We start from the raw sequence: 57671 nt of genomic DNA, 5'->3' as shown, positions 1-57671 counted from the left end.
CACGCCCGTCGATGCACCGGGAGCCGGATCAGCCATCACGGCAGCAGAGCGGAACATATTGTAGCGCGTCAGGATCTGAGGGCCGAGGACGTTCTGCGTTGTCAGGATGCTGCGCATTGGCACCATCGTTCCTTCGTCGGTGCGCACATAAAGCGCGCCGATATCTTCAACACGGTCTCGAAACTGACCCTCAGCCTGGATCATAACCTTGTAAACGCGGCCAAAGATATTGAAGTCGTTGATATAGTAGGATCCAAGATAAGCCTGCAACGTCGTAAAGACATCGGAGACGTTGATCCCGAGGGTCTTGGCCTTCTGCCGATCAAGGTCAACGAACACCTGTGGCACGTTCGCCCTGAAGGTTGAATATGCGCGCGCGATGTCTGCACTTTGGTTGGCCGAGTAGACCATGGAACCCACTGCAGACGCGAGATCCTGAGGAGTTCCGTCCGCAGTTTGCTGCAACATCATCTGGACACCGCCGGTCGTACCTAGGCCTGGAATGGGAGGCGGATTGAAGGCGATGATGTTTGCGCCCGGGATTGTCGAAAACTCTGCCCAGAATTTTCCAAGTATTGCATCGATCTTGAGATCCGGCTGTTGCCGGTCTTCCCAGTTGCTCATCGTTGCAATGACGAGCGCTGCATTCGAAGAGGTCGCGCCGTTCAGGATAGAAAACCCGTTCACGATCACGACGTTTTCAACTCCAGGGGTGTTTGATGTCAGCTCAACAACACGCTCAGTAACACTCTCGGTGCGTTGGAGCGAAGCACCGTCCGGCAGCTGCACATCGACCATGAGGTACCCCTGGTCTTCCGATGGCAGAAAACCTTGAGGCAATGTTCCGCCGAGCGTGACAATAACCGCTATCACACCGGCAACAATCGCAACGCCGACAAATGCAACACGCACAAGCCTGCGTACGATTGCGGTATAGCCATCTCTGATCGATGTAATGCCTCGGTCGAACATTCCCATGATGCCGCGAGGCGGACCAGAACGAGCTTTAAGGATAAGGCCGCAAAGCGCAGGAGACAGGGTCAAGGCGTTGATCGACGAGATCACGACAGACACGGAAATCGTAACCGCAAACTGCGAATAGAGCCGACCTGTAATGCCGGGCATAAAGATTGTAGGCACAAAAACAGCCAGCAGAACCAAGGTGGTGGCAATCACCGGACTGGTGATCTGTTCCATGGCCTTTGCGGTTGCTTCCTTGGGCGGCAATCCTTCATCCGCAATGATGCGTTCCACGTTCTCAACGACAACGATCGCATCATCAACAACGATACCAATCGCCAGAACCAGAGCGAACAGCGAGATGGTATTGAGTGACATGCCGAGCGCAAGCAGCACCGCAAACGTTCCGATCAGCGAAACCGGGATGGCAACGGTGGGAATGATCGTCGCCCGCCAATTGCCAAGGAACACAAATACGACTGAGACAACGAGCAGGAAGGTCAGAAAGAGCGTCGCGATCACGTCATCCAGGGATGCCTGGACAAAGTCGGTCGTGTTAAACGGCACGCCATAGGCCATGTCGGGAGGAAATGTTTCAGACAGACTATCCAGGCGTTTCAAGACATCTTCGGCAACCTGCAAAGCGTTGGCACCCGGTGCCTGATAGATTGCAAGAACGGTGGACGGCTGTCCGTTGAATTCACCGGAGGCATTATAGAATTGCGCTCCGAGCTCGACACGAGCGACATCACCAATCGTGACAGTGGCCCCGTCGTCGCCGGTTCGAAGCACAATCTCTTCAAACTCTTCGGGTGTCGACAGTCGCCCCTTGGCCTTGATTGTGTACTGAAACTGCTGCCCATCAGGAACCGGTGGCGCTCCGATCTGACCCGCGGCAACCTGAATGTTCTGGTCACGAACCGCGTTGATAAAATCCGTCGGTGTCATGCCAAGGCTTGTCAGCTTGTCTGGATCGAGCCAGATCCGCATACCGTAGGCAAAGTCTGTCATGACATCTGCGCGGCCAACGCCTTGGACGCGCGCCAGCGCATCCTTCAGATTGATCGAGGCATAGTTTGACAGAAAAACTTCGTCATATGTGCCTTTCGGCGAATACAACGTTACAACCAGCAACATGTTTGTGCTGGCCTTCTGGACCGTCACGCCATTGGCTGTAACTTCGCTCGGCAGCTGGCTGGTCGCCTGGCTCACACGGTTCTGAGTATTGACTGTCGCAATGTCCGGGTCTGTTCCGACATTGAATGTCACGTTCAAGGAATAGTTGCCGCTGTCGTTGCTGGTCGACTGCATGTAAATCATGTCGTCGACGCCATTGACCTGCCCCTCGATCGGCGCAGCTACCGTTTCTTCAAGAACTTCAGCGTTCGCTCCAGTATAAGTCGCCGATACGTTGACGACTGGCGGCGTAATATTCGGAAACTGTTCAACAGGAAGCGCCAGATAACCCAGGATCCCGGCGATCGTAATCACAATTGAAATAACCAGCGCAAATTTTGGCCGGTAGATGAAAAATTTTGAAAACATTTAGCTTTGCTCCGCCGGCTTGGCTGCAAGGTCGGGGGTTACCTCGACACCGGGCCTGACTTTCTGCAAGCCTTCGATGATAACCTCATCACCTTCCGCCAGTCCTTTGGTCACCACAAAATTTGTTTCGATTTGCTGCCCGAGCTCTACATATTTTTGCTCGACCTTCTTGTCGGAGGTAACGGCAAGCGCAAAAGCACCTTGCTGATCGCGCTGAATGGCGGCCTGCGGAACAACTAGCGCGGTTTCCGTTTTGGGAGCTTCAAGCACAACGGTGACATAGGTTCCTGCCAACAGGCGCACGTCCTCGTTCTGGAATTGGCCTCTGAACGATATAGTCCCGGTGGTTGGATCTACCTGATTGTCGATATAGACAATCTTGCCCTTCTCTCCGTATGTCTCGCCATTGGGGAGAACAAGACTTATGTCTGGCGACTCATCCGGGCTGATGTCTGCCGGTTTGATGCCATGCGTTTTCACCGCGTCCAGATACTGCGCTTCTGACACCGAAAAATTCACATAGACGGGCGCGAGCCGGATGAGCTTCGCAAGCGGCTGCGTTGTCGGACCAACGACTTCGCCGACGCTGTATGTCGATTTGCCGATCTGGCCGGGAAACGGCGCGGATACATTCGTATAGCTCAAATTGAGTTCGGCCTGCTGAAGAGCTGATTGAGCAGCCTCAACTGAAGCTTCGGCTTGCTGCTTTTGCGCAAGTGTCGCCTCATAAGCGGCCTCAGAAACGTGCCCCTTCTCCAACAAGTCCTTGTCACGCTTTTCATCCGCAGCCTTCAGGGCCGAATCGGCTTTTGCGCTCGCAACGTCGGCTTTGGCCTTGGTCAGCTCCGCTTCGTATTGCGCTTTTTCGATTGTGAACAAGAGATCGTCCTGTTTCACGACAGAACCGTCCGGGACCGATTTGTCCTCCAGAAATCCGCTGACACGCGCAATCAGGTCGACCTGATCGACGGCCGCGATTTGTCCAACAAAACGCGCACTTTCGCGTACATCCTGCGATGTCACCTTTGCAACAGTGACTGCGGGTGGTGGTGCCGCAGGTGCTTCCGTCTGCTGAGAACTGTCCGAGCAACCTGCCAGAATAACGGCAGTGACTCCGGCAATAGCAATTGAACGGTGAAAAGAGGAAAAATGAAAAATGGCCATTCATGAAGCTCCGCTGTCAGACCCTTGAGGCCGAGGCGCACGATCGAACTTCACTATAAAAGGACTTGTTGATTCAACAAGAGATTATTCTGGTCGCGCCTGTTCGCGCACACGATAAATTGCGTCAGGTTTTCAACTCGGTGAGTTGTCTTTGAAAGCCGCGGACTAGACTTCAGCCGACACTACTTATGCTCTTTGGCCGGCTTGAGCACAATCGTGAGACCGAAGAGTTCATTGGCGGGAACGATCCTGGTCGCATCAAGGCAGTCACATTCAAACTCCAATGCAACCAAAAGCGGCAGATCACCGACAACGGCATTGGCGGCGGCTTCTCCGACAAGCGATTTGTATCCTGCGGGGCTGATCACAAACACCTTTCCCCGAGGCGTCTCCAACTCCAATCCAAGACTGGTGGCCCGCATCTCGCGTTGCCCAGCAAAAGCGCCCAGAAATTCATGATGATCCGACGGATCTTCGGCAAGCATATAAACAGTTTGCACTGTGCGCGCGCCGTTTGCATGCGTCTGAAAATCTTGTTTCCAGAAGTTCTCGGGGTATTTGTTGAAACACGTAAAATAGCCGATCTGTGGAGAGAGCGGATTGTTCAAGATCGTCAAGTCGAAGGCGACAGATGCTGTGGACCCGTCTTTCAGATGAGCTGTGCGTTCAAAAGAAAACGGTTCATAGAGGTCGAGACCTGACTTCAAGAACGCATCACGGTCTTCCGCAGCACCCTTGCTTTCCAGGACCAGCATGCTGGCCCCTTCTCTTTGCGACAGAAAGTCCCGATTGAAAGCGCCAAATGAAAAGTGTTTTCCTGCTGGCTCCTCAATAAGGCTCGCGTCAGCCACACTCAACAACTCGATAAAGAAGCCATCAACCTGAATCAGCCGATTTGCCGTACCCCAAGGGTGTCGGTTCTCGGGCGTCACCGTAAAACCAAGCTCGGCATAAGCACGACCGGCTGCATCAAGATCTTTTACTGCGACGACGATATGATCAAGACCGCGCACCATGGCCATTCCTTCGGGTTGAACGTTCAATCAGACCAGACGACTCTGCTGAACCGCAGCACCGACAAACGAAGCAAAAAGCGGATGAGGTTCGAAGGGTCTAGACTTGAGCTCCGGGTGGTATTGCACACCGATGAACCAAGGATGATCATCAATTTCAACGGTCTCCGGCAACACCCCGTCCGGGGATGTCCCGGCAAAGATCAGACCGCAGTCTTCAAGGCGCTCGCGGTAGCCGATATTGACCTCATAGCGATGACGATGACGCTCTGAAATCACGGTCGTTTCATAAATCTCGGCAATTTTCGATCCCGCCTTCAATGCGGCAGGATAAGCACCAAGTCGCATCGTGCCACCCAGGTCACCATCGGCAACGCGGGTCTCCTTTTCGTTGCCCTTGGTCCATTCCGTCATCAAACCAACGACCGGTTCCTTTGCTGGTCCGAATTCAGTGGAATTGGCGTTCTTAATTCCGGCAAGGTTGCGAGCGGCTTCCAAAACGGCCATCTGCATCCCGAAACAGATACCGAAATAAGGGATGTTTCTAGTCCGGGCGTAGTTGGCGGCCGCAATCTTGCCTTCAGCGCCGCGTTCGCCGAAGCCACCGGGCACCAGAATGCCGTGGACACCTTCCAGATAGGGACTTGGGTCCTCTTTCTCGAAAATCTCCGATTCGATCCATTCAAGTTCCACTTTGACACGATTGGCTATTCCACCGTGAACAAGAGCTTCAATCAGCGATTTGTAAGCGTCTTTCAGAACGGTGTATTTGCCGACGATCGCTATTTTGACCTCGCCCTCAGGGTTTGCGACGGCTTCCGAGATACCTTCCCAACGATCAAGCACTGGAGCCGGAGCACCTTTCAGGCCAAAGGCCGCCAGCACTTCACTGTCGAGCCCCTCTTTATGATACGCGATTGGAACATCGTAGATCGACTTGACGTCATAGGCTGGAATGACCGCGCTTTCCCGCACGTTACAGAACAAGGAGAGTTTTCGCTTCTCTGTCTCGGGAATGGGCCGATCACAGCGAATCATCAAGATGTCCGGCTGAATGCCGATTGAACGCAATTCCTTCACCGAGTGCTGAGTCGGCTTGGTTTTCATTTCGCCGGCACTCGGTATGTAAGGCATCAAAGTCAGGTGAACATAGACAACGTCCCCGCGTGGCAGGTCGTTGCCGAGCTGTCGGATTGCTTCAAAGAACGGCAATCCCTCGATGTCTCCAACGGTGCCGCCAATCTCCACGAGAACGAAGTCGTAGTCTTCGTTGCCGGTCACAACGAAGTTCTTGATGGCATCGGTAACATGCGGGATCACCTGTACAGTGCCGCCCAGATAGTCACCGCGACGTTCCTTGGCAATGATATCCTGATAGATGCGCCCGGTGGTAATGTTGTCCTGCTGATTGGCCGGACGCCCGGTAAAGCGTTCATAGTGACCGAGATCGAGATCCGTCTCCGCGCCGTCATCAGTCACGAAGCATTCTCCGTGCTGGTACGGACTCATCGTTCCCGGATCAACGTTGAGATAAGGGTCGAGTTTACGAAGACGTACCTTGTATCCACGGGCCTGAAGCAATGCGCCCAGTGCCGCCGATGCAAGACCTTTTCCAAGCGAGGAAACCACGCCGCCAGTGATGAAGATGTATCGCGCCATGGATCAATACCATATCCTTGCCGAGGGCGCTTTGGCCACTCGGGAGTTGCGTTCTTAACACATAAAAATGCCCTGCGAGATCAGCCGCAGGGCATCTGTTGGATGAAAGGCCGTTGAGCCTTCAGAACCGCCTTATTGCGCGGTCGGCACCTGTGGGCCTGAGGGTGGGCTTAGACCCTGAAGATCATCAAGAATACCGCCTGATCCATTTTGGGTATCCCCATCTTGAACAGCTGGTGCACCATCGATCGCAGCCGGAGCGGCATCCAGGATTGACGCCGGGCTGTCTTCGTTTTTTGCAATCAGGCTAAGCGCCAGGGACGTTGCGAAAAACGCCACCGCCAGGATTGCAGTTGCCCTGGTCAGTATGTTCGCCGTGCCGCGGCTTGACATCAGGCCGCCACCGCCGCCACCGCCGCCAATACCAAGCGCTCCGCCTTCCGAGCGCTGAAGGAGGACAACAAGCACCAGGGCCAGGACGACCATAAGGTGTATTACGATGACTACGGTTTCCATCGAGTGCCATTCTGTATTGAATTCAAGTTTGGCGGCCTTCTACACCAGACCGAGGTGGCTTTCCACCCTTCAATTGCGTCTTGAACACAGAAGCGTCAAGACCTTGCCGATCACGAATAGGCAGCCAGGATACCCAACAAGTCATCGGCCTTAAGGCTGGCTCCCCCTACAAGCGCCCCATTTACATTGTCGACAGACATGAGTTCTCTTGCGTTTGCCGGTTTGACTGAACCGCCATAAAGCAGGCGCATCGCCTGTCCTTCGCTTCCCAGTCGTCCTTCCAAATTGACCCGCATTGCCTTGTGCATTTCTGCCACATCCGCAGCAGTCGGCGTCAATCCGGTACCGATCGCCCAGACCGGTTCATAGGCGACGACAGTGTTTTCAGCTGTCGCACCGTCCGGAATGGATGCATTCAGCTGGCCTTCGACAATCGATACCGCGTTCCCGGCTTTCCGTTCAGCCTCTGTTTCTCCCACGCAAATGATTGCAATCAGACCGGCACGCCAAGCCGCCTGTGCTTTGGCATTTACGATTGCGTCGCTTTCACCATGATCCGTGCGGCGCTCCGAGTGCCCGACAATCACAGCGCTCGCGCCTGCATCGGCCAGCATTTCAGCAGAAATGTCTCCGGTATGGGCGCCAGAAGCAGCGGTGTGGCAATCCTGCCCGCCGATTGCGGGCGGCCCTTTACCGGCTTTCTCGGCCAACAGGGCGGTGAGCGTCGAAGGGGCGCAAATCATCGCGTCAACGGTGTCGGCAACCTCGTCGGAGATACCAACCACCATCTTGTAGAACTCGGCCTGACTGGCCTTCAGGCCATTCATTTTCCAGTTTCCGGCCACCAGCGGCTTGATCGCTGCGCTCATAGTGTTTTTCTCCCAAGGCATGTCAAGAATTTGCCGCCTATAGAGCAGAAGCATCCCAATGTTGCAATCCACACCTGCCCAGCAAAATCAAATCTGCGTTGAAGTTACGCGTCACCGCCTTGCGGCGGCGACATGACCTCATTATGATCCGCCCGCTCCGGCTGAAGCCGGTCCCATAATCAGCCTGCTGTTCGGCTGCTGGAATGACAAGAATACGGGAGACGTCATGCTCGACGCGCTGCGCAAGGGCGCTGGCACATGGATTGCCAAAATATTCATCGCCTTGCTGATCTTTAGCTTCGCCATCTGGGGTGTAACCGACTTCTTGCAGGGCTTCGGCCAAAACACTGCGGCAAGAGTTGGTGACACGGAAGTCTCCCTCCTCGATTTCGATCGCACATACCGTCAGGATCTCAACCGTTTCGGTCAACAGCTTGGCCGTCCGCTGACACCCAGCGAGGGAGCTGCACTTGGCATCCCGCAGCAGTCTCTCGGCAGGTTGGTCGCGGAAGCTGCGATGAACAATGCAGCGAATGAATTGAAGTTGAGCGTATCGGACGAGCGCCTGGCGACAATCATTCAGTCTGATCCGGCGTTCCAAAGCTCAAGCGGACGCTATGATCGCACCCGATTGCAACAAGTGCTTCAAAGCAACGGGTATACAGAAGACGAATATGTCGTCCAGCGCCGTCATATTGCGGAACGCAGCCAACTCGCCGAAGGCATCGCTGGAAGCATGAAGGCACCAGTTGCCTACCTGGAGGCGTTGAACGCTTACCAGAGCGAAAGCCGCAACGCTGAGTATCTTTTGATCACGGCCGACTATATCGGAGAGATTGAGGACCCCGCTGACGGGGATCTCTCAACCTACTTTGAAGACAACAAGGCGAATTTCAAAGCACCGGAATATCGTGAAATCAAGATGCTCGAACTGACCCCCGAGGCTCTTTCCAGACCGGGCGACATTGTCGAAGAAGATGCTCTTGCCGAGTATGAGCGCCGGAAAGAAGACTTTTCGCAGCCCGAACGCCGACGGGTGAGGCAAATGTCGTTCCCTTCTCAGGAAGCAGCTGAGGAAGCAGCAGCTGAACTGCAAGGCGGCAAGACCTTTGACGATCTCATGACTGAGCGCAATCTGACGAACAACGATGTTTCCCTTGGTGAAATGGCCAGAGCTGACTTTCTGGACGAAACGCTCGGCGATACTGCCTTTTCTCTTGCAGAAGGAGAAACGAGTGGCGCAGTCGACGGTCGGTTCTCGACAGTTGTGCTGAACGTTGAAGAAATTCTGCCGGAAGACGTGCAGCCCTTCGAAGAAGTTCGTGACACCATTGTCACAGAGCTGGCATCAGAACAGGCTGAGCGTGAAATTCTGGACCTCCTAGATGAAATCGAAGATGCCCGCGCAGGTGGCGCACTGCTAGACGAAGTCGGAGAGCGTTTCTCGCTTCAGGTGAAGTCTCCTGAAGCCTTCGATGCCAGTGGCCTGTCCATGTCACGTTCAACAGTGGAGTTGACCGAAACTGACGGCCTCGTGTCCGGTGCATTCGACAGTGACATCGGCATTGAAAACGACGTCATCCAGCTCGGAAACCAGGGTTTCCTTTGGTACGAAGTCACAAAGGTTATTCCTGCGCGCGATAGAACGCTTGATGAAGTCCGAGAAGACGCCATTGCCAGCTGGAAACGGGATGAGATGGCAAAGCGGCTTGGTGAAGCTGCCGATGCGTCTCTCGCGAAGGCTGAAAGCGGAACACCTCTGGCAAACCTTGCCACGGAAATGGGGCTTGAGGTCAAGACAGCAGATGACCTCAGACGAAACAACCCGTTGGGAGATCTGGGGCAGGAAGCAATCACGGCTGTGTTCAATGGACCAGAAGGAAGTGCTGCAACCACAGCTTCGGCGGATGGCAATAGCCGGGTGGTCTTGAAAGTCACGGCAACGTCTCGCCCGGAGCTTGAGGCCGATTCACCGGAAGCTGCAGCACTCGGTTCTCAGCTGTCGCAGCAGATCCAGGAAACGCTGTTAGGTCAGTTCATCTCCGATCAGGAAAGAAAGTCGGGCGTTGAAATCAACAATGTCGGAATTTCCCAGGTGATCGGACTGACGCAGCAGCAGCACTGACTTTCGGCACTGGCGGATTTGACGACATGACCAATTTCAAGGACATCATCGCAAGTGTGGCTGACGGCGAAACACTGAGCCCAAAAGACGCACGCGAGGCCTTTGAAGTCATCCTCTCCGGATCCGCCACACCTTCCCAATTGGGTGGTTTCCTGATGGCACTCCGCGTACGCGGTGAAAGCATTGCCGAAGTTACAGGTGCGGTTGCGACGATGCGCGCCAAGATGCTGCCCGTCAATGCGCCAGACAATGCCATAGATATCGTTGGCACAGGTGGTGACAGTTCCGGAAGTTACAACATCTCAACGTGCACGGCGATTGTTGTGGCCGGTTGCGGCGTGCCGGTTGCCAAGCACGGGAACCGGTCCCTTTCCTCCAAGTCCGGTGCTGCCGAAGCGCTTTCAGAACTCGGCGTGAATATCGACATTGCGCCTGAACAGATCTCAGAGTGCATTCGCAAGGCTGGCATAGGCTTCATGTTCGCGCCGCTTCATCATGCAGCGATGAAACATGTGGGTCCTACCCGCATGGAACTTGGAACAAGAACGATCTTCAACTTGCTTGGTCCTTTGTCGAACCCCGCGGGCGTCAATCGCCAAATGGTCGGTGTATTTGCGCACAAATGGGTTGAACCTGTCGCACAGTCCCTGAACGAACTCGGCTCGGAAAAGGCATGGGTCGTTCACGGCTCGGACGGGATGGACGAGATCACCACCACCGGCAAGACGTTTGTCAGTGAACTCAAGGCGGGAAGTGTCCGGTCTTTTGAGATTTCTCCGGAAGATGCAGGTTTGCCAATCGCAAGAATGGAAGATCTCAAAGGTGGTCTGCCAGCCGAAAATGCCAGGGCTCTACGCGAGGTGCTGGCGGGTGCAAAAAATGCATATCGCGACATAGTTCTTTTTAATGCTGCTGCCTCCCTGATAGTTGCTGACAAGGTCGATGATCTCAAACAGGGTGCCGATATGGCAGCAGAATCCATCGACAGCGGCACAGCGGCAGACACACTTGAAAAGCTGGTTGCTGCTTCAAACGGGTAAATCATGGCCGATATCCTGCAAAAAATTGAAGCCTACAAACGCGAAGAAATCGCAGCAGCCAAGGCCCATGTCTCCCTGGCTGACCTGAAGGCACGCTGCGCTGACATCGAGGCCCCACGGGGCTTTTTGAAGGCGATCGAAACCAAGCACTCGGCTGGCGACTATGCCCTGATTGCAGAAATAAAGAAGGCCAGTCCCTCTAAGGGTCTCATTCGCGCCGACTTTGATCCGCCAGCACTTGCGAAAGCATATGAAGACGGCGGGGCAGCCTGCCTGTCGGTTCTGACTGACACCCCGTCATTTCAGGGAAAACCGGAATTCTTGACTGCTGCGCGCTCGGCTGTTTCCCTGCCCGCGTTGCGCAAGGACTTTTTGTACGACACCTACCAGGTCCATGAAGCCCGGGCCTGGGGCGGTGACTGTATCCTAGTCATTCTGGCGTCGGTCGATGACGAAACGGCAAAAGCGCTCGAAGACACAGCATTCGAACTTGGCATGGATGTTCTTCTTGAAGTGCACAATGCCGAGGAGTTGGAACGAGCGCTCAAGCTTACCTCTCGTCTGGTCGGTATCAACAACCGAAACCTTAAGACTTTCGAAACAAAACTTGAAACCAGCGAGGCTCTGGCACCACAGGTGCCGGACGACCGGATCGTGGTTGGCGAATCCGGGTTGTTCACTTCTGATGATCTCGCCCGAATGAACAAGGTCGCGATTTCAACTTTCCTGATCGGCGAAAGCCTGATGCGCCAGGATGATGTGACCCAAGCGACAAAAGACCTCCTCCAACGTTCACCCCTGTCAAAAGCGGTTTGATCCGGCCATGAGCAGTCACGACCCGAAACTGACGCACCTGGACGAGGCCGGTGCAGCCAACATGGTGGATGTCTCGACCAAGGAAAGCACCCACAGAATTGCCGTGGCGCGCGGAAGCGTGACCATGCGCGCCGAAACGCTCGCACTCATTCGATCTGGCAATGCCAAAAAAGGTGATGTGATCGGCACAGCGCGTGTTGCCGGGATCATGGCTGCGAAAAAAACCCACGAACTCGTGCCGCTTTGTCATCCCCTGATGTTGTCCAAAGTTGCTGTTGATATCGAAGTCGATGAAGAACTGCCCGGTCTTCTTGTGACAGCGACAACAAAAGTCAGCGGACAAACCGGCGTCGAGATGGAAGCTCTGACCGCTTGCTCGGTTACCTGCCTGACCATTTACGACATGGCCAAGGCAGTCGACCGGGGAATGGTTATTGGAAATATCAGATTGGTGGAAAAGGCCGGTGGCAAGTCGGGTCATTGGACGCTGGAAGAAGACGGCAGCGAAGGTGGCACCTGATGAGCCTCATGCCCGTCTCGGAGGCCCTTGAAAACCTGCTCGAAGGCGTCGAACCAAGAGAAACTGTTCAGGTAGCACTCGATCAGGCCAACGGTCGTTTTCTTGCCGAACCTCTTGTCTCCACGCGAAACCAGCCCCCTTTTGCCGCATCCGCCATGGATGGATACGCCATCCGTCACAGTGACCTCTCCAGTGATAAGACCGTCCTTGAGGTGATTGGGGAAGCGCCCGCTGGACACGGTTTCACCGGAAATGTGCAGAGCGGCCAGGCCGTGCGGATTTTTACCGGTGCACCGGTTCCCGAAGGAACCGACACCATTCTCATTCAGGAAAATGCGGAAAGAACAGGCAACAGAATTACTGTGCTTGAACTGCCTCAGAAATCGGCCTTTGTTCGGCCAGCAGGCCTCGATTTTTCCAAGGGTGAGGTCTTGTTGTCTCCTCCTTTGTGCCTCACATACCGGCACCTTGCGCTGGCAGCAGCGATGAACCACGAGCAGGTGCCTGTCATCCGCAAACCCGTCGTTGCGATACTGGCAACAGGTGATGAACTGGTGCGCCCGGGTCAGGATCCTGGCCCGGATCAGATCATCGCTTCAAATCACGCTGGCATCGCCGCACTGGTCGAAGATTGCGGCGGCTCACCCCTTGATCTCGGCATTTCACGAGACGACCCGATTGAACTGGCAACACATGTACGCAGGGCACTGGACGTCAAGGCGGACATTCTTGTCACACTTGGCGGAGCATCGGTTGGGGACCATGATTTGGTTCAGGATGTCCTAGGCCAGGAAGGCATGGATTTGGCCTTCTGGCGCATCGCCATGCGACCAGGAAAACCCTTGATGGCCGGGCGCCTCGGCAAGACAAAGGTCCTCGGGCTCCCGGGCAATCCTGTCTCCAGCCTGGTGTGTGGACTTTTGTTCCTGAAACCGTTGTTGCAGGCCATGCTTGGTCAAAATCCGAACCAAACCAGTCCGCAACAGGCTATACTTGGCGCAGACCTGCCAGAGAATGACCGAAGGCAGGACTATGTCCGCGCAGCTTTGTCTGAAGACGAAAATGGCCGCGCGGTTGCCACACCTTTTTCAAAACAAGACAGTTCCATGTTGAACCTGCTCGCACAATCCGGTGCATTGATTGTCCGGCCGCCGCACGCTTTGGGCGAGACAGCCGGCACAATGGTTCCAATCTTGAAACTCTGAAACGTCGGATCAGCGTTCCCGCATCGCGTGGGCGATCTGGTCTGTAATGGGTTTCACCAGATAGCTCAGCACCGTCCGATCCCCTGTTTGCAGGAAAGTTTCAACCGGCATTCCTGGAACCAGCGTCTGGGTACCGAGCTTATCCAGTTCCTTGTCGTCAATCACCATCCTTGCAACGTAGTAGCTGTTGCCTGTGCGCTCATCCTCTGTCAGGTCAGCAGACACAGTCAGAAGCTCCGCATTCAGCTCGGGCGTGGTTCTCTGGTCAAAGCTCGGAAAGCGTACTCTTGCACTTTGTCCCGGTGCCATTTGGTCAATATCAACAGGGCGAACCTGCGCTTCAACCAGCAACTGATCTTCCCTCGGCACGATCTGCATGACGGTCTCGCCCGGTGCTATCACACCGCCGATTGTATGGACTGACAACTGATGCACAAAGCCGTTGATAGGCGCCATGATTGCAACGCGGGTGAGTTCGTCCTCAGCGGCGATCTTCTGCTCTTCCAGCTGTGCAATGCGCGAACGTACTTCCTGAAGCTGCTCCAGAACCTCGGCACGATAGGATTCCTCAATTTGCAGGATCTGGATGCGGCGCTCACTGATTGATTCCTTAGTTCGCGCGATCTGCGCGATCAGGTCTCCGTATTCGCCTGCAAGACGGGCCTTTTCCCTTCGAAGCGCTGTAACGCGGCTCTTGGAGACGAGTTGCTTGTTCAAAAGCCCGTCAAGGTCCCCGAGTTCCTCATCAATCAGCTCAATTTCAGAATCCTTGGCCGTGACCTGGGCTTGCAAGCCCTGGGTCTGCTTGTTGAATTGCCGGATCTGCTCCTCAAGTTGATTTTTCCTGCCTTCCTTTGAATTTTGCCTTGCCTGTAGAAGCAGCTGCTGTCCGCGCTCAATATCGCCGACCTTGTCCTTGCGATCCTCCGGCCAGTCGATTGTGGTTTTGTCGTCTCGCTCAGCCTCAAGGCGAAGCTCCTGCGCCGTCAATTCCGTCAGCTGTTTGGTGATCACCGCCAGATTGGCGCGGGTAACGGTATCGTCCAGCCTGAGAAGAAGTTCTCCCGCCTCGACCATGTCGCCATCCTTGACCGTGATCTGACGAACAATACCACCCTCACGATGCTGGACCTGTTTGGTATTGCTCTCAACCACAATGGTTCCTGAAGAAACAACGGCGCCGGATATCTCGGTAAAAGTGGCCCAGGCTCCGATGCCCCCCACCACGAAGATCGCAACGAACAAGGCAAACAGCAGATGATTTCGGACTGTTTTGCGCAACATGTCATCCGCATTGCCTGACAGGGCGTTTCCGGTCGCTTGATTGATTTTCTGATTAGCCATTGATCACCGTCCCGGAGCCATACCGGTCTGCACGCGCGGAACCGGTTGCACAACTTGTTTAAGTACGTCTTCCTTGGGGCCGAAGCCGACCATCTTGCCTTCCTTGAGGCACAAAATCTTATCGACCGTCGCGATGGCACTCGGTCGATGCGCGATAACAACCACAATCGAGCCCTTGTCACGCATCGCCTTGATGGCGTTGGTCAAAGCGCCCTCACCTTCTGCGTCGAGATTGGAATTCGGCTCGTCCAGCACCACGAGGAACGGGTTTCCGTAAAGCGCCCGCGCAAGCGCAATGCGTTGTCTTTGTCCGGCAGAAAGCAACCGTCCGCTGCGCCCGATGACGGTGTTGTAGCCTTCTGGCAGGCTCACGATCAGATCATGCACATCTGCCAGTTTGGCTGCTTCGATAATCTTTTCAGACGAAGCCTCGGCACCAAAGCGCGCGATGTTATCTGCGATCGTTCCATCAAAAAGCTGGAGATCCTGCGGCAGATAGCCGATGAAATCGCCTCGTTTCGCGCTCGGCCATTGACCAAGTTCTGAACCGTCGAAGCGGATGACGCCTTTGAGGGATGGCGTCGCCCCGACAAGAGCGCGTGCAAATGTCGATTTGCCCGAACCTGAAGGCCCGATGATTCCAAGTCCGTCACCTGCGGACAGTTCAAGTGAAACATTTTGGACAAACGGCATGGCTTCACCAAACGGGCCGCAGAAGACCTGTTCGGCCGTGAGTTTTTGCGTCGGGATCGGCAAATCCATCTTTTCAGGTTCGTCATCTGCAATCAGCAAGACTTCCCGCAGGCGTTTCAATGCCTGTCTGCTTGCGACAAACCCACGCCATTGAGCAACCGCCTGTTCAATCGGCGACAACGCACGGGACGTCATGATTGAGGCCGCAATCATGACACCTGGGGTGATTTCCTGTTGAATCGCAAGCCAGGCTCCGACACCCAATATCGCAGACTGCAGAACGAACCTAATCGTCTTGATCGCCGTTCCGAAAACACCTGTTCGATCCGCAGCACGGCGCTGTGTCGACAGATATTCGTTGTTCTGATCATCCCATTTCGATGTCAGAGCGCTCTGCATTCCCATCGCTGTGACAACTTCGGAGTTCCGCTGACCGATCTCGACCTCAGCCGACCGCTTTCCAGCCTGACCGGCAGCTTCCTCTGAAGGGCCGCGTGACATAAGCTCGTTCAAGCCAATCAAAATGGTGATGACCAGCGCACCGGCAGCGCCCACGATACCAAGAAGAGGGTGAAACAGAAAAACGATGCCAAGATACAACGGCAGCCAGGGAATATCGAAGATAGCAGCCGGACCCGGACCGGACAGAAATTGTCGAACGGTATCCAAATCTTGAACAGGGCGAAGTTTGGCTGCCTTTTTACCAAGCCTGACAGGCAGTGAATTGGAAACTCTGTAAACAATCCCGCTCAGGCGCGCATCGACCCTTTGGCCTAGACGAGACAGGATACGGCTCCGAACGCCCTCTAGGAGGCCATAAAAGAGGTAGAGCACAATGGCCAGAACCCCGATGACGACGAGCGTCGGGACGGAACCGCTTGCCAGCACCCGGTCATATACCTGAAGCATGAACACCGGCCCGGTGAGCATCAGGATATTTATGACGAAACTAACGATCGCAACGCCCCAGAAGGCGGATTTGACGGGACGAAATGCCTTTGTTACCGGATTGTTCCGGCCAACCACCGCTTTCGCGTTGTTTTGTTTTACGCCCACCATTTAGCCCTCGGAACCGTTGCTTTTGATCAGGAATTCACATTCAAGCACCGTCATGAACCACCTTGCCGACAAGTCTTGCAAGGCAGGACGTAACCACAACCGGATTGCTAGAATCTAAAGCCCTCTTGAGACGAATTATATCTCAACAATATTGGCATCCGGATGGCACGAATAAGGTGTTCCATATCACACAATGTTTTTCGGTTCCGCAAATAAAGCGAAGTTAACTTTCTCTAAAAATTTAAATATTTGTAACTAGGCCCGACTGTATTAAAGCCGGGCCCCGTAAAGTAGTCATAAAACTATTCGTTCACTGTGCTTTTTTTACGGCTTTTTTAGCCATGACGGTCACGAGGTTTGCTCGGTAGTTTGCGGATCCGTGGAGGTCTGAGAGCATATCTCCTGGTTCGGGTGCAATTCCGGCAACTGCGTCCGATGACCAGTTGCCGGCCAGGGCCGCTTCCATGTCGCTCATCCGGAAGACGCCGTTCTGCCCGGCGCCCGTCACCGCCACCTTCACCGATCCGTCTGCGCCCTTGGCCACAAACACGCCCGCCATGGCATAGCGCGAGGCAGGGTTCGGGTATTTGGCATAGGCCGACTTTGCCGCCAGCGGGAAGGCCACCGACACGACCACCTCATCCTCATCCAGCGCCGTATCGAACATGCCGGTGAAGAACTCCCCGGCCGCAATGGTCCGCTTGCTGGTCGTCACCGCCGCACCAAGCCCGAGCAAGGCCGCCGGATAATCCGCCGCCGGGTCGTTGTTGGCAATCGAACCGCCAAGTGTTCCCATGTGACGGACCGCCGGGTCGCCGATGCCTCCGGCAAGGGCCGCAAGACCGGGCAGCTTCTGCCGCACAAGATCCGATGCAGCCACCTCCGCATGGGTCGTTGCCGCCCCGATCACGAGGGTGCCCTCGCCTTCGCAAATGCCCTGCATCTCCGCAATCTTCGTCACGTCAACAAGGTCCGACGGCGCCGCAAGACGCTGCTTCATCGTCGGCAAAAGCGTCTGACCGCCACCCAGGATCTTGCCGTCCTCTGCCGCCGCCATCTTCTCGGCAGCCTCCGACACAGAACCGGCACGGTGATAGGTTGTCTCATACATGTTGGGTCTCCCCCAAATCTCAAGTGTCCAATGACATCAGGTCCAATGCGGGCGGCCACACCGCCCGCGCATCGTCTCAAGTCCTATTCGGCAGCCTGCCTCAGGCCAGCCTGGCACAGCGTCCACACCTTCTCCGGAGAGGCCGGCATCGACAGGGCATTGCTGCCAATCGCATCCGTGATCGCATTGATCACCGCAGGCGGAGACCCGATCGCTCCGGCCTCCCCGCAGCCCTTCATGCCGAGCGGATTGCCGGGGCACGCCGTCACATGGGTCGACAGCTGATAGGACGGAACATCATCCGCACGCGGCATCGTGTAGTCCATGTAGGAGGCCGTCAGAAGCTGACCGCTCTCGTCATAGGCCGCATTCTCAAGCAGCGCCTGGCCAATGCCTTGCGTGATGCCGCCATGCACCTGACCTTCCACGATCATCGGATTGATGATGTTGCCGAAGTCGTCCGCAGCCACAAAGCTCACAACCTCCGTCTGGCCCGTCTCCGGATCCACCTCGACCTCGCACACATAGGTCCCGGCCGGGAAGGTGAAGTTGGTCGGGTCGTAGAACGCCCCCTCCTTCAGCCCCGGCTCCATGCCCTCTGGCAGGTTGTGCGCCGTATAGGCCGCAAGCGCCACCTCCGTGAAGCTCAGCTTCTTGTCCGTCCCGGCCACTTTCAGCTCGCCGCCCTCGATCTGGATGTCCCCTTCCGAGGCCTCCATCAGGTGGGCCGCGATCTTCTTCGCCTTCGCCTCGACCTTGTCCAGCGCCTTCACAACAGCCGACATGCCGACCGCGCCCGAGCGGGACCCGTAGGTGCCCATGCCGAACTGGACCTTGTCCGTATCCCCGTGCACGATCGCAACCGCATCGCTGTCCAGACCGAACCGCTCGCTGATCAGCTGCGCGAAGGTCGTCTCATGGCCCTGGCCATGACTGTGAGAACCGGTCAGAACCTCGACCGTCCCCACCGGGTTCACACGAACCTCGGCAGATTCCCAAAGACCGACACCGGCACCAAGAGACCCGACCGCCGCTGACGGCGCAATCCCGCAGGCTTCGATGTAACAGGACAGGCCGATCCCGCGCAGCTTGCCCCGCGCGGCCGCTTCCGCCTTGCGCGCGGCAAACCCGTCATAATCGGCCGCCTTCAGCGCCGCATCCAGCGTCGCATCATAATCGCCCGCGTCGTAGCACATGATCACCGGCGTCTGGTGCGGAAACGAGCGAATGAAGTTCTTGCGGCGGAACTCTGCCGGCGACAAGCCGACCTCGCGCGCCGCAGTCTCCATGATCCGCTCAAGCAGATAGGTCGCCTCAGGACGTCCGGCACCGCGATAGGCATCCACCGGCGTCGTGTTGGTATAGACCGTTTTCACATTCGCATGGATCGCAGGGATGTCGTATTGCCCCGACAACAGCGTTGCATAGAGATAGGTCGGGACCGACGACGAGAACAGCGACATGTAGGCGCCCAGATTGGCAACCGTCTTCACCCGAAGCCCGATGATCTTGTTGTCCGCATCCAGCGCAAGCTCGGCTTCCGAGCGGTGATCGCGGCCATGGGCATCCGTCAGGAACGCTTCCGTGCGGTCCGATACCCATTTCACAGGCCGGCCGACGCGCTTCGACGCCCAAAGGCACACCATCTCTTCCGGATAGATATAGATCTTCGAGCCGAAGCCGCCGCCCACATCCGGTGCAATCACCCGCAGCTTGTGTTCCGGCGCAATGTTATAGAACGCCGACAGGACCAGACGCGCAACATGCGGGTTCTGGGACGTCGTATAGAGCGTATAATGCTCCTCGGCAGCATCATACCCGGCAAGCGCGGCCCGCGGCTCCATCGCGTTCGGAACAAGGCGGTTGTTGTGGATCTCCATCCGCGTCACATGCGCAGCACGGCCAAACGCCTCATCGGTCGCTCCCGCATCCCCGATCTCCCAGTCGTAGATCAGATTGCCTTCCGCTTCCGGATGGATCTGCGGCGCGCCCGCCTCAAGGGCTGCAAGCGGATCGACAACCGCAGGAAGCTCCTCATAGTCGACAACCACGGCATCGGCAGCATCCCGCGCCTCGGCCTGCGTGTCCGCAATCACGACCGCAACAGCCTGACCGACATGGCGCACAATCTCAGGCTCAAGCGCCCGCCAGCCGCCCATCTTCATCGGCGTGCCGTCCTTGGAATGGATCATCCACCCGCAGATCAGATTGCCAACACCGTCGCCCACAAGCTGATCGCCCGTCAGAACCGCATCAACACCCGGCATCGAAAGAGCCGCACTGGCATCGATCCCCGTGACCTTCGCATGGGCATGCGGCGAGCGCACAAAGGCCGCATAGCCCATGCCCGGCATCGCCATGTCATCCGTATAACGGCCACGGCCCGTGATGAAGCGCTTGTCCTCCTTGCGCAGAGCCCGGGCGCCAATCCCTTCAACTGCCATCGTCTCTCTCCCAAATACTGCTCCGGATCAAAAAAACTCCGGATGGTCTCCTCCGACCGGTCTGCCCGGCCCGTTTCGTCTCAAAGGTCGGCTTCGAACCGCTGCTGCCGGCTCCCTCCGGCAGATCAACTGCGTCCCGCCTGACCCTCATCAGGCCCTTGCGCGAACAACACACGCGCATCAGACCCTTAAATCCGTCATGTCCTTAAAACCGGGCCCTCACTCGGCCGCCTGCGCCATGCCCGCCATCTGGTCGGACGCCGCCTTGATCGCCTTGACGATGTTCTGATAACCGGTGCAACGGCAGATGTTGCCTTCCAGCTCGTGCCGGATCGTTGCCTCATCAAGATTGCCCGCACCGTGACGGTTGATCATGTCAACCGCACTCATGATCATCCCAGGTGTGCAAAATCCGCACTGAAGACCGTGATGCTCCCGGAACGCTGCCTGCACAGGATGAAGCGCATCCGCACTGCCAATCCCCTCAAGCGTCACCACCTCACTGCCATCCGCCTGGGCCGCAAGCATCGTGCAGGACTTCACCGCCTTGCCGTCAACATGCACAACACACGCCCCGCATTGCGACGTGTCACAGCCAACATGCGTTCCCGTCAGCCCCCGAACATCCCGGATCAAAGACACAAGCAACGTCCGGTCCTCGACCTCGGACGAAACGGTCTTCCCGTTCAATACCAAAGATACTTTCGACATAAATCTCTCTCCCTCATGGAACCTCTCGGGCCAAAGCCCAAATAGCCGGTTTAACACCGTGTTCTGTGGGTCCTGACAGCAAACGCCACCAGAACCGGATCATTCCAAATCTGTCGCCAAAGGGTCAACTGGCAAGCGCAAGAACAACAATCAGCGCCCCAAGCAGCAAAAGACCCCACACCATCGGTCCGCCAAACGCATTCCGACCCGCAGCATCCTCCAAATTCTCCTCTGCCTTGTGAAGACCCTCCTCAACCTTGTGCTCCGCCTCGCCAATCGCATGAAGAACCTCGCCCGGCGCCTCCTCAAGCGCGATCCGCTTCGCCTCCTCGGCAACACCTTCATCAAGATCAGCCGCAAGACCCGTATCCGAAGACACCGAAGACACCTCGGACACCGCCGCCGCTGAGCCCCCAACCTGCTCGGTAAACCGGGAGAAAAACTCCTCCGCCATCTTGCGCGCCGTGGAATCAATCAAACGGCTGCCAAGCTGAGCCAACTTGCCGCCAACCTGAGCCTTCGCCTCGTAACTCAAAACCGTCGCATCGCCATCTTCAACCAGACGAATGTCCGCAGACCCCTTGGCAAACCCGGCAACTCCTCCCTTGCCCTCGCCAACAATCGTGTAACTCTCAGGCGCAACAACATTCTCAAACGTAACAGAACCTTTGAACTTCGCCTTGACAGGACCAATCTTCGACGTAACCGACGCCGTCAGCTCATCAGCCGAAACCCGCTCAAGAACTTCACAACCAGGTATGCACAAACGCAAAACATCAGCGTCATTCAACGCAGACCAAACAACCAAACGGGAGGCTGGGATCCTATGAGAACCGCTCATATCCATATGATTTCTCCTCAAGTTATGCGTTGTTACTGCGGTGAGTGCTTATGGAACGTAGCGCGAAGCGACAACGAACCAAGCTTTTGCATTGTTGGTATCAGAGCGTGTTTCACCCAGACTTTCAATCGCTTATGTCGAAATTCTTGAACAACAGTCGCTCACATGCCCATACCGTAATGGCTGTGGTTGACGCATTGGCACGGCATCAACTGCTTCAAAACAAAAATCTCGGAGCGGAAATACAAGCTGCGAGCAACCCTGAAATCGAGCCTCACTATTGAAATGTGCCGCCAGAGACAGAAGATTGCCGAATGAACTTCAATAAATCATCACTGCTTTGAGGCTTTGAATAGAGAAAGCCTTGCAGGTAGTCACAGTCGAGTTCCTGCATGATTTTGCGCTGCCCGGTCGTTTCGACGCCTTCTGCGGTCACTTCCAAGTTCATTGCCTTCGCGACAGCAATGATTGACTTCACCACTGCCAGAGCGTCAGCATCCTGATCCATATTGGAGATAAAACTCCGGTCTATCTTGATGCCGTCGACTGGCAGTTTGCGCAAATAGCTGAACGAGGAATATCCTGTTCCGAAATCATCAATAACGACCTTGGCTCCCTTGTTCCGCAGCCACGTCAAAAGTGACAGGGTAACCTGGTCGTTGCTTAAAAAGAGGCCTTCGGTAACTTCGAAGACCAATCGATGCAACTGCAAATCCGCAGCCGAGGCAGCGTCCTCAATGTCCTTGTAAATTCGGTTTGTTTGAACCTGCTTGGGCGACAAATTGACGTTCAGGCGAACATCATCTCCGGCCACGGACAGTTTCCGGAATTCGGAAAATGCCGACTTGAACATCCAGGCACCGATTTCAGTGATCGAACCACTGGCCTCAGCTGCTTCAATCATCCGAGCGGTGTTCAGGAAATTGCCTGCCGGTGTCTTGAAGCGCATCAACGCTTCGAATGACGCGATGCTGTCATCCCCGGCGCGCATGATTGGCTGATAATGAAGATGGAATTCTGTCTGATTGGCACTGCCTGTCAGCATGGATGCCAGTCGCAAACGCTCAAAGGCAGCTTCCTGCATCAACGGATGAAAAACGGAATGATTGGTCATGCCTTTCTGGCGGACATCGTTGAGTGCAATCGAGGCAAAACGCACCAATTCTTCGGCACCGTGAGCACTGTCTTCGCTTGAGGCAAACCCAAGACGCATGCGCAGATTGATCTGGTTGTCATCCAGAGTGATGGGTTCCTGAAACGCATCCTCCACCCGCGTCACAATGCTCTGGATGTCATTGGCCTCACCACCTTTAAGAAGGACAAGGAACTCGTCCTTCTCTTTGCGCGCGATCGTCAGGGCATCGGGGAAAATCTGTGACAGCCGATGGCCGGTCCGTTTCAAAACCCCACCTGCCCTTTCATCGCCGATGCCATCCACAACCACCCGAAAACGCTGGATGTCACAATGAACCACGAGAAGCGGTATTTGATTGGAGGCATGTCGTTGAAAGGTCTCAATGAACCCGGAAAACGTTGAAAGTCCGGTGACGCGGTCGACAAAAGCCAAATTCCGGATGTGCTCGAGCAACCCGGTTTTCTCGTAACCGAGTGCGACGTTGGAGACAAAGAGCTGCATAAGCTCTGTCCCGACACTCTCTTCAAGCTCAACATCGCTCATGGCAAGGTAGAGCGCACCGGTCATACCGTTGCGCGTGATGAGGGGCATCGCAAGACCATTCGGCCCTGAGACGGGTTCTCGTGTCTCGATACATGAATTGACTGCTCCACGGACGGCATCTTCCCCGAGGACTTCTATTGGAAGATCCGTTTTTTCCTGAAGTCCACCTGTCGCAGCGAGAACCCGTATGTTGGATCTGTCAGCGTTTTTTTGGTCCGGCAAAGTATCTTGACCGCAGAGCAGCAAATCGACCGGATGGTCCAGAAGGTCGGTCAACTGTTGCAAGACAGCTGTTGCAAATTCACTCAGCGCGTTTTTCTGAACAATTTCAGCAAAATGACCGTTTAGCTGCTTGAGTTTGCGCCTATTGGTTTCAAGCGACATAACCAGCTTGTAGCCACGCAAGGCCGTGATGATTGCTGTAAGCAATTTTGTCCGAGACAACTCTGCCTTTTCTGCATAGCCATCGATGTCGAATTTCATGATCACATCGGTTTGCGGCGCGTAACCGGGCTGGCCCGTCCGAAGGATCAGACGCGTGAAGTGATTTCCAAGTTCAGACCGAATCCAGCTGACCAATCCAAGCCCGGCAGTGTCGCTTTCCATAACGACGTCAACAAGCGCAACAGCGATATCATCGCTGGTTTTGAGTATTTCCTGTGCCTCCTGTGCCGAAAGAGCATGCAGCAACTCAAATGAGCGCCGCTCGAAGACGCACCCTGCGACGGCAATCTTCGTCACCTCGTGTACATCGGGATCATCGTCAACGATGAGAATCTTCCAGGGAGCCTTGGTACTCTTGATGGCTTCAGGTTTCGAAGGAGCAAGAAAATCCATCACCATCTCACTGCACCTTGCTTCTGGCAGGTTGCTTGGTATCGGCAGGAGCGACGACCGGGAATTCGATCGTAAACTCGGTTCCCGACCCCACCTTGGATACGACCGAGATCGTCCCGTTAAGGGCTTCCGTCACCAGTTGATAGCAAATGGCCATTCCCAACCCGGATCCACCTTTGCCGAACTTGGTCGTAAAGAATGGCTCGAAAACCTTTTTCAGGTTCTTTTCAGGTATCCCGACACCATCGTCTTTGCATTTGAAAACAATCTTCATCTGGCTTGGTTCACCACCGGAAATGAGCGGGACGGTTTCCAAACGCGAAGACAGTCTGACAACCCCGTCTGTACGATCCTCGTATCCATGCTTCAGGGCGTTTTCGACCAGATTGGAAACCAACTGGCTGACGGCACCAGGGTAACTGTCGATCACGCCATCTGCATTCAGGTCAAGTTGGACCTCAAACGGCGTCTTCTTCAAAGTCGGCTGAAGCGTGGCAAGCGTTTCGCGAATGATGTGATCAAAACTGAAGGCGCGTTTCTTTTCACTTTGCCTGTCAACGGCGACCTGTCGAAAGTTGCCGACCAGGTCGCGCGCTCGCCCGAGCGTCTTATCAATGATGTCCGCCGTATCGGAAATTCGACCAATTTCTTTTTCAAGAGCCTCTTTGCTCAGGCTCTGTTGGTCAAGTTCGGTGGTCAGGAGCCGGGTTGAATCCTTGATTGTCGTGGCCGCCATAAGCGCGTTGCCAAGCGGAGTATTCAATTCATGCGAAACCCCGGCGACAAGCGCCCCAAGTGCTGCCAGATTATCGGCCTGAATCAATTCTTCCTGAACGAGTTTCAGCTGCTCTGTGCGATGGGCCACCAAGTCTTCCAGATTGGTTTGATATTCTTGAATTTTTTGCAAATCCATGTGTCGCCGTTGAACCATCGACTGGAGGCTTGCGGACAGAATTCCAATCTCGTCTGCCCGGCCCGGCATAAGTTCTGCCTTTGGCGGGTCTTCGATCAATCGCGGTGTCGACAGATAGTTGACGATGTCTGACAAGGGTTGACCGATCAGCCGTTTGAAGACTGTTCGGATCACGATTGCCAGCAGCAAAATATAGACAACGATCGCTGTAACAATGAAACCCACAGTCGAAGCAATTTCGTAGGAAATAGTGTTTCGGTCGATCAGGATAAAGACCTGCCCGATTGCGTCCTTGTGCAGAATTGTGCTGGGTGAATTTAGGGTGTAGCTGAGAGCTTCTTCTGCGCGCTGGCCAGTCAACGGCTCACCGAAATTTCCTGTGTCGGGTGTTTCAACCCATACTTTTTCGATGACTTCAAGACTCTCCAGGCCACGTATCAACTGAAGGGTCGCATCTGCATTGACCGTCCAGATTGCGCGCTCAAAGGGACGTTTCGTTGCTTGAAAAAAGGCTTCCGTGACGCGGATCGCGCGTGCGTGCGACGAATCCCAGGTAATCTTTGTCAAGATGCCGATGAACAGCACCCCCAGAAGAGCAAACAATCCAAGCGTATAAAAAATGAAAGTGCGAGACAGACTTGCACGGCCCATCTCCTTGGGAGTGTATGGCAACGTCGAACTGCTGCTCAAACTCAAAATGCCCACCTCGACTATCGGAACTGGTGTCTGCTCAATCGACAAAGGTCAGCCAACACCTAACGTCGATTATCCTCTTCAAAAGGAGTGAGAAACCCAGCCCGTTTTCCCGTCACATGATGTTTGATCCCGATCGCATCCCGTCCGGCCAGGCCGAAAACGCCACTGAAACGATCGAAAACAGACACAAGCACCAAAATTTCACCCTGGGCAATTTTCCTAAATATTCTATAAAAATCAATTGTAAATAAAAACAGTCCAACCTTCAGTACGATGAATTCGAATCAATATTAGTATTTGCAAGAATTCTTTTGGATACCTCAAGTGAACTTCTCGGCTTTTGACTTTCTTAAAGCTTCACATCGCGATTTCTGCTGATCCGCCGAGTTTAAGTTGACGTGATTGCCGCACTTCGAGAGGCAATGAATTTGAGTGCCTTCAGTTCCGAAAAACTTGTTGGATATTGAGCAGCCAAAATCATTTTTCTTTAGTCGGCTTTTGCTGCAACCCACCACAAATCAACATGCAATTATCGACGAAATGGACCAAAATTGTCGATTATCAATGAAAAATCTGTCCTACAATCAGGTTATTTTACAATGCCGCACCGCAAACAACACAGCAATACGTAAGTTATCGGTGAATTTTATTTTTTGAAGCCATATCACTCCTTGATATTTCTAGTTTTTCTCGCAATTCCCCTGTAAAACAGAATTTGAAGACGTCGGTTGCCAAGCATGTTCTACTTCCGGTTCCGGCGCCGCGACCACCTGAGTTGATAAAATGAACAAAGCAACCCATCATTCTTTCGCCTTACCTGACAAGGCTCTGGCTTCCCTGCCGACTGGTGCGGTGAAGGACACGGTGGAACATCTGGGAAAGCGGATTGCGCGCGGTTACTATAAAACCGGTGCTGTCCTGCCCAAGGAAGATGAGCTGGTCGATTCTCTTGGCGTTTCGAGGACCGTCGTGAGAGAAGCCATCAAGGTTCTGTGTGGCAAAGGCTTGGTTCGAACGGCACGTCGCTACGGGTCAAGGGTTTGTCCATTCGAGGACTGGAACCTGTTGGATCCCGATGTAATCCGATGGCACGACCCAGAAAGCCCGTTGACCGCGCGCATCTTTGCAGAAGCAACAGAACTGCGACTCATTTTCGAACCTGAAGCGGCAGCCCTGGCAGCTGAGCATGCCAGTCCAGAACAACGGGCAAGGATACTGGCAGCTGCGCAAAGCCTGACGCAAATGAACGATGAAACAAACGTCATCGGTGCAGACTACGCCTTTCACGCGACCATCCTGCAGGCCAGCGGCAACATGATGCTCGCTCAGCTGCAAAATCTGATCTATGCCGTCTTGATTTTTTCCTATTCGGCAGGTCGCAAGGTTGAACGCAAAGAACATGTTTCCGTGCATGACCACGTTGGAGTTGCGGAAGCAATCAAGTCTGGCCAGACAGAGCTTTCGCGGGCACGCATGCGTGACATGCTCATGCAGAACAAATTGACTGCCGAGAGATTTATCTCCGCGTGACGTCTGGCAACAGGGCCAGACCGTCAGCTCTTGTCCTTCCGCTAAAACTCATTGCGAAAATCTGCTAAAAACCGCCTATAACGAAGGGCCGAGCATCTTCGCCGGGTCGACAACACTGTCGAATTCCTCCTCAAGCACAAAGCCCAGCGCCAAACAGGCTTCCTTCAAAGTGATGTCATTTTCAAAAGCATGGTGAGCCGCGTGGCTTGCCTTGTCATAGCCGATGACAGGGCTCAACGCTGTCACCAGCATCAAGGACTGATCAAGGTATTCACGAATACGCTTTTCATTTGGCTCCAGGCCTTCAACAAGGAAACTTGAGAAGTTGGAACAACCATCCCCCATGATCCGAATTGATTGCAATATGGCGCTGATCATCAGCGGCTTATAGACATTCATTTCCAAATAGCCACTTGCACCACCAATCCCGGTGGCGACGTCATTTGCCATGACTTGGGCCGAAATCATGGCCAGGGCCTCACACTGTGTCGGATTGACCTTCCCAGGCATTATGGATGAGCCCGGTTCATTGGCCGGAATGATCAACTCGTATAAACCGCAGCGCGGACCGCAAGAAAGCAGTCGAATGTCATTTGCAATTTTGAACAGCGACACTGCCAGCGTGCGAAGAGCACCGCTCAGCATAACCAATGCATCGTGACTGCCTTGAACCGCAAACTTGTTCGGCGCGGTGTAGAAAGGGAGTCCTGTCAATTCGGCAATCTTGGAAGCTGACACGACAGCGAAGTCTGGATGGGTATTGATCCCCGTACCGACAGCAGTTCCGCCCAGCGCAAGCCCATAGACGTCCTTGAGTGCAAATTCTATGCGCTCTGTATCCTGCTTCAACAATTCTGCGTAACCTGAAAACTCCTGACCAAGCGTCAAGGGCGTTGCATCCTGCATGTGCGTACGCCCAATCTTAATAATTTCATCCCAAGCCACTGACTTGGCCTTGAGGCTGTCGTAGAGGTGTTTCACGCCCGGCAGCAATCGTTGTTTCACTTGTAAAGCGGCCGCAATGTGCATCGCAGCCGGAAAGGAGTCATTTGATGACTGGGACATGTTGACGTGATCGTTGGGGTGAACCGGGTCTTTTGTCCCCAGAACTCCACCTGCAATGGCAATGGCGCGATTGGAAATGACTTCATTCACGTTCATGTTTGTCTGGGTGCCACTGCCGGTCATCCAGACATGCAAGGGAAAGTGGACATCCAGCTTTCCTTCTGTCACTTCGTCCGCCGCTTGGACGATGAGGTCTGCCAGATCTTCGCGCAGAAGTCCGAGATCCATGTTGGTCAGCGCAGCCGCCTTTTTTAAGTACCCATAGGCGTGCACCAACTCTATTGGCATGAGGTCGGTTCCAATCGAAAAAAACTCTATGGAGCGCTGTGTCTGTGCACCCCAATATTTGTCTTCCGGGACATCGATTTCCCCAAGACTGTCGCTTTCTCTGCGCATTCGGTATTCCCCGCTTCCCAAGTCAGTCCTTCAAAAGAGCTGATACCAATCCGCTATCCGGATTAATCAGGTCTTCAATCACGTCGAAATGGTGCCGCCCCGGTTCGACATGGCAAGTTGCTGTTGGCCAGGCCTGAGCCAGTAGGTTCGATTGACGTACAAATTCAGGGCGTTCGTCTTCTCCAACCCACGCGACGACAGGACATTCCCTCAAGGGTCTTACGAGAGCCGGGCTTTCTCTTTCTGCCTCACCTTCCGACAAATCGAAAGATTCATTCATCGCGGTCTTCCTCAGCGGGCGAAGGTCATGAAGTCCGCTGATAGAGACCACTTTCTCAATTCTTCCAAGAGTATCTGCAGAAAGCGGAGTGTCTGGACAAAGCATCCGTGTCACCAGATGACCGCCGGCCGAATGACCGACAAGACGTATGGGCCCATCCAAGCGGCCGCCAGCAGTCTTGATGGCATCACCTATCTGCAAGGTGATCTCTTCGATCTTCACCAAAGGTGCCAGGTCGTATGACGGCAGACAAACGGCCCAGTTCTGGTTCAGGCAACCTTCAGCAAGATGCGACCAGCTGGATTTGTCGAAACGCAGCCAATAGCCACCATGAACCAAAACCACTAAACCGCGCGAGGGGCCATCAGGACTGAAAACATCAAGCCTCTGGCGTTCACTGTCACCATAAGGCACATCGATATCTTGAATGGGCCAGGAATCCCGAAATTGGTTGGCGTCCTTTGCCCAGCGCGGCGGATAGGTGGCTGCATCTTGAATATGCGCAGCATTGGCATACGCATCGTCCCAGTCGAAGGTCTCTTGTTCGTTCATTTCTTGCTCAAGGTATCTTTTTGCGAAACACAGCTCGCATCCTCGCATGGATTTTTGCGTGTGGGGAACGTTTCATTGCTTGCTTGTCAAACTCATGACGCTCAGCCTAGGTTTCGGAACGCTGCGGGTAGGATAAAGGGAACTTAGCCAATGATAGAGCGTTGCTCGAACCGCGTCGCCAATCTGGCGCACTTCTTGAGCAAAAACGCGGCTCGGTGGCCCAATCGCGCTGCAATCATCTGGGAAGACAAAACCTGGACCTGGCAGGAACTCGACAAACGTGTTTCAGCGCTCGCGGCGGCACTAAGCAGCAGATTCGGCATCACCAAGGGAGACAGCCTTCTCGTTCAGGCACAAAACTCCAATCAGATGACCGAAATCATGCTCGCAGCCTTTCGCCTCGGAGCGATCTGGGTACCCTGCAACTTTCGACAAGCCCCTGCAGAGACGGCCTACACGTGCGAAAAGTCCAAAGCCAAGCTGATGCTCTGTGATGCAGAGTTTGAAGAACAAGCACAAACCGTCAAGGCTGCCAATCCGGAGTTACGCGGCATTGTCAGCATCGGCGAAAGCGCTTTTGGCGTTTCCTATGAAACCTTGCTAGCTGACCATCTGGGCAGTCAAACTCCGAATGCGCCCGTCGACTACGATGATCCCTGCTGGCTGTTCTTCACATCCGGATCCACCGGCCGGCCGAAAGCAGTGGTCCTGTCTCATGGCCAGATCGGCTTCGTAGCTGTCAACTACATGGCGGACCTCATGCCGGGAACAAGCGAAGAAGATGCATCACTCGTGATAGCGCCACTCTCGCATGGCGCAGGTCTCCAGCAAATTGCACAGCTTTCTGCCGGGGCGACACATGTCCTGATGCCAAGAACGGGGTTTAACCCCGCTGTCGCTTTCGAACTGATCGAAAGGCACAAGGTCAGCAACATGTTCACGGTTCCCACTATTGTGAAGCGACTGGTCGAAGACCCTGCCGTCGATCGATACAATCACTCGAGCCTTCGCCACGTGATATATGCCGGTGCTCCGATGTACCGAGAAGATCAAAAGCTGGCACTCGAGAAGCTTGGCTCCGTTCTGGTCCAGTACTACGGCCTGGGTGAAGTAACAGGCAACATAACCGTCTTGCGCCCACAGGATCACGTACAAGAAGATGGACCTGGGGCGCGAATTGGCACCTGTGGAACCGAGCGGACCGGAATTGAAGTTTCGATACAGGATGATACTGGCGCCATGTTGCCACCCGGAGAAACTGGCGAAGTCTGCGTCATCGGGGCAGCAGTCTGCGCTGGTTATCTAGAAGACGATGCCGCCAACCACAGCTCGTTTCGGCATGGGTGGTTTCGGACCGGGGATATCGGCCATATGGACAAAGACCGGTATCTCTATCTGACCGGCCGCGCATCGGACATGTATATTTCAGGCGGGTCAAACGTGTACCCGAAGGAAGTTGAAGAAGTGCTGTTGACGCACCCTTCCTTGTCTGAGGTTGCAATTCTTGGCGTACCTGATCCTCAATGGGGAGAAGTCGGACTGGCGGTGTGCGTGGCATCAACGAAAGCTGAACCAGACACGGCAGAATTGAGCGCCTTTCTTGCCGGAAAGGTCGCCCGATACAAGATGCCTCATCGATACTTGTTCATTGAATCAATGCCGACCAGTGCCTACGGCAAGATCACAAAAAAACTTGTTCGCGAGTTTTTGAGCGAAAAAGGTTTGACATGAGACGCGACGCGCCCCGGACACTTGATGATATCAAGCACCCTGGACCAAAAGCTTCTCAACGCAGACCATGGCTCCCATGCCATGCCGAACCGGTTGCACTCACCCTGACCAATGGCGGAAGTCTGCTGCGGGAGCTTGGCCAATGGATTGACGCGTCAGGCTATCAATCCGCCGTGCTTGACCTCAGCGGCTTGGCGCTAAACGCATTTGACTACGTCATGCCTGATTGCGCGTTCGATGATCGGCACGCCGCCTGGTATAGCGACACCCGAGTTTCAGAAGGGGCAACACTTGTCGAAGCCGTTGCTATTCTTGGTCGCAGGGACGGCCAATGGTTTGCGCACATTCACGCCTATTGGCAGGAAAATGGAAACGCTCATCTCGGACACCTGCTCCCGCAAAGCGTATCGCTTGCGGGAAATTCGGACCTGACCGGCTTTGGCTTAATTGGAGCTGGGTTCGAGGCCGAATACGATCCTGAAACAGAGTTTACGCTGTTCCGGGTAAAGCCATCTCAGAGCACCGACACGCACGCCCCACCAACCAACGCTCTGATCACGACCTTGGCACCTTTTGAGGATCTTCACGACAGTATTTGCGGCCTCGCATCGAAGATTGAGGCCAACACCTTCAAGGTTGTTGGTCTGGGCAGTCTCGCAGGTGCAGAATTCAGATCGTCGCCACCCATGAAAGGCCTCATCTCTGAAATCCTGTTGCGCTCAGGAAGTGGGCGCCAACTCCATGACGGCCAACAGGTTCAGATACGCGCCGTCGACCTCAACGGAAATCTCCATCAAGGTGCCTTGCAACCCGGTAAATGCCCGACCCTCGTAACATGTGAATTGCTGCTAATTTCCGCGGACTGAGCCCAATCCCCAAGATGCAAGCTGCTCCTGCTCTCTTTTGGCCAGGGTCAACGGCAACAGAACAGTAAGAGAACATTTACTCTTGCAGAACACAATAGGAACAGCTAGAGTGTTCTCGATTTGTACCAGCCCGATTCTTGGTCAGGGGTAACCGTTATGTTGACGCGCAAGCAGTACGAACTGCTCATGTTCATTCATGAAAGACTGAAGGAAACTGGCGTCCCACCGTCCTTCGATGAAATGAAGGACGCTCTGGACCTGCGTTCCAAGTCTGGTATCCATCGGCTCATTACGGCCCTTGAGGAACGCGGCTTTATTCGTCGCTTGCCAAACAGGGCGCGTGCAATGGAAGTCGTCCGCCTTCCCGACTCAATTGCTCCTGGCCTGGGGGCTCCACGACCACGTGGAAGTTTCTCACCCGAAGTCATCGAGGGCTCATTGGGCAAGGATGTAGCTTCCAAGTCTCCCCCATCCTCATCTGTCCCCGATGCTGCCGGCGCAGAAATCCCGGTAATGGGTCGGATCGCAGCTGGTGTTCCGATCGAGGCAATTCAGACCCACAGTCATTCAATTACCGTCCCACAGGAACTCCTCGGCAAGGGAGAACACTACGCGCTGGAAGTGCGCGGTGACTCCATGATTGAAGCCGGCATTCTTGATGGGGACACGGTCCTTATCCGTCGGACAGATTCAGCTGACAGTGGCGACATAGTCGTTGCTCTGGTGGACGATGAGGAAGCAACACTGAAACGGCTTCGCAAAAAAGGTGCGTCCATTGCGCTCGAAGCTGCAAATCCAGCCTATGAAACACGCATTTTCGGACCGGGGCGTGTTCGTGTTCAAGGGCGTCTTGTTGCTTTGTTTCGCCAGTACTAGATCAGCAGGTCGTTCCTAACGGATTCACTTGCTTTTTGATGTCAGAATTGCGCGCGTCATTTCTCCCGGATGGTGCCAGGGTCTCGGCGTCTCTGGTATAGCGAAACGTATTTTAGAGATGACTGTGGTGACGGTTTGAGCGCCAAATTTGCCGAGCTCGTCGTTTTTTTGACGACCAGTTTCAGTGATAAGCTTCTGTCCTCTTGGCACAGTATCGGCGCCCGCGTTTGGCTGCACTGACAGCCAGATGGACACCGCCCCTCGCCTGCTTCTCGTTTCTGCATCAATGACAATCGCTGCAGGGCAATCATCTGGAACGATTAGATCGGTCACGATCAAATCGGCGAATTGACAATCCTGATACAGAGCTTCCGTTTGTCTGGGGAACGCTATTGAAACAGACGTTTCGGCGCGTTGACCGTTTACGAACATAAGAACTGGTGCATGTGCTTTGATCACACATCCAGCCTGATCACAGCTCCGTTGAGACGATTTCATCTTGCGCGATTTAATCGTGGCATTGAATACTCCTTCCTTCTGAAGCCAGAGCTCTGACGCAAAAGAAGAACGGGTGCTTGATAAGTTCAGCTGACCGTTGTCGTCGCGAGCTGCAACTCGCGAACCGGAGGATGCGATTTGAACATCAGGGGGTCGTGACTGGAAAATTAAGAGCATTGCAACGACACATGGCACTGCCGACAGCAAGCGCAAACGTCCGGGCACCAGAAGAACCAGAAATAGCGCACTCATCAAAAACAAAGTAGGCAACGCAGAGAGGTTACCGATGGTCCCGGTATCACCTCCCAAAGCTGCAGTAAATTCGGAAATGTCCAGCAACCAGGAAATGCCAAGAGACATTATGGCGAGGGGCAACGCGGCCAGTCCGAATGGCATCAAGATGAGTGCCAGAACCCCCATTGGCATCACCAGCAACGAAAAAACAGGCATTCCAAGCATGTTGCCAACGACACCATAGGGAGCAATCCGGCCAAAATGATGCGCACCGACAATCCCAGTTGCAAGACCGGCGACGACAGCCGTAACGAGCAAACCGAATGACCACTTTCCCAATGAGCCAAAGACCCGTGGCAACAGTGCAGAATGAGGCTTTTTCTTCCAGCTGCCCTTAGCTCGGTTACGCCAAAGCTCATAGACGGCGACAAGACAAATCACGGCGGAGAAGGACATTTGGAAACCGGGAAAGAACAAACGCTCTGGTGAAACAAGCAGAAGCAGAAACCCGGCAAGGGCAACGCTTCTAAGCGTCAAACCACGCCGGCCGACCAAAACGCCAAGAAAGACCAGTCCAATCATCACAAACGAGCGTTGAGTGGCTACGGCAGCACCAGATATGAGCAAGTAGCCAACTGCAGCGCAAAGCGCTGTAGCCGCCGCCCACTTGTGAATGGGCCATCTGAGTGCAAGCGGCTGAAACAGCGAGAGCAACAACAAAACAGCTCCGAATGCACCACCTGCGAAAAGAGCCATATGCAGACCGGATATTGCCAGGATGTGAGCCAATCCCGCGGCACGAAGCGCTTCCTCTTGCGCTTCTGTTATACCGCTTCGATCCCCGACAAGGAGAGCGACGACAAGGGCAGTTTCCGGCCACTGTCCCAAAACAGTTCTGATCTTGTTCGCAATGCGTTCGCGCAGGTTCTGAACCAGCGCCATTGCTTGAACCATCCGTGGCGTTGTGTCAGCTTCCAGAACCCTGGAGGGCCCATAGCCAAACCCCGTTGCACCAATCTGGGAAAAGTAGGCTCGATAAGAAAAATCATAGCCACCAGGCAGCACAGGTCCTGCCGGAGGAAAGAGCCGCCCTCGCAATTCCACGAGTTGCCCTGGTCTGGCAATGTCGTCCACCGGCACCCGCACCCGGACCTTTTTTGGAAATCCCAAGTCCGATCGCGGCCGGTCGTCGACGGTTTCAACTTGCAGCAGCAATCGGGTCCCACGCGCATTGACTTGCCTCTCAAGAACAAACCCCGTCAGCGTGACATTCATCATCTCAGCGAGTTTTGGTGCCACGACAACGGCCGTCCTGACGCTGGCAACGGTCAAGCCGCAAAGGAGAGCCAGCAGAAGCAGAACAAATCCGTTTAAAGCCCCGCGCCGGGAAACTCGGAAAGCAGCTCCCACCGCAAAAATCGTAAGCGCGGTAAGCAAGATCCAATTGGGTTCAGCAGGCAGTACCCTGTGGACCGCAATTCCCGCCGAAAATGCGAAGCAGCACCATAGTAGCCCCTGATCTTCCCAGATGCGGTTCTGCATGGTGCCAGGTGCTCTTGGCGTGAGCTGCGCCAAAACAGCCCAGGCGGACTGTGGCCTGTTTTTCCGCCGGCCTCCGGAACGGAGGTTTTCATTTTCGAGTAAATCGGTTTGGGATACGGAATAGGAAACCGCTGAATCGCGGCTCTGTTTATTCTCGGGCGGTGTTTGCTGCTGCACCACCTGCTGGTCCCTTCATCACTTTAAGAAACGGGCAAGAGCCTATTTAGCCTTGCCAATGCCTGTGCTAAGACCGCGCCACCTTCAAAGGCGCGACCTGCGCCATTATCTTGACAGAGACTTTTAATTAGCACCATGGCACAAGACATCGTCACGCGTTTTGCTCCTTCACCAACCGGCTTTCTACACATCGGCGGCGCTCGCACGGCGTTGTTCAACTGGCTGTTTGCCAAGCATTTTGGCGGAAAGATGCTGCTACGCATCGAGGATACCGACCGAGCCCGTTCCACGGATGAAGCCGTTGATGCCTTGATTGACGGTCTTAGATGGTTGGGCCTCGACTGGGATGGAGATCCTATTTCGCAGTTTTCACGGGTTGGCCGTCACGGTGAAGTCGTTGAGCAGATGATCGAGAACGGTACAGCCTATCGCTGCTATTGCTCTCCAGAAGAAGTTGATGCCATGCGGGAAAAAGCGCGGGCTGAAGGTCGTCCACCCCGCTACGATGGCACTTGGCGTGATCGTGATCCGTCAGAAGCGCCTAAGGACATCGCACCTGTCATTCGCCTCAAGGCACCGCAGTCAGGCGAGACCGTTGTCGAGGATCTGGTCCAGGGTCGTGTCGTCATTCCCAACAAGGATTTGGACGACTTTGTCATTATGCGTTCTGATGGCACACCAACATATATGCTGGCCGTCGTCGTCGACGATCATGATATGGGCATCACGCATATTATCCGCGGTGTCGATCATCTGACCAATGCCGCCAGGCAGACCCTGATTTTCCAAGCACTCGATTGGGCAGTCCCGGCCATGGCGCATATTCCGCTAATTCATGGACCGGATGGTGCAAAACTATCTAAACGCCATGGAGCAACCGGAGCCGAAGCCTATCGTGCGATGGGTTACCTCCCGCAGGCGATGCGCAACTACCTTGCACGTCTTGGATGGAGCCACGGCGACGAAGAAATCATGTCGCTCGACGACATGATAAAATGGTTTGGCTTGGACGCCGTTGGCCAGTCTGCAGCCCGTTTCGACTTCAAGAAACTTGAAAACCTCAATGGGCACTATATGCGCGCAACGCCGGACCAGGAGTTGCTGGAACACTGGAAAACCTATCTTCAGCATGCTGAAGACGGCGCATCGGTTTTGCATTGGTTGGCGTCATCCAACAACGAAAGCGTGGCGCTCGCGGCTCTGCCTGGGCTAAAGGAACGCGCCAAAACGCTTGTCGAGCTTACGTCGAGCGCCTCCTATCTCTGGCGTCAGCGCCCTCTTGATCTTGACGAAAAGGCGCTAAAGATCCTCAGCGATGAAGCAAAGACCATCTTGAAAGACCTTCATGGTGTATTGATGGAAGCCGGCGACTGGAGCGCTGAGCCACTGGAAACCTCCGTCAAAGCCTACGCAGAGCGTAAGGAATTGAAGCTTGGTAAAGTTGCACAGCCGCTGCGTGCCGCCCTCACAGGCCGTGGGACTTCTCCGGGAATATATGATGTCCTGGTCGCACTGGGCCGAGAGGAATCCTTGGCTCGAATTCAGGATCAGGCGGTCTAATTGACGCACTAATACGGATTGGGGCCGCTTAAACGGGTTGAACGGCGGCTCCAGCAATCCCGGCAAATTGGCCTTTGACGAAAGGGTTATACCGGCCAACTTGCGGCAGTGCAGTAAATGGGCTACGCAGGACGCGAAAATTTCTCCAGTGCCGCTCGGCAGCAGGAACCGATCCCGTCGGTTCGCTTGCCAATCACTAGGGCTGCACATCCGGACAACGCAAAGGGGTTTTCTGTATGGCCGACAACAACGCCAAGCTCAACGTCGGTGGCAATAGCCACGATTTCGGCGTCCTTGACGGATCCATCGGGCCGTCGGTAGTGAACATCGCGTCCTTGTACAAGGACACAGGCATGTTCACCTACGACCCGGGCTTCACTTCAACCGCATCTTGCGAGTCAAAAATCACCTATATCGACGGTGATGAAGGCACGTTGCTCTACCGGGGCTATCCGATCGAGCAGCTCGCTGACCACGGCGACTTTCTGGAGTCCTGCTATCTTCTGCTCTACGGCGAACTGCCGACAAAGGCACAGAAGGATGACTTCGTTCAACGTGTGACCTACCACACGATGATCCATGAACAGATGAACCGCTTTTTCTCAGGTTTCCGCCGTGACGCGCACCCCATGGCAATCATGGTTGGAACCGTCGGTGCATTGTCAGCGTTTTATCACGACTCTACAGACATCACCGATCCGCACCAGCGCATGGTGGCCTCTTTGCGCATGATCGCCAAGATGCCGACAATTGCGGCAATGGCCCACAAATACCACGTGGGACAACCATTTGTTTATCCGCGTAACGATCTCGGATATTCGGCAAACTTCCTGCATATGTGCTTCGCCGTGCCTTGTGAAGAATACAAGGTGAACCCGGTTCTTGCCCGGGCAATGGACCGGATCTTTATCCTTCACGCGGATCATGAGCAGAACGCATCGACTTCAACCGTGCGCCTCGCCGGGTCTTCAGGTGCCAATCCGTTTGCGTGTATTGCTGCAGGTATTGCCTGCCTTTGGGGCCCTGCCCACGGTGGCGCGAATGAGGCCGCGCTCAACATGCTTTCCGAAATCGGATCCGTTGACCGTATTCCCGAATTCGTGGCGCGCGCGAAAGACAAAAATGATCCATTCCGACTGATGGGCTTTGGTCACCGTGTCTACAAGAACTATGATCCACGGGCACGGATCATGCAGAAGACAACCCATGAAGTTCTCGGCGAATTGGGCATCAAGGACGACCCGCTGCTCGATGTAGCCATGGAACTGGAAAAAATCGCGTTGAACGACGAATACTTCGTCGAAAAGAAGCTCTATCCGAATATCGATTTCTATTCCGGAATTACGCTTCGCGCGCTCGGCTTCCCGACAAACATGTTCACGGTGCTCTTTGCGCTTGCGCGCACCGTTGGCTGGATCGCCCAGTGGAAGGAAATGGTGGAAGACCCGTCCCAGCGAATTGGCCGTCCGCGTCAGCTCTATACGGGCGCAACTAAACGCGATTACCTGCCAATCGATCAACGTCGTTAAGGCGATCTAAGAATCACTGTTGTGCCAACGCACAACTCAGGCCTTCAAACAGGGTGTTTCCGGGAGCCGGAAACACCCTTTTTTTTGAACTTCTCCCAAAGGAAAGAAGCTGCACTCAAGAAATAGATTTTCCCAGGAGAATGTTGTGACAAGTAAAAATTTCAATCGGCAGATTTTCACGGCCGATACTCAAGCGATATTCCTTCTCAATTCAAAATCAGAAAACAGAAGCCAGTTGTTTCAGGGGAATTTTCTTATACTAATTTATTAGTAGAATTGAATATTGTAATTCAAATAGTAATTATTTATACTAAAGGTAGTATTTTCGGTTATTTATTCCCATTTACAAATAATAAGGAAACACTGAATAGCTTTCTTGAAAGTAAGTTTGCGCAATTCGCGCTGGGGACTTCAAGGGGTTGAAATGCATTTCCTTAAATTCGCTTCCGATCTTAAATTTGGCATCAAAGTTGGCGGCAGTTTTGCCGCAGTTATTGCACTGACCGGGATTGTGGGCGGTGTGGGCGCATATAGTGTGATGACCCTCTCCGAAAGGATGGAAGTTGCCAAACAATCAACATCCACAATTGCACAACTTCAAAACCTTGCTTCAAAACGCGAGAATTTTCTGTCCACCCAGGATATTCAATCGGCAGAAGCAACGCTTCTTGATATTGGAGCGCTCAGCGAGAATTTGCAGATCCTCGAGGGGCAATTGAAGGGCGACCCGCAGGCCCAGATTCCCGTGGCGGAAGCCGCATCCGCGGTGACAAAGTTTAAGGACGCCTTTGAAAAGGTGGTCGGGCTGACCCAAACCCAGGGTGAAAAGCAGTCCCAACTGGACGGTGCTGTTGAACATCTTGAAAAGACAGCGTCACAGATCCTCGGCAAGGCGCTGATGGCACGTGACGGCGTCAGTATGGACGAAAGCAACGCCCGCAAGACACTGGTTTTGGCGAACAAGGTTGGCCAGGCCGCAGCAGGCTTTCAGGAAGAAGCACTGACTTTGCAGAACCTGTTCAATGCAGCTGCCAACAACGCCAAACAACTGGCAGAGATTTCAGAGCGGGTCTCTGCAATGGTCCCAACGGCCAAGGAAATGGCAGCCAACAGTTTTGACGGCGTTGACCCTTCCAAGTTTCAGGACCTTGCTGCCAGAACCGAAGAGATCAAGCAAACACTTGGGGAACTCTCCGAAACCAAGGACTACATAAAGATATTTGACCTGACGGATGCCGCCAAAGAGGGTTTTGGACAGCTTGTCGCGAGTGTGAAGGAAATCCGAACGCAAGCAAATGTTGCGATCGACAACGTTTATGCCCAGGCGGACGAAATCAACAAGCGCTTTTACGTAGCCGACAGTGTTGCCGACACCGTCATGCAAATTGAGGCAGATGCCAACGCAGTCAAGGCAGCGGCTTTCTATTTCCTGCTGACGCCAAATGAGACCACTCAAGCATCGGTAACCGATGGAATTGCCGGACTGACCAAGCTCGCCTCGCGCCTTGAAAAAAGCGCCAAGGACTTCCCGTCAATCGCTGACCAGATCCCGGTTGTCAAAACGTCAGTGGAGACCTTCGGGGCAAGCTTCACCGAGTTGGCGATGAACCAGTTTCAACTCGCCGATCAGATCGCAACGTTGAAAGAACACTCGCACACCGTTCAAACGCAGATTTCAACGATTTCAGCGGATCAGAGCGCTGCGGCACAAGCATCCAGCACGAGCGCCTTGGGCGTAATCAGTTTGGCGCTTCTGGCAGCGGTTCTTGCTGGAGTTGGCATGGCGGTCGCGTTGAATTTCGCGGTCACAAGGCCACTTCGTCGTACCACCATGACCATGTCCAGACTTGCGGAAGGCGACACGGATGTCGAAATCGACGGCACCGCACGTGGCGACGAAATTGGCGATATGACACGTACATTGCAGGTCTTCCGTGACAATGCCGTAGAGCGTGTCCGATTGCAGTCGGAGACAGAACAGGAGCAGCACCTTCGCGCAGAACGGCAAGCTCGGGTTGAAGAGCTTATTTCCGGGTTTCGGGATAAAGCGACGGAAGTGCTCGGATCCGTTGCTGATACCGCGCAGACGCTTGACGGCACAGCGCAAGATCTCAGTTCGATTGCAGGCCAAAACTCCAGTCTTGCCGACAGCACCTACGGCGTGACCGATGAAGCAACTCAGAATGTGCAAACGGTTGCCAGCGCCGCTGAAGAACTCGCAGCTTCGATTTCGGAAATCTCCCGCCAGGTCAATCAGACGACCGAGGTCGTCAACCGGGCGACAGAAGGCACCCAGATAACAAATGAAAAGGTTCAGGGACTGTCTACAGCAGCAACCAAGATCGGTGAAGTTGTCAGCCTCATCCAGGCAATCGCTGAGCAGACCAATCTGCTCGCACTCAATGCAACCATTGAAGCTGCACGTGCTGGAGAGGCCGGAAAGGGATTTGCGGTTGTCGCAGCAGAGGTGAAAGAACTCGCAACACAGACCTCAAAGGCGACTGAGGAAATCAGCTCGCAGATTTCCGAAATTCAGAACGCCACCAAAGACGCCGTAACTGCAATCGCTGAAATTACGGAAACCATGGACGAGGTCAATGAATACACGTCCACAATCGCCACCGCAGTCGAACAGCAAGGCGCTGCCACCAACGAGATTTCGGTCAACGTTCAGCGGGCAGCCGAAGGTACGGGTTCAGTAAAGACAAACATGTCCGATCTGTCACAGGCAGTTGCGCAAACGAGTCAGAATGCAAATCTCGTTCTCGGTGCATCGAGTGAGCTGTCCAACAAGACCGATGTCCTGAAGCAGGAAGTCGGACATTTCCTCGACAACGTCGCCAACGCCTGACCCAACGAGGTTCTGCAGCAAGAGCCAGCCTCAACAACAGCCCGGGCTATTTGCCCGGGTCTCTTTTTGTTTGAAAATCAGGCGGGCGGTCGCAAACCAGTCAGTCACGTTCTCATTGCACTGACAACGACATCAGCCGCCGCAGCGCTTTGGCTATACCCTTCAGGAAGACGCATTGCATCGTCCAGACGCGCAAGATCGGCGATCTGAGCCTTACGGTCCTCTCCGTCTCGCAAAAGCACACACAAATGCTGTGCCAAGACGCGTGGCTGAACCTCATCATCCAGAAACTCTGGAATGGCCTTTTTCTTTAAAATGATATTTGGCAACACGAAGGAATCAACACTTGAGAATTTGAAAATTCGGTTGAGGTCCTTGAGGCGCCTGAAGAACCAGTCAACTTTGTAGGCAACCACCATAGGTACGCCTGCAAGTGCAAGCTCAAGCGAGACCGTGCCAGAAGCAGCCAGTGCCGCATGTCCTTTTCGGAATGCGGCCTTCTTCGCGTCAAGTCCTGTCACGATCTCAGGTTTGACCGGCCAATCAGCAACGCCTTCCCGGATCCTTTCTTCCAAATGAGAAACTGCCGGAAGAACAATCTTCAGATCGGGAAATTCCTGCTTTACCAGGGCAGCCGTCTTGCCAAAGTCTTGCAGCAACCTGTCTATTTCGCTGCCACGGCTTCCGGGAAGCACCAGCAACACCCTGCCCGGCCGATCGAGATCTTCACGCTCACCATCTGAAGGGCGAAGCTCATTGGCATTTTCGCTCAATGGATGGCCAACATAGTGTGTAGTCGGTCCGCCCAACTTCTCGTGAGCTTCAGGTTCAAACGGCAAGAGCGCGAGGAGTTCATCCACATAAACGCTCATTTTCTTGGCCCGTCCGGGCCGCCAGGCCCACACAGAAGGCGAAACATAACCAACTATCGGGATATGAGGGGCACGTTTTCTCACGCGCTTGGCAACACTGTGAGTGAATTCAGGGCTATCGATGATCACCAGAACATCGGGATCTGCTGCAATCACGGCATCGACAGTCTGATAGACCCTTTTCACGATCAACGGCAGACGCGCCAGGACCGCCGTCAACCCCATCACCGACACGTCGCTCATATTGAAAAAGCTGGTCAATCCAAGCGACGTCATGCGTTCACCGCCAACGCCGCAGTATCGCACTCCCGTTCCAAGTTTGGCATTCAACGCTTTCATCAGCTCTGAACCGAGCTGATCGCCGGACTCCTCACCAGCAACAAGGCAGACGGTTGGCATGGTGCCTGTCATGGATCGGGAATCTCGCCGCATTGGACACCATCGAACCCAACAAGGAAGACACCTTCGGTATCCGCCTTTTTCAGCGTGTCATCCTTTTCCGCAATCAACGCTCCTTCAGCCTCAACAGCGATGCCGGAAAGGCCAGCAGCCGCGGCCAATTCGATCGTTCTTGGTCCAACTGTCGGCAGATCGACACGAAGATCCTGGCCGGGTTTTGCAGATTTGACCAGAACTCCGGACTGACCACGACCTCTGATCCGACCGTTGCGTTTCAAGTCCGCACAACGCTCCAGCATTGCGTCTGTACCCTCAGCGCCTTCAAGCGCCACAACGCGCCCACCGACAGCGACCGCCGCCTGTCCGACATCCAGTTCACCAAGTTTACGCGTGGCTGTCAGCGCGAGTTCTAGATCACGCCAATCACTATCTGTTGGCTGCCGGTTACCGAGGACACCGCTCGCCGCAAGCAGCTGTGGTGCCACATCTTTGATACCCACGACGCGATACCCCTCAACTTCAAACAGACGGATAACCTTTGTCAAAAGGCTGTCATCACCACCCGCAAGAGCACGAATAATCGTCGGCAAACGCTTCAAGGTTCCGAAATCGCCGAGAATTGACGTGAAGTCCGGCCTCTTGGAAACGCCTCCGATCAACAGAATTTCTCTGCATCCATTGGACTTGAGAAATTTGTATAAACGTCCGATCTCGCCCCAGCCCAGTTCAGCTTGTGCGCGATCACGAGTTTTTTGGTCGGCCTCGCCCTTGATGGCAACAATTCGGAACTCACGTCCTGCCTTTTGAAGCGCATCGGCTATCTGGCAAGGCAGGCTTCCGTTCCCGGCAATCAGAGCCAATCTTGCTGCGTGCTGGTTGGCTCCTCCACTCATTGGATCAGTCATCGCTGCGCGGTGTACAGAACCGGCGATCTTCCTTTTCCAGGATGAAATCTGTGACGACCTTGACCAATGGCTGATCGGGTTGTCCTGCAGCAAGCGCCTCCGCCCGGCTGCGAAGCGTCCCTTCGTCGCTCTCAAACAACTCTCGATAAGCCGCCCTCAGCGCGTGGATCTGTTCGCGCGGAAAACCCTTACGCTTCAGTCCAATGAGGTTCAGTCCCGCAAGTCGGGCACGATCACCAATCACAGAGCCGAATGGAATGACATCAAACTCGACACCCGTCATGCCGCCAACGATGGCGCCAGTCCCGATCCGTGACCATTGCCGAATTGCGCTCAGCCCTCCCAGGATCACGTGATCCGCCAGTTCCACATGCCCCGCGAGGGTGGCATTATTTGCCAGGATCGCGTAATCGCCGACCAAACAGTCGTGCCCAACGTGTGTTCCCATCATGAAAAGGCAATTGTTTCCGACACGCGTGACACCACCGCCACCTTCCGTACCGGGGCTCATGGTCGCGTGTTCGCGGATCTGGTTGTTGGCACCTATTTCCAGATAGGTAACTTCACCGGAAAATTTCAGATCCTGAGGCTTGTGCCCGATGCTGGCAAAAGGGAAGATATGCGAGTTCGGACCAACACTCGTATGCCCCGTCACAACGACGTGCGACTCGAGTGTCACGCCTACAGCAAGTTTCACGTTCGGGCCAACCGTTGAATAAGGGCCGATACGAACACCCTCGCCGATTACGGCACCGTCTTCGACGATAGCCGTCGGATGAATCTCAGTCATATATCCTCACGCATCTACCAGCATTGCACTGACTTCTGCTTCTGCCACTTTTTTACCGTCGACCATGGCCACGGCATCGAATTTCCAGATGTTCGAACGCTGCTTGATTTTCTTCACGTGAAAATGGACCTGATCACCAGGTTCGACTGGCTTGCGAAACTTGGCCTTGTCGATCGTCATGAAATAAACCAGCTGCGGCGGCGCATCGTCTCCGCGTGCATGTACACACAGGGCTCCTGCCGTTTGTGCCATCGCTTCGATCAGAAGCACACCGGGAAAGACCGGCCGTTCTGGGAAATGACCAGAGAAATGCGGTTCGTTGATGGTAACGTTCTTGATACCCGTTCCGCTGTTGTCACCGTCCATATCGACGATTTTGTCAATCAGCAGAAAGGGATAACGATGCGGCAGCAGTTTCATGATCCTCATGATGTCTGCGCTGACAAGTGTTTTGTTTTCCGCGTTTTCCATAATAGCCCCTCGGCGCTTCAATGCCGCAAAGTCCTTGATGATTTTACCGTTTACGATCCACTGCCGCGCTCTGCAAGTTTTCTGACAGCAGCCACTTCGCGGAACCATTGTTTGACGGGTTTGGCAGGTGTTCCGCCATACCGCCCACCGGGCGCAAGATCTTCGCTAACGACGCTGACCGCAGCAACCTGAGCTCCCATGCCGATCCTTACATGGCCACGAACACCAGTCTGACCGCCAATTGCGACGAAGTCTTCCAGTGTGCAGCTCCCCGACAGACCAACCTGGGAAACAAGAACGCAGTGGCGCCCGACCACTACGTTGTGTCCAATCTGTACCTGATTGTCGATTTTGGTACCTTCGCCGATCATTGTGTCGCGATTTGCACCGCGATCTATCGTCGTACAGGCACCGACTTCGACATCATCTTGAATAATGACACGGCCCACCTGAGGAACCTTCAGATGCCCCTGCGGGCCCATGGCATAGCCGAAACCATCCTGACCGCAACACACACCGGGATGCAAATAAACGCGATTTCCCAATACAGAGTGCTGGACAGTCGCATTCGGGCCTATCACACAGTCTCGGCCAATTTTTACGTCGCTGCCAATGACCGCGTTGGCCCTGATCACGGTTCCAGAGCCTATTTCAACACCCTTACCGATAACGGCGCCTGGCTCTATGGTGACCCCATCTTCCAGAGATGCCTCCGGGTCGACAAAGGCGCGATCAGAGATGAAGACCTTGGTTCGGTCGGCCGGAATCATCGCGTCGGGAAAAAGTTTTGCCAGCACCATTGCCCAGGATCGATAGGGATCAGCGCAAACAAGAACAGCAACGCCTTCCGGAACCTTGCCCTTGTGGCGCTTGCCAACAAGACAGGCGGCAGCGCTGGTTGTCTCCAGCTGCTTCAAATAAGCGGTATTGTCGAAAAACACCAAACTTCCGGGCGTGGCATCCTCAAGTGGCGCGACACCGGTGACTTCGAGCGTTTCACTGCCCACTTCAATTTCGGCCTTCGCCCAGGTCGCGATATCACCCAGCGAAACGGGTTCTGGAGCCCTGAAAAACTTTGGCTCGGACATCATCTTATCCTTGTTGCCAGCCAACAAAAAACGGCCGCCGATAAGATCGGCGGCCGATATCTAACCTAATTGACCGCGATTTAGAAGCGCGTACCACCACTCAGGCGGAATACCTGGGTTTTATCCGCATCGTCTTTCGCTATTGGATAAGCGAAGTCGGCACGGAGCGGGCCAAATGGTGACTGCCAGCGGATACCCGCACCGACGGATGCGCGAACCGAGAACTCGTTGGAGTCGATCCGGCCACCGTTGTTTTCAACCAAATTCACAAGATCGCTGTCGGCATCCCAAAGCGAACCTGCATCGGCAAAGACTGCACCGGACAGGCCGAACTCTTTCGGAAGTACCGGGAACGGGAACCTGGTTTCGGCTGTTGCTGCGAAGAAGAAGCGACCACCAATGGAGTCTTCTGTCGTCGCATCGCGTGGGCCGATACCCTGGTTCTCAAAGCCGCGAACCAGCGTGCCGCCGAGCATGAACTGTTCGGAAACGCGCAGACGCTCACTGCCGATCGCCATGATGTTACCACCACGAATGGAAAGGCTACCAACCAGGCCGTAGTCAGCCAGGATTTCCTTGTAGGCGCGAGCCTGTGCTTCGGTGCGGATGTAGTAGCTGTCGCCACCAAGACCTGCGAACTCCTGACCAAAGGAAGCATAGACACCATCGGTCGGATCAATAAGGCGGTCCAGGGTGTTGTAACGCAACTCGTAGCCGACCAGCGATGTCAGGTAGGTACCGAGTGAGTCACAGACAGCGAGCGACAAATTAGCCGTGTTACAGTTGTTGATGTTGGTCGACTGGTTGTCCGGGTCCGAGTTCTTCTCCTGGAAGATACTGTAGAACAGCCGAACCGTCAGCTCTTCTTCACGCAGTGGCAGCGTAAAGCCAAAACCACCACCGGTCTTCTTCTGGTCGAAGGAACGGTAGTCGTTGGCATCATCCACTTTTCGGTAAAGATCCAGATCCAGTGCGACACGCCGACCCATGAAGAAAGGTTCGACAAAACGGAACTCATAAGACTGCGTGTCCGTACCACCACCTACGGCGATCTTCACAAACTGACCGCGGCCAAGGAAGTTTTTCTCGGTCAGCGAGATGTCGCCAACCACGCCATCAACTGTAGAGTAACCGACACCGAAGGAGATCTCACCCGTCGGCTTTTCTTCAACACGGACGTTGACGATCACGCGATCGGCTGCACTGCCCTGTTGGGTCGTGATGGACACACGCTCAAAGAAGCCGAGGTTCTTCAACCGGCGCTCTGCCTTGTCGACAAGAGCTCTATTGAAAGCATCACCTTCTGCGATATCGAATTCGCGACGGATGACAAACTCACGCGTCCGGTCGTTGCCGATGATGTTGATACGCTCAACATACGCACGAGGACCTTCTTCGATGTAGTAGATCAGCGAAATCGTGTTGTTGTCGTAATCACGTGCACCACGCGGACGAACGCGAGCAAAGGCATAACCTTCTTCGGAAACACGCAATGTGATGTCTTCAACCGTCTGCTCGACACGCAGTGAATTGAAGGTTTGACCGCTGCGCGTACGAACGAGACGGCGCAGCTCTTCAGGGTCGACATCTGAAATCGTCGAAACGATTTCAACATCGCCGATTTCGTATTTCTCACCCTCATCGACCGTAAAGGTGACATAGAAAATGTTCTGCTCACGGTCCAGATCCGCACTTACCGAAACGATCCGGAAGTCAGCATAACCCTTCTTGTTGTAGTACTGACGCAGCAACTCCTCGTCCGCAGCGAGGCGGTCAGGGTCATAGGTGTCAGTGCTGCGCAACCAGCTCAGAAGACCGCTTTCACGGGTCCTGATAACATCACGCAAGCGACCGTCGCTGAAAGACTGGTTTCCGATGAAACTGATCCGTTCAACACCGGTCTTTGCGCCTTCGTTGATTTCAAACACGAGATCAACACGGTTCTGGCCACGATCAATGATCTGAGGATCGACGGAAGCGCCATACCGACCGGAGCGGCGATAGGCTTCCAGAATGTTCTGCACGTCGGCCTGAACCTTGGCGCGAGAAAGCATCGAACGCGGCTGCGAACGAACGGCTGTTGCCAGCGCATCGTCCTTGATTTTCCGGTTGCCCTCGAAGGAAACACGATTGATAATCGGGTTTTCCGTGACGGTTACAACAACCAGGCTGCCACGCGGGGTGATCTCAACGGTGGCAAACAAACCAGTCGCGTACAGTGCCTTCAATGACTCATCGACATCGAAAGCGCTGTAGTTGCGCCCGGGAACGATGGTCATGTAACTGATAACGGTTTCGTCCTCGACGCGGGTGTTACCCCGAACGTCGATGCTCCGGGCAACCGCTGCCTGAGCTTCTGAAACAAACAAATTCAACCCTGTGGATTGCGGCAAAACTGACCCAATCGACAGTACGGCAACCGCAAACAGAACGGCCCGTGTAAGTTTCTGCAATCGCTGCATTATTGCGCTATGCCTTTTTTTAAATACCCCTTTCCGGAATCCACATCACCCCTGTAGATTCTCGGAACCGACGAACGTTTTATAGGTTTTTCCCGATAACGCAACAGCCCTTCCCGCCTGAAAGCGATTTAGTCTGAAGACGTTGCGTCAATGTCACGGCAATCAGGAATTGGTGGTTACAAGCCGCATGATATCCTTCCACGTAACGAAGACCATCAGCATAAGTACCAAGCCTAAACCGATTCTGAATCCCACATCCTGAACCCTTTCGCTCAGCGGCTTTCCGCGCAAGGCTTCCGCAGCGTAAAAGACCAGGTGCCCACCGTCGAGAATTGGCACCGGAGCCAGATTGATAAGCCCGATGCTGACGGAGAGAACCGCGGTAAGTGAGATCAAGGGCAAGATACCAAGATCGGCAACCTGTCCGGAAATCTGAGCCACTCGGATTGGTCCGCCAAGCTGATCGGCAGACTGGCGCTGCGTGATGACGCCCCAGATGTAACTGACTGTACCTTCCATGATCCGGTAGGTTTCACGCGTACCCTCCGCGATAGCACCCAACGGACTGTACTTGATCCGCACCAAATATTCCGGGTTTGCGGTGCCTCGCAGGCCTATATCGCCCGCCACCTGACGTTCACCGAAGAAGACTTCTTTCTCCCGTGCATCAGGCGTGACCGTTAACGTGACCGGTTTGCCGTAACGATCGACTTCAAAGACCAGAGGAGTATTGGCGTTCATGAGCACGATCTGGCGCAATTCTCCGAAAGTCTCGATTTTTCGGCCATCGATTTCAGTGATCATATCGCCGGCCTGAAGCCCGGCACGCGCTGCAGCCCGATCCGGAAAAACTTCTTCGATCAAGGGCTGTGTCCCCTGTTTGCCGATCGCCATGAACAGAGCCCCGAAGATAACGATGGCAAGAATGAAATTGGCAATCGGACCAGCGGCAACAATTGCGGCCCGCTGCCACACAGGCTTTGCTATGAACGCCGTTTTTCGCTCTTCCTCACTCAATTGTGCAATCAGTTCACGATTTGGAACGCTTGCGGCATTTTCATCGCCTGCAAACTTCACATAGCCACCCAGAGGGATCATGCAGAGCTTCCATCTGGTACCCTTTTGGTCGGTTCGGCCAAAAATCTCCCGTCCGAAGCCAACAGAAAACGCGTCAACCTTGACGTTGCACCAGCGGGCAACTGCGAAGTGGCCGAGTTCGTGAAAGAACACCACAACAGTCAGCACAAACAAGAAGGGAATGATCGTTCCGACCAAGAGTGAATACGCGGAAAAAAGTAAGTCCATCAAGGGTTCCGATCCTGCACGGCTGCAAATGCGTCAGTGCACTGTACTAAAAGGAAAATTACGGCGTGTTAATGGTCGAAGAAAATTTTCCGCAGCTATGATTGAGCCAGTTTTGGCCTAGTTACTCCGGGCGTCGACCCATTCTCTCGTCCGTTTCCGGGCAGCGTCATCCAACAGAAGCACATCTTGAACGCAAGATGCAGACGTCAGGGCTCCCTCTGCGTTCAACTTTTCAAGAACAGCTTCAATAGCAGCAGGAATATCAAGAAATCCGATTTGCCCCAACATGAATGCTTCCACCGCAACTTCATCGGCCGCATTCAAAGCTGCCGGTGCACCGCCTCCGGCCTTCATTGCTTCAAGCGCCAAGCGCAGGGCAGGAAATCTCTCCAAATCCGGCTCTTCAAAACTCAGTGTTCCAAGAGCAGCAAGGTCGAGCCTTTTTACCGGAACGTCCATCCGTTTTGGATAGGCAAGACAATGGGCGATAGGTGTGCGCATGTCCGGGCTACCAAGCTGAGCAAGAAGCGACCCATCCTTGTACTGAACAAGCCCGTGTACGGCCGACTGCGGGTGTACCAACACACCCAACTGCTCGTACTGAACCGGAAAAAGATGCGAAGCTTCAATAACTTCAAACCCTTTGTTCATCATGGTTGCACTGTCAATTGTAATGCGGGCACCCATTTCCCAATTTGGGTGCTTCAACGCTTGAGCCGGCGTTACGGTTTTCATCTCTTCCATCGAAAAGGTCCTGAATGGACCACCCGATGCCGTCAAAATGACCTTTTCGATCAGATCGACCTGCGCGGTTTCAAAAACCTGAAAGATGGCATTGTGTTCGCTGTCGACAGGGAGCAGCTCAGCGTTGTTTTCCCGAATACGGGCCATGAAGAGATCGCCAGCACAGACAAGGCATTCCTTGTTTGCAAGCGCAATCCTGCGTCCCGGTTTGATTGCCGCCATTGTTGGCTCAAGTCCGGCTGCACCAACGACCGCACCGACCACTAGGTCAGCTGGGCGGTCAACCGCTTCCAAAACTGCCTCAGATCCTGCAGAGGCATCGATGCCACTGCCATGCAACGCCTCGACCAGAGCATCATATTTGCGGCCATCGGCAAGAACCGCAGAGCGCGCATTGAGCCGCTTTGCCAAATCGCTCAACGCGGCCGCGTTGCGGTTGGCCACCAGAGCCACGACCTCAAACTGCGTCGGGTTTCTCTCGATAATATCCGCAAGACTTTGACCGACTGATCCTGTCGCGCCCAGGACAATAATACGGATCGGCGCAGCACTTTTTGCTGCTTCAGTATTGGCCGACATCTAGTTCCTCACGCTCAACCAAATCCAAATCCCGAAATTGGGTCCGCGAGCGTACCTCCGCTAACCAGTCCCGCGATTACGGCAAAGATCGCTGCCGCAACCAATCCATCGATGCGGTCCATGATGCCACCATGCCCAGGGATGAGCCGACTGGAATCTTTCACGTCAAACCGTCTTTTGATCGCAGATTCAAGCAGGTCGCCTGCTTGCGAAACCACGGAAAGCATGGCTGCCAAAAGGCACCAGAGCACAAGGTCACTCTCACCGGCCCAATGGACAACGCCGACCCCAAAAAGGCAGGCGAACACCAGACCGCCAATTGCGCCCGACCATGTTTTCTTAGGTGAAACCCTCTGCCACAACTTGGGTCCACCAAGAGCTCTTCCTGTGAAATAGGCAAAGATATCTGTCGCCCAAACTACGAAAAGCAGGAAAAACGCGAACAGAAGACCAACGGTTCCTTCACGAAGGACGAGAAGCGAAAACAGGGACAGGCCACTATAAAGCACGCCCTCCCCAGCCCACCTGCCATCTTTTGAAAAACCGTTCGCGCCAAAAACAACCAGCGCTGCGATCAAAATCAGCCCCAGCCCTGTGGTCGCCAGATCGAAATACACCAGAACCGACAATCCAGTCAGGCTTGCAAAACCGATCAACGCAGGCACCGAACGATGCTTTGCACCTGTGATCGAAAACCACTCCCACAAAAACAGCGTGGCCGCGAGCAACATCAGGGCAAAAAAGGCGATGCCCCCCAAATAGGTAATGAAGAGAACAAGCGGTCCAAGAACAAGTGCCGATGCCAGTCTAAGCCCAAGATCGGAGAGTTTTTTCCCGGAGGTTTCAGGATTTGCCATGTTGCACGCCAGACGTCACAGCGACGCCTTGGCGTCAAGTCCGCCATAGCGGCGTTGGCGGCTGCCAAAGCAGGCAAGAGCTTTGTCGAAATCGGCTTCCGAGAACTCTGGCCAATTCTTGTCACAAAAATAAAATTCAGAATAGGCGGCCTGCCAAAGAAGAAAATTAGAAAGACGCATTTCGCCGCTGGTTCGAATAATGAGATCGGGATCCGGCAAGCCTGCGGTGTCCATAGCCTCCGTCAGAGCGGTCTCCGAAATGTCACCCGCCTGAAGCTCTCCTTTGGCAACTTTTTCGGCAAGGCTCTGTGCAGCCCTGACGATTTCCGCTCTGGATCCATAATTGAAGGCAACCACCAGATTGAGACCGGTGTTTTCTTTCGTCAGGTCCTCTGCCTCATTCAAAAGTGCAAGAATGCCTGGCTCGAGATCCGCACGATTGCCAATGATGCGTATGCGAACGTTGGACTTGTGCAACTCGCTCAAATCCCGCTGAACAAAACGGCGTAGCAGTCCCATCAGGAAAGACACTTCTGCCTCGGGCCGACTCCAGTTTTCTGAAGAAAAACTGTAGATCGTCACCACTTCGATGCCGACCCGTCCCGAGTGACGAATAACGCTGCGCAAGGTTTCCAGACCCTGCCTGTGTCCTTCGGTTCGAGGCAGGCTTCTCGCAGTCGCCCATCGCCCGTTGCCGTCCATGATGAACGCAACATGGCGAGGCAGATTTCCGCTGGCACCATCCGCTGAAACAGTGTGCGGAGTATGGTCCGGACTGACGCTCATGGGAGTCCTCACCTCACAGGTCAGGCCAATCAGACCTGAGAGATTTCCTGTTCTTTCTTTTCAAGCATCGCATCCACTTCACCGATCATCGTATCGGTCAGCTTTTGCACTTCATCCGATGCTGCGCGGCTGTCATCTTGAGAGATTTCGCCGTCTTTTTCAGCTTTTTTCGCGTCGTCCATACCGTCCCGGCGCACATGGCGGATCGCCACCTTGGCATTTTCAGCGTATTTGTGTGCGACCTTGATCAGTTCCTGGCGTCGCTCCTGATTGAGCTCGGGAATTGGCAAACGCAGCAACTGGCCGTCGACAACAGGATTGAGCCCAAGGTTCGATTCACGAATTGCCTTTTCAACAGCGGCAACCATGCTCTTGTCCCAGACCTGAACTGCGACCATGCGCGGTTCCGGCACGGAAACGGTTGCGACCTGGTTGAGCGGCATCGCCTGGCCATAGGCGTCAACGGAGATCGGGTCCATCATGGAAGCAGATGCGCGGCCGGTTCTAAGGCCAGCGAATTCGGTCTTCAGCACCGAAAGAGCTCCTTGCATGCGGCGCTTCAAATCATCCAGATCGACACCTTCTACCGACATTTTGTCCTCACTATTGTTTTCATCTTGGCTGAATAGAGTCTCGGCGCGCGTCAACATGGCATAAACGCGCTGAAACACAAGAGCTTGGCTCGGGAAAGAGATTAAATCTTTCAGTCACCCACGACTGTGTAGGTGCCGGTCTCCTGAAGCACGCTGACCAGTGCCCCAGGTGAGTGAATGGAAAATACGATCACTGGAATGGAATTGTCGCGTGCTAGCGCGATCGCAGTCGTATCCATAACCTTCAGATTGCGCGAAATGACCTCTTCGTAGCCAAGCGTTTCATAACGCTCCGCTTCAGGATTGACCTTGGGATCTTCCGAATAGACACCATCAACCTGCGTCCCCTTCAGGAAGGCGTCGCATTTCATTTCCGCAGCTCGCAGTGCGGCGCCACTGTCGGTGGTAAAAAACGGGTTGCCCGTGCCGCCGGCAAACACAATGACATCGCCATCTTCCATGTAACGATCCGCCACACGCTGGGAAAACGTCTCGCAGATGGATGGAACAGCAACAGCCGACAGAACACGCGCGTTCACTTTTAGGCGGCGCAGGGCATCGGCCAGGGTCAGGCTGTTCATGATCGTTGCAAGCATGCCCATGTGGTCACCCGTTACACGGTTTCCACCCTTTGCGGCAACCGCGACACCGCGGAAGATGTTTCCGCCACCAACAACAACACCAACCTGTGCCCCGAGAGCCACCGCATCAGCAATTTCCTTGGCGATCCTTTGCACAATGGCCGGGTCAATTCCAAAAGCCTGGGAGCCCATAAGCGCTTCACCGGAGAGTTTCAGAAGGATCCGTTTCCAACGCAAAGAATTCGTCATGGGTGCCCCCGTCTAGAAAATTGTCTTCCTAAAAAAAAAGCGCCGGTCTTGCCGGCGCTTTTCCTTGAGCTTACTGCCCGGTGGCTGCCGCCACCTCTGCGGCAAAGTCTTGCTCTTCTTTCTCGATCCCTTCGCCGAGTGCGAAGCGGACGAAGCCGGAAAGCTTGACGTCGGTGCCGAGTTCTTTTGCAAGCGCCTCAACAGCCTGCTCAACCGTTTGATCCGGGTTGATGACGAAGGCTTGTTTCACGAGGGTAACTTCCTCGTAGAATTTGCGCAAACGGCCTTCCACCATTTTTTCAATGATGTTTTCAGGCTTGCCCGATTCACGCGCCTGCTCGGAGAAAACCGTTCTTTCGCGCTCGACAACAGCCTGGTCCAGCTCGTCCGTGCTCAAAGCCAGCGGACTTGTTGCAGCGACATGCATGGCAATCTGGCGGCCAAGTGCATTCAGCTTTGCCTTGTCACCGGAAGATTCCAGCGCAACAAGAACACCGATCTTGCCCAGACCTTCAGCAACCTGGCCATGCACATAAGTGGACACCGTGCCTTCGTTCACGCTCAGAACAGCTGAACGACGCAAAGTCATGTTCTCACCGATCGTCGCAATCGCATCAGTAACGGAATCTGCAACAGATTTACCGTCAAGATCCGCAGCACCAAGTGCTTCGACCGAACCGTCTGTGCCGATTGCAACCTTGGCGACCTTGGAGACTAGCTCCTGGAAGCCTTCGTTGCGGGCGACAAAGTCGGTTTCGGAGTTCAGTTCGATCACTGCTGCCTTGTTGCCGTCAGCAGCAACGCCGACCAAGCCTTCAGCGGCCACACGGCCGGCCTTCTTGGCCGCCTTGGCCAGACCCTTGGTGCGAAGCCAGTCAACAGCCGCTTCCATGTCACCGCCTGATTCAGTCAGAGCGGTCTTGCAGTCCATCATGCCAGCGCCGGATTTCTCACGGAGCTCTTTTACCATCGCAGCGGTAATGCTCATCGATTGCCTCGTGGATGGGGGTTTCAGATAAGATGCGGTTTAGCCGATGGCCAGCCGCGCCTTTATGACGGAACCGCAAAAAATTGCGGACCGTCTTGCGAATTCAACAAGTTTTCGCCGCGATAACCCGCGGCGAAACGCTGTTTAAGCTTCAGCAGCAGCCTTTTCAGTTGCAGCTGCTTCTTCTGCCGGTGCGGTTTCAGCCGGAGCTTCTTCCGCTGGTGCGGCCTCAGCTGGAGCTTCTTCAGCTGCAAGAACTTCCTCAACCGGAGCTTCTTCGGCTTCGCCGATATCCATACCGGAAGCACCCTGTGCACGGGAGATACCGTCGATAGCTGCGCGGGCGATCAGATCGCAATAAAGCGAAATCGCACGACCTGCATCGTCGTTGCCCGGCACCGGATAGGTGATACCATCCGGGCTGGAATTGGAATCGAGGATCGCGGCAACCGGAATACCCAGACGACGAGCTTCCTGGATGGCAATGGACTCGCGGTTGGTATCGATTACGAAAATCAGATCCGGGATACCGCCCATATCCTTGATACCGCCAAGGTTCCGCTCAAGCTTCTCGCGCTCGCGGTCCATGAACAAACGTTCTTTCTTAGTCAAAGCGTTTGCGGCGTCGGAAGAAAGTGTTTCTTCCAGCTTGCGCAGGCGCTGAATGGACTGAGAAATCGTTTTCCAGTTGGTCAGCATACCGCCGAGCCAACGTGCATTCACGAAGTACTGTGCGGAATTGCGCGCAGAAGAAGCAACTGCTTCCTGTGCCTGGCGCTTGGTGCCGACAATCAGAACACGGCCGCCGCCAGCAACTGTGTCAGACACAGCTTTCAGAGCCTGGTGGAGAAGCGGAACGGTCTGAGACAGATCCATGATGTGAACATCGTTGCGCACACCAAAGATGTACTGACCCATGCGCGGGTTCCAACGGTGTTTCTGGTGACCAAAGTGCACACCTGCTTCAAGCAGCTGGCGCATGGTGAAATCGGGCAAAGACATGGCCCTTAAACTCCTGAGTTTTCCGGTTTAACCTCCGCAAGAGGGTTTGGGCCGAAGGAAACTTTCCCTCAACCACCGGATGGACACCGATAAGCTCGGTTTCCGCCCCTTGCGTGTGGAATGGGCGCCTTATAGTTGGGAAGAAATTTTATTTCAAGGCCTAAGCACCGGATTTCTTTGGCTTCAAGGCAATGATTGTGCAATTTCAAACTCGACCTGACCAAGCACTTGGATAGATTACGAACCCAGGTCGCAAACCTTGACCTGCAAAAGAGCTATTTTAACAAGATTTTTGAACCAATCTGACGAGTGGAAGGGTTCTCTTGACAACGCAAGGCATAAACCATCTGGGCCTGACGGTTCTGGACCTCACCAACACGACCGAGTTTTTCACGGAAGCACTCGGTTGGTCACTGCTGGCCAAAGACGACAGCTATCCACGCACTACTGTTTCTGACGGCACATGCCGCTTGACACTTTGGCAGGCAGATACTTCCAAACGCGTGATTTCATTTGATCGCAAATCCAATATCGGCTTGCATCACGTTGCCTTCGAAGTGCCGACTAGGGAAAGTCTGTTTGACCTTGCTGACAAAATTCGCAATTGGCCCGGCGTTGACATCGAATTCGAGCCGGAGTTGCTTTCAGGCGGACCGCGCATGCATATGATGTGCCTTGAGCCGGGAGGTATTCGTGTCGAAATCATTTGGCCTGCGAGCTAATCGCTCTGAATGATTAGCAAGCCAAGCGCTTTTCTGCCTCATCTGGACCGTTCCGGAGTACGCCCATGGATGAAAATGAAGACACAGCAGGAATGGCGGCGACCGAAACAGAACGTCTGAACCGAAAGACCCATTCCTTCAGTTTCGGCATCTTGTTTTTTCTGTTCGGAATCGCTGCCGGTTTCTTTCTGGCCTTTTCGGGCTTTGACCTGTTTGAAGTCTATTTCACGCACGTGCTAGCCGGATTCGTTGTTCTCGTGACCCTGATTGTTCTGACGGGTCTTGGCCTTTACGTGTTCCGCGGCAAGTTGATGGCAAGCTTGTTCGGCATTGCGGAATCTCGGCTCGACATGTTTGCCGAACCCTTGTCCCGCGTTACCCAGAAAGCCATTGACAGAGATCCTGAAGGCGCAACTCATGCGGCCCGCGAACTGGTCCAGTTGACACTGGCCAGATATAGCTGGATCACGGCCCGCCGGTGGATCATCGCTTCGCTGACTGGTCTGATTGCTTCGTTGGCAGCCCTCGCCGGCACGGCGCTCCTTTTCAGACAAAATGAATTGATTGCCAGTCAGAATGTTCGCATTGAGGAACAGACAGCACTGCTGAACCAGCAAGTCGAGCTTGCAGAAGCTGCCCGAAACGCAGCGATTGCCGTAGAAATCACCCGGATTGCCGCTCTGCTTGGCGACGTGATGGACAAGGTTGCGGCACAGCCGGAAAGCGCAAACGCTTCAACGGGTGATGTTGCCGCTGACAAGATACCGATTGTTGATCCGGCGAAGGATCTCAATCAAAGCCTCATCATGCGCATCGTCGCATCTTCGCAAGC

The 57671-nt window shown here is 54.4% G+C and carries 45 protein-coding genes (2 of these 45 only partly in view); 14 read left to right on the top strand and 31 right to left on the bottom strand.

The genetic code is table 11. The annotated features are described in order from the left end of the window. From K1718_RS14720 to tpiA, 6 genes are all read right to left on the bottom strand, one after another. Positions 1-2505, bottom strand: the 5' portion of a protein-coding gene (locus K1718_RS14720) for an efflux RND transporter permease subunit (RefSeq protein WP_152501641.1). 645 nt of this gene lie to the left of the window's left edge; only the first 2505 of its 3150 coding nucleotides appear in the window; it begins with the start codon at positions 2503-2505; its stop codon lies beyond the left edge, outside the window. Continuing rightward, positions 2506-3669, bottom strand: coding sequence for an efflux RND transporter periplasmic adaptor subunit (locus tag K1718_RS14715; RefSeq protein WP_265681905.1), 1164 nt, complete (start codon positions 3667-3669; stop codon positions 2506-2508). Positions 3670-3851: 182 nt separating this feature from the next. Beyond that, complete coding sequence (locus tag K1718_RS14710; RefSeq protein WP_265681906.1) at positions 3852-4685, bottom strand: VOC family protein; 834 nt, start codon at positions 4683-4685, stop codon at positions 3852-3854. Positions 4686-4712: 27 nt separating this feature from the next. Next, on the bottom strand, positions 4713-6341 hold the full coding sequence (locus K1718_RS14705; RefSeq protein ID WP_152501638.1) for a CTP synthase: 1629 nt from the start codon (positions 6339-6341) through the stop codon (positions 4713-4715). Between the two features lie 132 nt (positions 6342-6473). After that, positions 6474-6857 (bottom strand): preprotein translocase subunit SecG, encoded by a 384-nt coding sequence (gene secG, locus K1718_RS14700; protein ID WP_152501637.1) that lies wholly within the window; start codon positions 6855-6857, stop codon positions 6474-6476. A gap of 110 nt (positions 6858-6967) precedes the next feature. Then, positions 6968-7726 (bottom strand): triose-phosphate isomerase, encoded by a 759-nt coding sequence (gene tpiA, locus K1718_RS14695; RefSeq protein ID WP_265681910.1) that lies wholly within the window; start codon positions 7724-7726, stop codon positions 6968-6970. 226 nt (positions 7727-7952) lie between these two features. Between tpiA and K1718_RS14690 the strand changes: the two genes are divergently transcribed. The 5 genes from K1718_RS14690 to K1718_RS14670 are packed head-to-tail and all read left to right on the top strand — an operon-like array spanning position 7953 to position 13432. Next, positions 7953-9851 carry a peptidylprolyl isomerase gene (locus K1718_RS14690; RefSeq protein ID WP_265681913.1) on the top strand — a complete coding sequence of 633 codons (1899 nt, stop codon included), beginning with the start codon at positions 7953-7955 and terminating at the stop codon, positions 9849-9851. 26 nt (positions 9852-9877) lie between these two features. Then, complete coding sequence (gene trpD, locus K1718_RS14685) at positions 9878-10891, top strand: anthranilate phosphoribosyltransferase (protein ID WP_152501634.1); 1014 nt, start codon at positions 9878-9880, stop codon at positions 10889-10891. Positions 10892-10894: 3 nt separating this feature from the next. After that, positions 10895-11707: an indole-3-glycerol phosphate synthase TrpC gene (gene trpC, locus K1718_RS14680; protein WP_265681916.1), complete on the top strand. Its 813-nt coding sequence runs from the start codon at positions 10895-10897 to the stop codon at positions 11705-11707. Positions 11708-11714: 7 nt separating this feature from the next. After that, positions 11715-12227, top strand: a complete 513-nt coding sequence (gene moaC / locus K1718_RS14675) for a cyclic pyranopterin monophosphate synthase MoaC (protein ID WP_265681917.1) — start codon at positions 11715-11717, stop codon at positions 12225-12227. Further along, positions 12227-13432, top strand: a complete 1206-nt coding sequence (locus K1718_RS14670; RefSeq protein ID WP_265681918.1) for a molybdopterin molybdotransferase MoeA — start codon at positions 12227-12229, stop codon at positions 13430-13432. Before moaC ends, K1718_RS14670 begins: the two co-directional genes overlap by 1 nt. A 9-nt stretch (positions 13433-13441) precedes the next feature. Here K1718_RS14670 and K1718_RS14665 read toward each other — a convergent pair whose 3' ends face one another. From K1718_RS14665 to K1718_RS14630, 8 genes are all read right to left on the bottom strand, one after another. Continuing rightward, positions 13442-14776 (bottom strand): HlyD family type I secretion periplasmic adaptor subunit, encoded by a 1335-nt coding sequence (locus K1718_RS14665; RefSeq protein WP_265681919.1) that lies wholly within the window; start codon positions 14774-14776, stop codon positions 13442-13444. A 3-nt stretch (positions 14777-14779) separates the two neighbouring features. After that, positions 14780-16528 (bottom strand): type I secretion system permease/ATPase, encoded by a 1749-nt coding sequence (locus K1718_RS14660; protein ID WP_265681921.1) that lies wholly within the window; start codon positions 16526-16528, stop codon positions 14780-14782. Between the two features lie 310 nt (positions 16529-16838). Then, the gene (locus K1718_RS14655) at positions 16839-17639 is read right to left on the bottom strand and encodes an FAD binding domain-containing protein (RefSeq protein WP_265681923.1); all 801 of its coding nucleotides are present in this window, start codon (positions 17637-17639) and stop codon (positions 16839-16841) included. Positions 17640-17722: 83 nt separating this feature from the next. After that, positions 17723-20083: a xanthine dehydrogenase family protein molybdopterin-binding subunit gene (locus K1718_RS14650; protein ID WP_152501627.1), complete on the bottom strand. Its 2361-nt coding sequence runs from the start codon at positions 20081-20083 to the stop codon at positions 17723-17725. 219 nt (positions 20084-20302) lie between these two features. Further along, positions 20303-20794 (bottom strand): (2Fe-2S)-binding protein, encoded by a 492-nt coding sequence (locus tag K1718_RS14645; RefSeq protein ID WP_152501626.1) that lies wholly within the window; start codon positions 20792-20794, stop codon positions 20303-20305. A 124-nt stretch (positions 20795-20918) separates the two neighbouring features. Next, entirely contained in the window at positions 20919-21635 is a 717-nt protein-coding gene (locus tag K1718_RS14640; RefSeq protein ID WP_335343002.1) for an SRPBCC family protein, read from the bottom strand. 277 nt (positions 21636-21912) lie between these two features. Next, complete coding sequence (locus K1718_RS14635; RefSeq protein ID WP_265681925.1) at positions 21913-24150, bottom strand: GGDEF/EAL domain-containing response regulator; 2238 nt, start codon at positions 24148-24150, stop codon at positions 21913-21915. 7 nt (positions 24151-24157) lie between these two features. Continuing rightward, positions 24158-25759: a sensor histidine kinase gene (locus tag K1718_RS14630; RefSeq protein WP_265681926.1), complete on the bottom strand. Its 1602-nt coding sequence runs from the start codon at positions 25757-25759 to the stop codon at positions 24158-24160. A gap of 783 nt (positions 25760-26542) precedes the next feature. Between K1718_RS14630 and K1718_RS14625 the strand changes: the two genes are divergently transcribed. Then, complete coding sequence (locus K1718_RS14625; protein ID WP_152501623.1) at positions 26543-27289, top strand: FadR/GntR family transcriptional regulator; 747 nt, start codon at positions 26543-26545, stop codon at positions 27287-27289. 75 nt (positions 27290-27364) lie between these two features. Here the strand turns inward: K1718_RS14625 and fumC are convergent, their stop codons facing one another. Continuing rightward, the gene (gene fumC, locus K1718_RS14620; RefSeq protein ID WP_265681928.1) at positions 27365-28750 is read right to left on the bottom strand and encodes a class II fumarate hydratase; all 1386 of its coding nucleotides are present in this window, start codon (positions 28748-28750) and stop codon (positions 27365-27367) included. 22 nt (positions 28751-28772) lie between these two features. Further along, positions 28773-29582 carry an alpha/beta hydrolase gene (locus K1718_RS14615; protein ID WP_265681931.1) on the bottom strand — a complete coding sequence of 270 codons (810 nt, stop codon included), beginning with the start codon at positions 29580-29582 and terminating at the stop codon, positions 28773-28775. Between the two features lie 150 nt (positions 29583-29732). Here K1718_RS14615 and K1718_RS14610 point away from each other — a divergent pair, with 150 nt between their 5' ends. The 3 genes from K1718_RS14610 (at position 29733) to lexA (ending at position 33055) form a co-directional block, all read left to right on the top strand. After that, on the top strand, positions 29733-31313 hold the full coding sequence (locus K1718_RS14610) for an acyl-CoA synthetase (RefSeq protein ID WP_265681932.1): 1581 nt from the start codon (positions 29733-29735) through the stop codon (positions 31311-31313). Further along, entirely contained in the window at positions 31310-32179 is an 870-nt protein-coding gene (locus K1718_RS14605) for a PPC domain-containing DNA-binding protein (protein ID WP_265681934.1), read from the top strand. The genes K1718_RS14610 and K1718_RS14605 overlap by 4 nt, the downstream gene beginning before the upstream one ends. A 156-nt stretch (positions 32180-32335) precedes the next feature. Continuing rightward, positions 32336-33055 (top strand): transcriptional repressor LexA, encoded by a 720-nt coding sequence (lexA, locus tag K1718_RS14600; protein ID WP_152501619.1) that lies wholly within the window; start codon positions 32336-32338, stop codon positions 33053-33055. A 24-nt stretch (positions 33056-33079) separates the two neighbouring features. Here lexA and K1718_RS14595 read toward each other — a convergent pair whose 3' ends face one another. Beyond that, positions 33080-35329 (bottom strand): ComEC/Rec2 family competence protein, encoded by a 2250-nt coding sequence (locus K1718_RS14595; protein ID WP_265681936.1) that lies wholly within the window; start codon positions 35327-35329, stop codon positions 33080-33082. Positions 35330-35641: 312 nt separating this feature from the next. Between K1718_RS14595 and gltX the strand changes: the two genes are divergently transcribed. From gltX to K1718_RS14580, 3 genes are all read left to right on the top strand, one after another. Then, complete coding sequence (gene gltX / locus K1718_RS14590; RefSeq protein WP_265681937.1) at positions 35642-37066, top strand: glutamate--tRNA ligase; 1425 nt, start codon at positions 35642-35644, stop codon at positions 37064-37066. Positions 37067-37302: 236 nt separating this feature from the next. Beyond that, a complete protein-coding gene (gene gltA / locus K1718_RS14585; RefSeq protein ID WP_152501616.1) occupies positions 37303-38595 on the top strand; it encodes a citrate synthase in 1293 nt (430 codons plus the stop codon). A 424-nt stretch (positions 38596-39019) separates the two neighbouring features. Beyond that, positions 39020-41446: a methyl-accepting chemotaxis protein gene (locus tag K1718_RS14580; protein ID WP_265681940.1), complete on the top strand. Its 2427-nt coding sequence runs from the start codon at positions 39020-39022 to the stop codon at positions 41444-41446. A 104-nt stretch (positions 41447-41550) separates the two neighbouring features. Here K1718_RS14580 and lpxB read toward each other — a convergent pair whose 3' ends face one another. The 14 genes from lpxB to rpsB all read right to left on the bottom strand — a co-directional run bounded on the left by lpxB (position 41551) and on the right by rpsB (position 56117). Further along, positions 41551-42729, bottom strand: a complete 1179-nt coding sequence (gene lpxB / locus K1718_RS14575) for a lipid-A-disaccharide synthase (protein ID WP_265681942.1) — start codon at positions 42727-42729, stop codon at positions 41551-41553. Beyond that, positions 42726-43610, bottom strand: a complete 885-nt coding sequence (locus K1718_RS14570) for an LpxI family protein (protein ID WP_152501613.1) — start codon at positions 43608-43610, stop codon at positions 42726-42728. Before K1718_RS14570 ends, lpxB begins: the two co-directional genes overlap by 4 nt. Before the next feature lie 4 nt (positions 43611-43614). Next, the gene (gene lpxA, locus K1718_RS14565) at positions 43615-44412 is read right to left on the bottom strand and encodes an acyl-ACP--UDP-N-acetylglucosamine O-acyltransferase (protein ID WP_265681945.1); all 798 of its coding nucleotides are present in this window, start codon (positions 44410-44412) and stop codon (positions 43615-43617) included. 6 nt (positions 44413-44418) lie between these two features. Continuing rightward, positions 44419-44883, bottom strand: a complete 465-nt coding sequence (fabZ, locus tag K1718_RS14560) for a 3-hydroxyacyl-ACP dehydratase FabZ (protein ID WP_152501611.1) — start codon at positions 44881-44883, stop codon at positions 44419-44421. 50 nt (positions 44884-44933) lie between these two features. Next, positions 44934-45971, bottom strand: a complete 1038-nt coding sequence (gene lpxD / locus K1718_RS14555) for a UDP-3-O-(3-hydroxymyristoyl)glucosamine N-acyltransferase (RefSeq protein ID WP_265681948.1) — start codon at positions 45969-45971, stop codon at positions 44934-44936. An 80-nt stretch (positions 45972-46051) separates the two neighbouring features. After that, on the bottom strand, positions 46052-48433 hold the full coding sequence (gene bamA, locus K1718_RS14550) for an outer membrane protein assembly factor BamA (protein ID WP_265681950.1): 2382 nt from the start codon (positions 48431-48433) through the stop codon (positions 46052-46054). Between the two features lie 162 nt (positions 48434-48595). Next, complete coding sequence (rseP, locus tag K1718_RS14545) at positions 48596-49738, bottom strand: RIP metalloprotease RseP (protein WP_152501608.1); 1143 nt, start codon at positions 49736-49738, stop codon at positions 48596-48598. Positions 49739-49855: 117 nt separating this feature from the next. Beyond that, positions 49856-51061, bottom strand: coding sequence for a 1-deoxy-D-xylulose-5-phosphate reductoisomerase (dxr, locus tag K1718_RS14540; protein WP_265681953.1), 1206 nt, complete (start codon positions 51059-51061; stop codon positions 49856-49858). 14 nt (positions 51062-51075) lie between these two features. Next, a complete protein-coding gene (locus K1718_RS14535; protein WP_265681955.1) occupies positions 51076-51918 on the bottom strand; it encodes a phosphatidate cytidylyltransferase in 843 nt (280 codons plus the stop codon). A 15-nt stretch (positions 51919-51933) separates the two neighbouring features. Beyond that, the gene (locus K1718_RS14530) at positions 51934-52620 is read right to left on the bottom strand and encodes an isoprenyl transferase (protein WP_371419587.1); all 687 of its coding nucleotides are present in this window, start codon (positions 52618-52620) and stop codon (positions 51934-51936) included. A gap of 113 nt (positions 52621-52733) precedes the next feature. Beyond that, a complete protein-coding gene (frr, locus tag K1718_RS14525; RefSeq protein WP_152501604.1) occupies positions 52734-53297 on the bottom strand; it encodes a ribosome recycling factor in 564 nt (187 codons plus the stop codon). A gap of 110 nt (positions 53298-53407) precedes the next feature. Then, complete coding sequence (gene pyrH / locus K1718_RS14520) at positions 53408-54127, bottom strand: UMP kinase (RefSeq protein ID WP_265681959.1); 720 nt, start codon at positions 54125-54127, stop codon at positions 53408-53410. A 70-nt stretch (positions 54128-54197) separates the two neighbouring features. Beyond that, positions 54198-55115: a translation elongation factor Ts gene (gene tsf / locus K1718_RS14515; protein WP_152501602.1), complete on the bottom strand. Its 918-nt coding sequence runs from the start codon at positions 55113-55115 to the stop codon at positions 54198-54200. Between the two features lie 144 nt (positions 55116-55259). Further along, positions 55260-56117, bottom strand: coding sequence for a 30S ribosomal protein S2 (gene rpsB / locus K1718_RS14510; RefSeq protein ID WP_152501601.1), 858 nt, complete (start codon positions 56115-56117; stop codon positions 55260-55262). Positions 56118-56440: 323 nt separating this feature from the next. Here rpsB and K1718_RS14505 point away from each other — a divergent pair, with 323 nt between their 5' ends. After that, positions 56441-56839 carry a VOC family protein gene (locus K1718_RS14505; RefSeq protein WP_265681963.1) on the top strand — a complete coding sequence of 133 codons (399 nt, stop codon included), beginning with the start codon at positions 56441-56443 and terminating at the stop codon, positions 56837-56839. Between the two features lie 65 nt (positions 56840-56904). Continuing rightward, positions 56905-57671 carry the 5' portion of a pentapeptide repeat-containing protein gene (locus tag K1718_RS14500; protein WP_265681964.1) on the top strand. Its footprint extends 913 nt past the window's final position, so the window shows 767 of its 1680 coding nt (coding positions 1-767); it begins with the start codon at positions 56905-56907; its stop codon lies off the right edge, out of view.

Origin of the sequence: Roseibium porphyridii (assembly GCF_026191725.2) — a bacterium.
Lineage (GTDB): Bacteria > Pseudomonadota > Alphaproteobacteria > Rhizobiales > Stappiaceae > Roseibium > Roseibium porphyridii.
Note: the sequence above shows the minus strand (reverse complement) of the source record. Positions and strands in the feature narration are given on the sequence as shown.

What these genes read in the sequence shown, in the direction of transcription:
- lpxA (WP_265681945.1), bottom strand. Translation starts at nt 44,412, where the DNA reads ATGACTGAGATTCATCCGACGGCTATCGTCGAAGACGGTGCCGTAATC.
- rseP (WP_152501608.1), bottom strand. Translation starts at nt 49,738, where the DNA reads ATGGACTTACTTTTTTCCGCGTATTCACTCTTGGTCGGAACGATCATT.
- fumC (WP_265681928.1), bottom strand. Translation starts at nt 28,750, where the DNA reads ATGCGCAGAGAAAGCGACAGTCTTGGGGAAATCGATGTCCCGGAAGAC.
- fabZ (WP_152501611.1), bottom strand. Translation starts at nt 44,883, where the DNA reads ATGGAAAACGCGGAAAACAAAACACTTGTCAGCGCAGACATCATGAGG.
- K1718_RS14645 (WP_152501626.1), bottom strand. Translation starts at nt 20,794, where the DNA reads ATGTCGAAAGTATCTTTGGTATTGAACGGGAAGACCGTTTCGTCCGAG.
- moaC (WP_265681917.1), top strand. Translation starts at nt 11,715, where the DNA reads ATGAGCAGTCACGACCCGAAACTGACGCACCTGGACGAGGCCGGTGCA.
- K1718_RS14580 (WP_265681940.1), top strand. Translation starts at nt 39,020, where the DNA reads ATGCATTTCCTTAAATTCGCTTCCGATCTTAAATTTGGCATCAAAGTT.
- lpxB (WP_265681942.1), bottom strand. Translation starts at nt 42,729, where the DNA reads ATGACAGGCACCATGCCAACCGTCTGCCTTGTTGCTGGTGAGGAGTCC.
- trpD (WP_152501634.1), top strand. Translation starts at nt 9,878, where the DNA reads ATGACCAATTTCAAGGACATCATCGCAAGTGTGGCTGACGGCGAAACA.
- K1718_RS14595 (WP_265681936.1), bottom strand. Translation starts at nt 35,329, where the DNA reads ATGCAGAACCGCATCTGGGAAGATCAGGGGCTACTATGGTGCTGCTTC.
- K1718_RS14660 (WP_265681921.1), bottom strand. Translation starts at nt 16,528, where the DNA reads ATGGTGGGCGTAAAACAAAACAACGCGAAAGCGGTGGTTGGCCGGAAC.
- K1718_RS14650 (WP_152501627.1), bottom strand. Translation starts at nt 20,083, where the DNA reads ATGGCAGTTGAAGGGATTGGCGCCCGGGCTCTGCGCAAGGAGGACAAG.
- K1718_RS14605 (WP_265681934.1), top strand. Translation starts at nt 31,310, where the DNA reads ATGAGACGCGACGCGCCCCGGACACTTGATGATATCAAGCACCCTGGA.
- tpiA (WP_265681910.1), bottom strand. Translation starts at nt 7,726, where the DNA reads ATGAGCGCAGCGATCAAGCCGCTGGTGGCCGGAAACTGGAAAATGAAT.
- lexA (WP_152501619.1), top strand. Translation starts at nt 32,336, where the DNA reads ATGTTGACGCGCAAGCAGTACGAACTGCTCATGTTCATTCATGAAAGA.
- rpsB (WP_152501601.1), bottom strand. Translation starts at nt 56,117, where the DNA reads ATGTCTTTGCCCGATTTCACCATGCGCCAGCTGCTTGAAGCAGGTGTG.
- K1718_RS14625 (WP_152501623.1), top strand. Translation starts at nt 26,543, where the DNA reads ATGAACAAAGCAACCCATCATTCTTTCGCCTTACCTGACAAGGCTCTG.
- frr (WP_152501604.1), bottom strand. Translation starts at nt 53,297, where the DNA reads ATGTCGGTAGAAGGTGTCGATCTGGATGATTTGAAGCGCCGCATGCAA.
- K1718_RS14610 (WP_265681932.1), top strand. Translation starts at nt 29,733, where the DNA reads ATGATAGAGCGTTGCTCGAACCGCGTCGCCAATCTGGCGCACTTCTTG.
- tsf (WP_152501602.1), bottom strand. Translation starts at nt 55,115, where the DNA reads ATGAGCATTACCGCTGCGATGGTAAAAGAGCTCCGTGAGAAATCCGGC.
- trpC (WP_265681916.1), top strand. Translation starts at nt 10,895, where the DNA reads ATGGCCGATATCCTGCAAAAAATTGAAGCCTACAAACGCGAAGAAATC.
- K1718_RS14715 (WP_265681905.1), bottom strand. Translation starts at nt 3,669, where the DNA reads ATGGCCATTTTTCATTTTTCCTCTTTTCACCGTTCAATTGCTATTGCC.
- K1718_RS14670 (WP_265681918.1), top strand. Translation starts at nt 12,227, where the DNA reads ATGAGCCTCATGCCCGTCTCGGAGGCCCTTGAAAACCTGCTCGAAGGC.
- K1718_RS14640 (WP_335343002.1), bottom strand. Translation starts at nt 21,635, where the DNA reads ATGAGCGGTTCTCATAGGATCCCAGCCTCCCGTTTGGTTGTTTGGTCT.
- K1718_RS14530 (WP_371419587.1), bottom strand. Translation starts at nt 52,620, where the DNA reads ATGGACGGCAACGGGCGATGGGCGACTGCGAGAAGCCTGCCTCGAACC.
- gltA (WP_152501616.1), top strand. Translation starts at nt 37,303, where the DNA reads ATGGCCGACAACAACGCCAAGCTCAACGTCGGTGGCAATAGCCACGAT.
- K1718_RS14655 (WP_265681923.1), bottom strand. Translation starts at nt 17,639, where the DNA reads ATGTATGAGACAACCTATCACCGTGCCGGTTCTGTGTCGGAGGCTGCC.
- pyrH (WP_265681959.1), bottom strand. Translation starts at nt 54,127, where the DNA reads ATGACGAATTCTTTGCGTTGGAAACGGATCCTTCTGAAACTCTCCGGT.
- K1718_RS14690 (WP_265681913.1), top strand. Translation starts at nt 7,953, where the DNA reads ATGCTCGACGCGCTGCGCAAGGGCGCTGGCACATGGATTGCCAAAATA.
- K1718_RS14635 (WP_265681925.1), bottom strand. Translation starts at nt 24,150, where the DNA reads ATGGATTTTCTTGCTCCTTCGAAACCTGAAGCCATCAAGAGTACCAAG.
- K1718_RS14710 (WP_265681906.1), bottom strand. Translation starts at nt 4,685, where the DNA reads ATGGTGCGCGGTCTTGATCATATCGTCGTCGCAGTAAAAGATCTTGAT.
- K1718_RS14615 (WP_265681931.1), bottom strand. Translation starts at nt 29,582, where the DNA reads ATGAACGAACAAGAGACCTTCGACTGGGACGATGCGTATGCCAATGCT.
- K1718_RS14535 (WP_265681955.1), bottom strand. Translation starts at nt 51,918, where the DNA reads ATGGCAAATCCTGAAACCTCCGGGAAAAAACTCTCCGATCTTGGGCTT.
- K1718_RS14705 (WP_152501638.1), bottom strand. Translation starts at nt 6,341, where the DNA reads ATGGCGCGATACATCTTCATCACTGGCGGCGTGGTTTCCTCGCTTGGA.
- gltX (WP_265681937.1), top strand. Translation starts at nt 35,642, where the DNA reads ATGGCACAAGACATCGTCACGCGTTTTGCTCCTTCACCAACCGGCTTT.
- dxr (WP_265681953.1), bottom strand. Translation starts at nt 51,061, where the DNA reads ATGTCGGCCAATACTGAAGCAGCAAAAAGTGCTGCGCCGATCCGTATT.
- K1718_RS14665 (WP_265681919.1), bottom strand. Translation starts at nt 14,776, where the DNA reads ATGGCTAATCAGAAAATCAATCAAGCGACCGGAAACGCCCTGTCAGGC.
- lpxD (WP_265681948.1), bottom strand. Translation starts at nt 45,971, where the DNA reads ATGTCCGAGCCAAAGTTTTTCAGGGCTCCAGAACCCGTTTCGCTGGGT.
- bamA (WP_265681950.1), bottom strand. Translation starts at nt 48,433, where the DNA reads ATGCAGCGATTGCAGAAACTTACACGGGCCGTTCTGTTTGCGGTTGCC.
- K1718_RS14570 (WP_152501613.1), bottom strand. Translation starts at nt 43,610, where the DNA reads ATGAGTGGAGGAGCCAACCAGCACGCAGCAAGATTGGCTCTGATTGCC.
- secG (WP_152501637.1), bottom strand. Translation starts at nt 6,857, where the DNA reads ATGGAAACCGTAGTCATCGTAATACACCTTATGGTCGTCCTGGCCCTG.